Annotated in this window: 46 protein-coding genes and 1 tRNA gene (3 of these 47 only partly in view); 23 read left to right on the top strand and 24 right to left on the bottom strand. The window is 71.7% G+C overall.

What is annotated here, in order from left to right:
* Positions 1 to 3, top strand: the 3' end of a protein-coding gene (locus VLJ82_RS03090; protein WP_408661852.1) for a CDP-alcohol phosphatidyltransferase family protein. 801 nt of this gene lie to the left of the window's left edge; 3 of the gene's 804 nt are visible here — the last part of the coding sequence; its start codon lies beyond the left edge, outside the window; the stop codon is at positions 1 to 3.
* Positions 1 to 1,547 carry the 3' portion of an oligosaccharide flippase family protein gene (locus tag VLJ82_RS03085; RefSeq protein ID WP_408661851.1) on the top strand. 1 nt of this gene lie to the left of the window's left edge, so 1,547 of the gene's 1,548 nt are visible here — the last part of the coding sequence; the start codon is cut by the window's left edge — 2 of its three bases fall inside, at positions 1 to 2; the stop codon is at positions 1,545 to 1,547. Before VLJ82_RS03090 ends, VLJ82_RS03085 begins: the two co-directional genes overlap by 4 nt.
* Before the next feature lie 118 nt (positions 1,548 to 1,665).
* A complete protein-coding gene (locus VLJ82_RS03080) occupies positions 1,666 to 3,444 on the top strand; it encodes a Wzz/FepE/Etk N-terminal domain-containing protein (RefSeq protein ID WP_408661850.1) in 1,779 nt (592 codons plus the stop codon).
* A gap of 7 nt (positions 3,445 to 3,451) precedes the next feature.
* Positions 3,452 to 3,901: a PssD/Cps14F family polysaccharide biosynthesis glycosyltransferase gene (gene pssD, locus VLJ82_RS03075; protein ID WP_408661849.1), complete on the top strand. Its 450-nt coding sequence runs from the start codon at positions 3,452 to 3,454 to the stop codon at positions 3,899 to 3,901.
* A 35-nt stretch (positions 3,902 to 3,936) separates the two neighbouring features.
* Positions 3,937 to 4,494: a glycosyltransferase gene (locus VLJ82_RS03070; RefSeq protein ID WP_408661848.1), complete on the top strand. Its 558-nt coding sequence runs from the start codon at positions 3,937 to 3,939 to the stop codon at positions 4,492 to 4,494.
* Positions 4,495 to 4,536: 42 nt separating this feature from the next.
* On the opposite strand, the gene VLJ82_RS03065 is transcribed toward VLJ82_RS03070, so the two are convergent.
* From VLJ82_RS03065 to VLJ82_RS03035, 7 genes are all read right to left on the bottom strand, one after another.
* Positions 4,537 to 5,850, bottom strand: a complete 1,314-nt coding sequence (locus VLJ82_RS03065) for an O-antigen ligase family protein (RefSeq protein ID WP_408661847.1) — start codon at positions 5,848 to 5,850, stop codon at positions 4,537 to 4,539.
* Between the two features lie 46 nt (positions 5,851 to 5,896).
* The gene (locus VLJ82_RS03060; protein WP_408661846.1) at positions 5,897 to 6,850 is read right to left on the bottom strand and encodes a glycosyltransferase family 2 protein; all 954 of its coding nucleotides are present in this window, start codon (positions 6,848 to 6,850) and stop codon (positions 5,897 to 5,899) included.
* Positions 6,851 to 6,861: 11 nt separating this feature from the next.
* The gene (locus VLJ82_RS03055; RefSeq protein ID WP_408661845.1) at positions 6,862 to 7,752 is read right to left on the bottom strand and encodes a glycoside hydrolase family 16 protein; all 891 of its coding nucleotides are present in this window, start codon (positions 7,750 to 7,752) and stop codon (positions 6,862 to 6,864) included.
* 140 nt (positions 7,753 to 7,892) lie between these two features.
* Positions 7,893 to 9,383, bottom strand: a complete 1,491-nt coding sequence (locus tag VLJ82_RS03050; RefSeq protein WP_408661844.1) for a family 16 glycosylhydrolase — start codon at positions 9,381 to 9,383, stop codon at positions 7,893 to 7,895.
* Positions 9,384 to 9,824: 441 nt separating this feature from the next.
* Positions 9,825 to 13,394 carry a fibrinogen-like YCDxxxxGGGW domain-containing protein gene (locus VLJ82_RS03045; protein WP_408661843.1) on the bottom strand — a complete coding sequence of 1,190 codons (3,570 nt, stop codon included), beginning with the start codon at positions 13,392 to 13,394 and terminating at the stop codon, positions 9,825 to 9,827.
* A gap of 235 nt (positions 13,395 to 13,629) precedes the next feature.
* Positions 13,630 to 18,054: an Ig-like domain-containing protein gene (locus VLJ82_RS03040; protein WP_408661842.1), complete on the bottom strand. Its 4,425-nt coding sequence runs from the start codon at positions 18,052 to 18,054 to the stop codon at positions 13,630 to 13,632.
* Between the two features lie 201 nt (positions 18,055 to 18,255).
* Entirely contained in the window at positions 18,256 to 19,854 is a 1,599-nt protein-coding gene (locus VLJ82_RS03035; RefSeq protein WP_408661841.1) for a sugar transferase, read from the bottom strand.
* Positions 19,855 to 20,254: 400 nt separating this feature from the next.
* On the opposite strand from VLJ82_RS03035, the gene ppc reads away from it, so the two are divergent.
* The 3 genes from ppc (at position 20,255) to VLJ82_RS03020 (ending at position 25,231) form a co-directional block, all read left to right on the top strand.
* Entirely contained in the window at positions 20,255 to 23,092 is a 2,838-nt protein-coding gene (gene ppc / locus VLJ82_RS03030) for a phosphoenolpyruvate carboxylase (protein ID WP_408661840.1), read from the top strand.
* Positions 23,093 to 23,258: 166 nt separating this feature from the next.
* Positions 23,259 to 24,737 carry an AlkA N-terminal domain-containing protein gene (locus VLJ82_RS03025; RefSeq protein ID WP_408661839.1) on the top strand — a complete coding sequence of 493 codons (1,479 nt, stop codon included), beginning with the start codon at positions 23,259 to 23,261 and terminating at the stop codon, positions 24,735 to 24,737.
* Positions 24,734 to 25,231: a methylated-DNA--[protein]-cysteine S-methyltransferase gene (locus VLJ82_RS03020; protein ID WP_408661838.1), complete on the top strand. Its 498-nt coding sequence runs from the start codon at positions 24,734 to 24,736 to the stop codon at positions 25,229 to 25,231. The genes VLJ82_RS03025 and VLJ82_RS03020 overlap by 4 nt, the downstream gene beginning before the upstream one ends.
* Positions 25,232 to 25,288: 57 nt before the next feature.
* Here VLJ82_RS03020 and VLJ82_RS03015 read toward each other — a convergent pair whose 3' ends face one another.
* From VLJ82_RS03015 to VLJ82_RS03000, 4 genes are all read right to left on the bottom strand, one after another.
* Complete coding sequence (locus VLJ82_RS03015) at positions 25,289 to 25,855, bottom strand: GNAT family N-acetyltransferase (RefSeq protein WP_408661837.1); 567 nt, start codon at positions 25,853 to 25,855, stop codon at positions 25,289 to 25,291.
* 25 nt (positions 25,856 to 25,880) lie between these two features.
* Entirely contained in the window at positions 25,881 to 26,915 is a 1,035-nt protein-coding gene (locus VLJ82_RS03010; RefSeq protein ID WP_408661836.1) for a L,D-transpeptidase family protein, read from the bottom strand.
* Between the two features lie 113 nt (positions 26,916 to 27,028).
* Positions 27,029 to 27,601, bottom strand: coding sequence for an aminoacyl-tRNA hydrolase (gene pth / locus VLJ82_RS03005; protein WP_408661835.1), 573 nt, complete (start codon positions 27,599 to 27,601; stop codon positions 27,029 to 27,031).
* Between the two features lie 96 nt (positions 27,602 to 27,697).
* Positions 27,698 to 28,372, bottom strand: a complete 675-nt coding sequence (locus VLJ82_RS03000; RefSeq protein WP_408661834.1) for a 50S ribosomal protein L25/general stress protein Ctc — start codon at positions 28,370 to 28,372, stop codon at positions 27,698 to 27,700.
* A 349-nt stretch (positions 28,373 to 28,721) separates the two neighbouring features.
* Between VLJ82_RS03000 and VLJ82_RS02995 the strand changes: the two genes are divergently transcribed.
* Positions 28,722 to 29,660 carry a 4-(cytidine 5'-diphospho)-2-C-methyl-D-erythritol kinase gene (locus tag VLJ82_RS02995; protein WP_408661833.1) on the top strand — a complete coding sequence of 313 codons (939 nt, stop codon included), beginning with the start codon at positions 28,722 to 28,724 and terminating at the stop codon, positions 29,658 to 29,660.
* An 11-nt stretch (positions 29,661 to 29,671) separates the two neighbouring features.
* On the top strand, positions 29,672 to 31,468 hold the full coding sequence (locus VLJ82_RS02990; protein ID WP_408661832.1) for an ABC-F family ATP-binding cassette domain-containing protein: 1,797 nt from the start codon (positions 29,672 to 29,674) through the stop codon (positions 31,466 to 31,468).
* A 33-nt stretch (positions 31,469 to 31,501) separates the two neighbouring features.
* Here VLJ82_RS02990 and VLJ82_RS02985 read toward each other — a convergent pair whose 3' ends face one another.
* The gene (locus VLJ82_RS02985; protein WP_408661831.1) at positions 31,502 to 32,140 is read right to left on the bottom strand and encodes a TetR family transcriptional regulator; all 639 of its coding nucleotides are present in this window, start codon (positions 32,138 to 32,140) and stop codon (positions 31,502 to 31,504) included.
* Positions 32,141 to 32,211: 71 nt separating this feature from the next.
* Between VLJ82_RS02985 and kynU the strand changes: the two genes are divergently transcribed.
* Positions 32,212 to 33,507 carry a kynureninase gene (gene kynU, locus VLJ82_RS02980; RefSeq protein ID WP_408661830.1) on the top strand — a complete coding sequence of 432 codons (1,296 nt, stop codon included), beginning with the start codon at positions 32,212 to 32,214 and terminating at the stop codon, positions 33,505 to 33,507.
* Positions 33,508 to 33,563: 56 nt separating this feature from the next.
* Here the strand turns inward: kynU and VLJ82_RS02975 are convergent, their stop codons facing one another.
* Positions 33,564 to 34,553, bottom strand: coding sequence for an acyl-CoA desaturase (locus tag VLJ82_RS02975; protein WP_408661874.1), 990 nt, complete (start codon positions 34,551 to 34,553; stop codon positions 33,564 to 33,566).
* A gap of 221 nt (positions 34,554 to 34,774) precedes the next feature.
* Between VLJ82_RS02975 and VLJ82_RS02970 the strand changes: the two genes are divergently transcribed.
* The 3 genes from VLJ82_RS02970 (at position 34,775) to VLJ82_RS02960 (ending at position 37,442) form a co-directional block, all read left to right on the top strand.
* Positions 34,775 to 34,847: transfer RNA gene (locus VLJ82_RS02970), tRNA-Gln, on the top strand.
* Positions 34,848 to 34,920: 73 nt separating this feature from the next.
* Entirely contained in the window at positions 34,921 to 36,465 is a 1,545-nt protein-coding gene (gene glmU / locus VLJ82_RS02965) for a bifunctional UDP-N-acetylglucosamine diphosphorylase/glucosamine-1-phosphate N-acetyltransferase GlmU (RefSeq protein WP_408661829.1), read from the top strand.
* Positions 36,462 to 37,442: a ribose-phosphate diphosphokinase gene (locus tag VLJ82_RS02960; protein ID WP_408661828.1), complete on the top strand. Its 981-nt coding sequence runs from the start codon at positions 36,462 to 36,464 to the stop codon at positions 37,440 to 37,442. The genes glmU and VLJ82_RS02960 overlap by 4 nt, the downstream gene beginning before the upstream one ends.
* Before the next feature lie 35 nt (positions 37,443 to 37,477).
* Here the strand turns inward: VLJ82_RS02960 and rsmA are convergent, their stop codons facing one another.
* Positions 37,478 to 38,368: a 16S rRNA (adenine(1518)-N(6)/adenine(1519)-N(6))-dimethyltransferase RsmA gene (rsmA, locus tag VLJ82_RS02955; RefSeq protein WP_408661873.1), complete on the bottom strand. Its 891-nt coding sequence runs from the start codon at positions 38,366 to 38,368 to the stop codon at positions 37,478 to 37,480.
* Between the two features lie 88 nt (positions 38,369 to 38,456).
* Here rsmA and VLJ82_RS02950 point away from each other — a divergent pair, with 88 nt between their 5' ends.
* Together VLJ82_RS02950 and VLJ82_RS02945 are read left to right on the top strand one after the other, a co-directional pair.
* Positions 38,457 to 39,053, top strand: a complete 597-nt coding sequence (locus tag VLJ82_RS02950; protein ID WP_408661827.1) for an ArsR family transcriptional regulator — start codon at positions 38,457 to 38,459, stop codon at positions 39,051 to 39,053.
* A complete protein-coding gene (locus tag VLJ82_RS02945; protein WP_408661826.1) occupies positions 39,050 to 39,529 on the top strand; it encodes a hypothetical protein in 480 nt (159 codons plus the stop codon). Before VLJ82_RS02950 ends, VLJ82_RS02945 begins: the two co-directional genes overlap by 4 nt.
* 105 nt (positions 39,530 to 39,634) lie before the next feature.
* On the opposite strand, the gene VLJ82_RS02940 is transcribed toward VLJ82_RS02945, so the two are convergent.
* From VLJ82_RS02940 to rsmI, 5 genes are all read right to left on the bottom strand, one after another.
* Positions 39,635 to 40,777 (bottom strand): ubiquitin-like domain-containing protein, encoded by a 1,143-nt coding sequence (locus tag VLJ82_RS02940; RefSeq protein ID WP_408661825.1) that lies wholly within the window; start codon positions 40,775 to 40,777, stop codon positions 39,635 to 39,637.
* Between the two features lie 140 nt (positions 40,778 to 40,917).
* Positions 40,918 to 42,057: a transglycosylase family protein gene (locus tag VLJ82_RS02935; RefSeq protein ID WP_408661824.1), complete on the bottom strand. Its 1,140-nt coding sequence runs from the start codon at positions 42,055 to 42,057 to the stop codon at positions 40,918 to 40,920.
* 123 nt (positions 42,058 to 42,180) lie between these two features.
* Positions 42,181 to 43,053 carry a TatD family hydrolase gene (locus tag VLJ82_RS02930; protein WP_408661823.1) on the bottom strand — a complete coding sequence of 291 codons (873 nt, stop codon included), beginning with the start codon at positions 43,051 to 43,053 and terminating at the stop codon, positions 42,181 to 42,183.
* Positions 43,050 to 44,858 carry a methionine--tRNA ligase gene (gene metG / locus VLJ82_RS02925; RefSeq protein ID WP_408661822.1) on the bottom strand — a complete coding sequence of 603 codons (1,809 nt, stop codon included), beginning with the start codon at positions 44,856 to 44,858 and terminating at the stop codon, positions 43,050 to 43,052. The genes VLJ82_RS02930 and metG overlap by 4 nt, the downstream gene beginning before the upstream one ends.
* A 126-nt stretch (positions 44,859 to 44,984) precedes the next feature.
* Positions 44,985 to 45,863 (bottom strand): 16S rRNA (cytidine(1402)-2'-O)-methyltransferase, encoded by an 879-nt coding sequence (gene rsmI, locus VLJ82_RS02920; RefSeq protein ID WP_408661821.1) that lies wholly within the window; start codon positions 45,861 to 45,863, stop codon positions 44,985 to 44,987.
* Positions 45,864 to 45,902: 39 nt separating this feature from the next.
* Here rsmI and VLJ82_RS02915 point away from each other — a divergent pair, with 39 nt between their 5' ends.
* On the top strand, positions 45,903 to 47,528 hold the full coding sequence (locus VLJ82_RS02915) for a dolichyl-phosphate-mannose--protein mannosyltransferase (protein ID WP_408661820.1): 1,626 nt from the start codon (positions 45,903 to 45,905) through the stop codon (positions 47,526 to 47,528).
* An 8-nt stretch (positions 47,529 to 47,536) separates the two neighbouring features.
* A complete protein-coding gene (locus tag VLJ82_RS02910) occupies positions 47,537 to 48,568 on the top strand; it encodes an NAD-dependent epimerase/dehydratase family protein (protein WP_408661819.1) in 1,032 nt (343 codons plus the stop codon).
* 77 nt (positions 48,569 to 48,645) lie between these two features.
* Here the strand turns inward: VLJ82_RS02910 and VLJ82_RS02905 are convergent, their stop codons facing one another.
* Together VLJ82_RS02905 and VLJ82_RS02900 are read right to left on the bottom strand one after the other, a co-directional pair.
* Entirely contained in the window at positions 48,646 to 49,764 is a 1,119-nt protein-coding gene (locus tag VLJ82_RS02905; RefSeq protein WP_408661818.1) for a sensor histidine kinase, read from the bottom strand.
* Positions 49,761 to 50,426, bottom strand: coding sequence for a response regulator transcription factor (locus VLJ82_RS02900; RefSeq protein WP_408661872.1), 666 nt, complete (start codon positions 50,424 to 50,426; stop codon positions 49,761 to 49,763). The genes VLJ82_RS02905 and VLJ82_RS02900 overlap by 4 nt, the downstream gene beginning before the upstream one ends.
* A 98-nt stretch (positions 50,427 to 50,524) precedes the next feature.
* Here VLJ82_RS02900 and VLJ82_RS02895 point away from each other — a divergent pair, with 98 nt between their 5' ends.
* Genes VLJ82_RS02895 through VLJ82_RS02885 form a run of 3 tightly spaced genes read left to right on the top strand, consistent with a single transcriptional unit; the run spans position 50,525 to position 52,508 of the window.
* The gene (locus VLJ82_RS02895; RefSeq protein ID WP_408661817.1) at positions 50,525 to 51,193 is read left to right on the top strand and encodes a glycosyltransferase family 2 protein; all 669 of its coding nucleotides are present in this window, start codon (positions 50,525 to 50,527) and stop codon (positions 51,191 to 51,193) included.
* Positions 51,190 to 51,861 (top strand): TIGR04282 family arsenosugar biosynthesis glycosyltransferase, encoded by a 672-nt coding sequence (locus VLJ82_RS02890; RefSeq protein ID WP_408661816.1) that lies wholly within the window; start codon positions 51,190 to 51,192, stop codon positions 51,859 to 51,861. The genes VLJ82_RS02895 and VLJ82_RS02890 overlap by 4 nt, the downstream gene beginning before the upstream one ends.
* Positions 51,858 to 52,508: a class I SAM-dependent methyltransferase gene (locus VLJ82_RS02885; RefSeq protein ID WP_408661815.1), complete on the top strand. Its 651-nt coding sequence runs from the start codon at positions 51,858 to 51,860 to the stop codon at positions 52,506 to 52,508. Before VLJ82_RS02890 ends, VLJ82_RS02885 begins: the two co-directional genes overlap by 4 nt.
* On the opposite strand, the gene VLJ82_RS02880 is transcribed toward VLJ82_RS02885, so the two are convergent.
* Positions 52,433 to 52,885, bottom strand: coding sequence for a hypothetical protein (locus tag VLJ82_RS02880; protein WP_408661814.1), 453 nt, complete (start codon positions 52,883 to 52,885; stop codon positions 52,433 to 52,435). The genes VLJ82_RS02885 and VLJ82_RS02880 overlap by 76 nt on opposite strands.
* On the bottom strand, positions 52,882 to 54,099 hold the full coding sequence (locus tag VLJ82_RS02875; protein WP_408661813.1) for a molybdopterin-dependent oxidoreductase: 1,218 nt from the start codon (positions 54,097 to 54,099) through the stop codon (positions 52,882 to 52,884). The genes VLJ82_RS02880 and VLJ82_RS02875 overlap by 4 nt, the downstream gene beginning before the upstream one ends.
* A gap of 105 nt (positions 54,100 to 54,204) precedes the next feature.
* Here VLJ82_RS02875 and VLJ82_RS02870 point away from each other — a divergent pair, with 105 nt between their 5' ends.
* Together VLJ82_RS02870 and VLJ82_RS02865 are read left to right on the top strand one after the other, a co-directional pair.
* Positions 54,205 to 55,602 (top strand): glycosyltransferase 87 family protein, encoded by a 1,398-nt coding sequence (locus VLJ82_RS02870; protein ID WP_408661812.1) that lies wholly within the window; start codon positions 54,205 to 54,207, stop codon positions 55,600 to 55,602.
* A 3-nt stretch (positions 55,603 to 55,605) separates the two neighbouring features.
* Positions 55,606 to 56,106 (top strand): general stress protein, encoded by a 501-nt coding sequence (locus VLJ82_RS02865; protein WP_408661811.1) that lies wholly within the window; start codon positions 55,606 to 55,608, stop codon positions 56,104 to 56,106.
* Between the two features lie 7 nt (positions 56,107 to 56,113).
* Here the strand turns inward: VLJ82_RS02865 and VLJ82_RS02860 are convergent, their stop codons facing one another.
* Positions 56,114 to 57,147: the 3' portion of a saccharopine dehydrogenase family protein gene (locus VLJ82_RS02860; protein ID WP_408661810.1), read on the bottom strand. The gene runs 139 nt beyond the window's last position; only the last 1,034 of its 1,173 coding nucleotides appear in the window; its start codon lies beyond the right edge, outside the window; it ends in the stop codon at positions 56,114 to 56,116.

Raw genomic sequence — 57,147 nt, 5'->3', positions numbered from 1 at the left:
TGACGGTGGCCGGCACCGCCCAGCCGGCGGCCCATTCGCTGGCCGGGGTGGCTCGCGGCGGCAGCTTCGCGGTGCTCGGCACCGGTGCCGGCTCGGTGTTCGGGTTCGTGCTGACCCTGGTGCTCACCCACGGCCTGACCACCACCACCGCCGGCCAGTTCTTCAGCGCCATCGCGATCTTCATCGTGCTGCAGACCTTCCTGTCCTTCGGGGTGGGCGCCGGGCTGGTCCGGTTCGTGCCCCGGTTCCGGGCATTGGACCGGCAGGCCGACCTGCCGGCGCTGCTGGTGGTGGCCTTCGTACCGGTGCTGGTGCTGGGGGTCGTGGGCAGCGTCGCGCTGTGGCTGGCCGCACCCGTGCTGGCCACCCGGATCGGCCACGACCAGACGGACGCGGCACTGCACAGCATCCGGGTGCTGGCGCTGCTGTTCCTGCCCGGCGTGGTCGAGGTCGGCGTGGTGGAGTCCACCCGGGCGTTCGGCAGCGTCCGCAACTACGTGCTGCTGCAGCAGCTCGGGATCCCGGCGGCCCGGCCGCTGCTGGTGGGCATCGCCGTCGCCGCCGACGCGCCGCTGTGGCTGGTGGTGCTGGCCTGGCTGATCCCGCTGCTGCTGGCCCTGGTGCTGGCAGCGTGGCTGCTGGCCCGCCGGATGCGCAAGCTGTTCGGGCGCAGCCTGCCCTGGCCGCCCCGGACCGCCTCGCTGCGCAACATCGCCGCCGAGTACTGGAGCTTCACCGGCGCCCGCGGGCTGGCCGGGGTGATGGAGATCCTGCTGAACTGGCTGGACGTGCTGCTGGTGGCCGCCCTCGCCTCGCCGGCCCAGGCGGCCATCTACGCCGCCGCCAGCCGGTTCATCACCTCGGGCACCCTGGTGCTGCAGGCGCTGCGGGTGGCGATCGCCGCCGACGTCAGCGCGGCGCTGGCCCGCCGCGACACCGAGCGGGTCAGCCAGATGTACTCGGCCGCGTCGCAGTGGGTGGTGCTCTCCTCCTGGCCGCTGTACCTGGTGATGGCGGTGTTCGCCCCGACCGTGCTGCGGATCTTCGGCGCCTCCTACCCGGCCGGCGCGCACGCGATGACCGTGCTGTGCCTGGCGATGCTGGTCAACCTGGCCGCCGGCAATGTGGGCACCGTGCTGCTGATGGGTGGCCGCAGCAGCTGGGTGCTGATGGACAAGGCAGCGAGCCTGGCGCTCAACGTGGCGGCCAACCTGGTGCTGGTGCCGCGGTTCGGCATCACCGGCGCGGCAGTGGCCTGGGCGATGACCATCGTGCTCGACAGCACCCTGGCCTTCTGCCAGGTCCGCTGGGGAATGCGGATCGGTGGCAGCCTGCGCGGCCTGGCCATGGCCGGGCTGCTGGCGCTGGGCTGCTTCGCCGTGCTGCCGGTCGGCGTCCGGCTGGTGGCCGGCAGCTCGCTGGTCACGATGGCGGTGGCGGTTGCCCTATCGCTGGCGCTCTACCTACCGATGGTGTGGTTACGCCGGGACACCCTCGGCGTTCGGATCCTGCTCGATGCGCTGACCCGCCGCACCCGGGCGTCCTGATCCGGGCAGCGCGGCAACGTCTGACCTACCACCGGTGAAAGTAACCTAAAGTTGACAGCCGTCGGGTAGCACCAGCTCGTGAGGGGAACGTGAGCACCATGTCAGACCGGAACGCCGGGTGACCGGCGCGGTGCCCACTGCCGGGCCACCCCCGGGGCCGGGGCAGTCCGTGGTCACGATGGGCCAGTTCTTCGCCACCCTGCGCCGCCAGCTTGCCCTGGTGCTGGTGCTGACCCTGCTCGGGGTGGCGCTTGCCACCGCGTTGTTCTTCACGACGCCCAAGACCTACCAGGCGACCGCCGTGGTGGACGTCTCGCCGACCTCGGGTGGCAGCGCGTCCTCGGTCAGCACCATCACCGAGTCGCGGATCGTCACCTCCACCTCGGTGGTGGAGGCCGCCCAGCAGACCCTGGGCTACGCCGGCAGCCTGAGCGCCCTCGCCGACCAGGTCACCGTCACCTCGCCGCTGGACAGCCAGGTCCTCAACATCACCTTCGCCGCCGCGACCGCGCAGGGTGCCGCCGCGGGCGCGAACGCCTTCGCGCACGCCTACCTGGACTACCGGACCCAGATCGCCCAGCAGGACACCGCCCGACGGGTCGGGCGCGTCCAGTCCCAGATCGCGGACCTGCAGAAGAAGCTGGCCGCCCTCAGCCAGAACGACACCCAGCGCGGCTCGCTGCAGAACCAGATCCAGCAGCTGCAGAACCAGCTGAACGCCTACCAGACCTCGGTGGTCAACCCGGGCCAGCTGGCCGGCGAGGCGGTCCAGCCCAGCGCGCCGAGCTCGCCGAAGAAGCTGCTCTACCTGGCCGGCGGCCTGCTGATCGGCCTGCTGGCCGGCGTGATCACGGCGGTGCTGCGCGACCGCCGCTACGACCGGGTGCGCACCGCGGCCGAGCTGCAGCACAACCTGGGCGCCCCGGTGATCGTCGAGTTCGGGGTGACCGAGGGCGGTTCCCGGCCCGGGCTGTTGGCGGCCACCGCGGCCACCCGCGGCGCCGAGGCCGACGGCTACCGCACCCTCAGCACGGCGGTCACCGCGCACTCCCCCACCAGCCGGGTGGTGCTGCTGTGCGGCACCAGCAAGGACGGCGACAGCCTGGCTCCGCTGAACCTGGCGGCCACCTTCGCCCAGCAGGGCCTGCAGACGGTGCTGGTCGGTCCGGAGCAGGCGGTGCGGCCGGCCACCGAGCTGCTCGACATGCCGGCCCTGCCGGCACCTTCCGGTGCTCCGCTGGCCGACCAGCTGGTCGAGGTACGCGAGCTGCCCGCGCTGCGGGTGCTGTCCCTGGGCGACGAGGTCACGCTCGGCGCGACTCTGCGAGCGGCCGGCGACACCCTGGACGACATCCTGGGCACAGCCGACATCGTGGTGCTGGACGGGATCAACGTGGAGCTGCCGAGCAGTTCGGTCCGGCTCGGCCAGGTCGCCGACGAGGCGGTGGTGGTGGCCTACCGCAACCGCTCTACGCACGCCGCGCTGGAGCGGCTCGGCCGCCAGCTGGCCCAGGTGGGAGTACCGGTGCTGGGCGGCGCGTTGCTCACCCGCCGCAACCGGCTGCGCCGGCGCGACGGCGAGTCGGGCGGCGGCCAGCATGGCGCGGGGCGTGGCGACCAGCCGAGCGGCTCGTACTTCGAATCGCGCTCGATCCGATCCGCCGAGGCCGACCTGCCATCGGAATACGAGCCGGCCGGGCCCGACCCGGCCGAAGCCGGGCTGCCTCCCTACGACCCGGGCTACGGCCCGGTGACGGAGAACTCTCCGGGGGCCGGCTCGAGTGCGGCGCAGGGCTCGACGCCTGCCTATTCGGCCCTTCGGCCGTCCGGCTCGCTGGCACGCGGCGCCCGGTCGGGATCGTCCCGGTCCCGGTCGGCCTCGGGCAGGAGAAGGTAACCCGCCCATGCGCGTGCTGCTGGCCAGCTCCACCGGCGGACACCTCGGTCAGCTCGAAGCGTTGCGGCCGTGGTGGTCCGAGCACGAGCGGCACTGGATCACCTTCGACAAGCCGGACGCCCAGGCGATGCTGGCCGGCGAGGCGGTCACCTGGGCCTATCACCCGACCACCCGCAACATCCCCAACCTGATCCGCAACTTCGGCGTCGCCTGGAAGACGCTGCGCGCGTTCCGGCCGGAAGTGGTGGTCTCGACCGGCGCGGCGGTCGCGGTGCCGGTGTTCTACCTGGCCCGGCTGATGGGCATCCGCACCGTCTACGTCGAGGTCTACGACCGGATCGACAGCGCCACGCTCACCGGACGGCTGTGCCGCCCGGTATCGGACCTGTTCCTGGTGCAGTGGGACGAGCAGCTCCGGCTCTATCCCAAGGCCACCAACATCGGCCAGCTGCTGTGAGCGAGCATCACGACGAGCGAGGAACGGACGGCACCATGACCCCACTGGTCGGCATGGTCACCGTCGGCACCGACCACCACCGCTTCGACCGGTTGATGGACTGGATCGAGCAGTGGGACGCCGGCCACCCCGGCGCGGTCCGCTGGATCGTCCAGCACGGCTCGACCCGGCCGCTGGCCGGCGCCGACAACTTCGGCATGACGCCGCGTGCCGAGCTGCTCGACCTGCTGCGGGCCGCCGACCTGGTGGTCACCCAGGGCGGTCCCGGCGGCATCATGGACAGCCGGGCGTGCGGCATCGTCCCGATCGTGGTGCCCCGGCTGGCCCGGCTGGACGAGGTGGTCGACGACCACCAGGTGGCCTTTGCCCGCCAGCTGGCCCGGACCGGGCTGGTGCTGGCGGCCGAGACCGAGGCCGAGCTGCACGCGACGCTGGACCGCGCGGTGGCCGACCCGGCCGTCCTGGCGGTCGGCGACAGCACCAGTGACGTGAGCCGGACGGTGGCCCGCTTCGCCGACGAGGTGGACCGGTTGCTGGCCCGCAAGCCGGCCCGGACCGGCCGCTGGATCAGGCCCCGGCAGCCGGCCCGCTAGCCCCGCCGCACCGCACCTGAGGCGCCAGCCGTCCGGAGTCGCTCAGGACGTCCGGGCCGTGCCGACCGGTTGGCGGGCCGGCACCCGCTCCGGCAGCACCGCAGTGCCGGCGGGGACTGCGAAGTCGCCGCGCCGGCTGCGCAGGGCCAGCGCGGCCGCGCTCATCGCCACCGCCAGCTGGATGCCGTCGTAGCCGTAGTAGAAGAAGGTCACGAAGGCCACGAACAGCGTGGCGTGCACCCACAGGTCGGCCTGGCCGCGGGTCCGCCAGCTCTGCAGCACCACCAGGCCGAACCAGCCCAGGAAGAACGCCAGCGCGATGAAGCCGTAGCTGAACATGACGTTCCACACCTGGCCCTGGGTGCCGATCGAGACGTCCACGGTGCCGGACGGCTGCGGCGCGCCGTGCCCGAAGACCGGTGAGCTCAGCGCCCCGTCGAAGGCCTCCCGGTAGATGGTCTGGCGGCCCACATTGGTCTGGCTGTAGTGCAACCGCTCCTGCAGGCTGCCCAGCACCCCGGACGCCACCGCGACCGTCACGCCGACCGCGGCGCCAGCGAGCACCGTCACCAGCGGCACCAACCGGCCGCGGGCGGCCAGCCGGACGGCGGTGTAGCTCAGCACCAGGCCGACCGCCAGGAACATGCCGCGGTTCAGGGTGGCGAAGGCGGGCAGGCAGGCCGCGGCCAGCAGGCCGACCATGGCCAGCCGCCAGACCGGTCGCCGGAAGCTCAGCAGCGCCGCGATCACCAGCGGCACCAGTAACGCGACGTTGCACCCCCAGCTGTTGGTGTAGGGGAACGGGGCGCTCGGGCGGTAGAAGGTGCGCGGCGAGCCGTACGGGCGCTGCACCTCGGCGAAGGCCGGGTGCACCAGGGCGTGCACGTACTCGTTGTTGCGGATGTTGAGCGGCAGCAGCGCCTGCAGCGGGGTGGACAGGCTCCCCCGCGGCACCAGGATGCCCAGGTAGCCGCCAGCCACCACCACCGCGAAGAACAGCACCAGAGCACGCAGCACGACCCGGCGGTCCAGCCGGTTCCGGCCGTTGTAGAGATAGAGGAAGACGATGGTGCAGCCGACGTAGTTGGCCATCCGGACGCTGAAGCCGATCAGCTTCGAGGCGGTGGACAGTTCCAGGACCGCCGCGCCGGCCCACACCACGAAGCCGAGCCACAGGTAGAACGCCGGCGGCACCTCGATGTTGCGGCGCTGGACCAGCAGCACGAACATCGGGATCGCCATCACCGCCACCGCGAAGGCGCCCAGCCCCAGGAACCACCAGAGCGGGAAGCCGGCGAAGAGCAGGTAGACCGGCCAGGCCGGCAGCTCCCGGGCGGTGACGAGCGGCCTGCTCATCCCTCGATCATCTCACGCTGCCAGCCGCCGGCACTGCGAATCCGTCTCAGATGCCGCGGCCGAACCGGCGGGCGGTGGCCAGCACCCGGTCGGCGCTGACCAGCCCGGTGGCCACCACCAGGGCGGCATAGCCCTGCCGGGCCCGGCGCGACTTGCGCAGCGAGCGCACCGCCCAGCGCGCCGCCAAGCCGCGATTGCCCAGTGCGGCATGGGAGAACGCGATCTGCCCCTCGATCCTGGCCAGCCCCGCCGGGTCCTGCCGGAACTCCGGCACCCGCTCCAGCAGGTAGCTCAGCGCCTCGTTGATGGTCTGCCAGCGGCTGGCGAAGAAGGACGAGTCGTGCAGGTAGACCCGGGACTGCGGCTGCTGGACGCACACGATCGGTCCGCGCCGGGCAGCCCGCAGCAGCAGCTCGTAGTCCTCGGCGTAGCTGCCGGGCAGCTGCTCGTCGACCAGGCCGATGCCGTCGAGCAGTTCGGGCCGCGGGATCAGGTAGGTGGAGGCGTTGGCCTCCAGGTGCCGGTCGTGCAGCAGGTCGGCGAAGGTCAGCGCCGGTAGCTCCGCCTCCCGGGGAATGTCCTTGCCGCGGTAGGAGTAGACGAAGCCGGACGCCGCCGCGCTGGCCTCGGGATGCTTGCGCAGCAGCTCGACCTGGGCGCGCAGCTTTCCTGGCAGCCACTCGTCGTCGTCGTCGCACGAGCCCACCAGCTCGCCGGTGGCGGCGAGGTAACCGGTGTTGCGGTTGCCGGCCAGGCCCGGCGTCCGGTTGTTGACCAGCACCTGCACGGTCCGCCCGTCGCGCGGCCGGACCTCGGGCATCACCGGCTCGGTGCCGTCGTAGACCACCAGGCACTCGATCGGGCCGGGGTAGTCCTGGTCGATCACCGACTGCACCGCCCGGCGCAGCAGCTGCGGCCGGTCCTTGGTGGGGATCACCGCGGTGACCAGCGGCCAGCCGACCGGGTCGGTCCGCCAGCCGGGGGCGGGAGAGGTGCTCACGGTTTCCTCCGTCATCGCAGTTGGTAGACCCGTACCCAGTCCACCTGCATATCGGCAGGAAACGCCGTGGCCGAATCGGGACTGCCGGGAAAAGTTCCGCCGACCGCGAGATTGAGCCGGATGTAGAACTGCCCGGCGAACGCCTCGTCGATCCAGGGCGCGGAGTCCCGGTTGCGCTCGAAGGTCAGGTTGCCGTCGACGTAGAACCGGATCACGCCCGGGTCCCACTCGGCGGCGTAGGTGTGGAAGCCCTCGGAGGTGCCGCCGGCAATCGGCACCACGGTGGACTGCTTGGGATAGGTGCCCTTGCCGTCGTACCACAGCGTGTGGTGCACGGTGCCGGCCTCGGGATCGGCGGTCGAGGCGGTGCCGACCGCCTCCAGGATGTCCAGCTCGCCGTCGCCGGTGCCGTTCTCCGGCCGCATCCAGAACGCCGGCCACAGGCCCTTGGACCGGCCCGGCGCCAGCGGCAGCTTGGCCCGCATCTCGAACCGTCCCTGGTGCCAGGCCGCCTTGCCCTCGGTGCTCAGCATCGCCGAGGTGTAGTCGCGCCCGTTCGGAAAGCGGGGGTCGTTGTCGCCGCACGTCTTGGGGGTCTTCTCCCGGATTGCCCGCAGCGTGAGCAGGCCGCCACCGAGGTCGACGTTGGCCTTGCGGGCCATCAGGCAGGCCAGCTCCTTGTTGCCCTCGCCGAAGGTGGAATGGTCCTCCGGGGTCCACTTGGAGGTGTCCAGGGTGGTGCCGTTGAACTCGTCGGACCAGACGAGTCGCCAGGCCGGCTTGCTGTCGTGGCGGAGCAGCGTCACCGCGGTGACGACTCCGGCCGCCAGCACCACCACCAGGGCCAGCACCGACCAGAGGCGGCGGTGCCGGGCACGGGACGGTCGCCCGGGCGCGGGCACCTCGGGAGGGCTGTCGGGCCGCGTCGCTGTCAGATCGTCCATCCGCTGTTCGTCAAAGGAAGAAGGCCCGGCCCGTTGGTACGGGCCGGGACCTCCTCAGCTTATGTCACCGGTGGGATTGCGATGAGCTGCGGCTCGCGTCAGCCCTTCTGGTACACCCGCACGTAGTCGATCACGTAGTCGCTCTGGCCGAGCGGGGCGCCGACCACCGGCTTGCCGTAGTAAGCGGGCATGCTGCCCCCGACCTGCAGGTTCAGCCGGATGTTCATCGGCTCGCAGAACGTCGGGTCGAGCCAGCTGAGCTGGGACTGGGTCTTGGAGAACACCAGCCGGTCGTCGACGTACCAGTTCACGATGCCCGGCTGGCGCTCCACCGCGTAGGTGTGCCAGGTGGTGTTGGTGCCGCTGGGCAGGATGTCCTCGTGGCCGGCCTTGCCCATGCCGCCATCGGTGGACTGGTGGATGGTCTGCACGCTCTTGGTGGGCAGGCCGCCGACCGCCTCCATGATGTCGAGTTCGCCCTTGTTGGTGTTGTCACGCAGCCAGAAGGCCGGCCACATGCCCTGCGCCGCGGGCAGCTTGGCGCGCATCTCGATGCGCCCGTACTGCCAGGACTCCCGGCCGATGGTGTCGAGGTAGCCGGAGGTGTACTGCCGGGTGGTGCTGCCGACGGTGTAGGTCTCCTTGATCGCCCGCAGGGTCAGCGCGCCGTTGCTGACGAACACGTTGTCCGGCCGCGAGGTGACGATCGACTCCTCGTTGTTGGCCCAGGAGTTGTTGCGGACGTTCCACTTGGTGCGGTCGATGGTGTTGAACTCGTCGGAGAACACCAGCTTGTAGCCGGTCGGGGCCGGAGCCGAGCTGGTCGGCGTGGGGGCCGGGGCCGTGCTGGTCGGGGCCGAGCTGGTGGGCTTCGGCGACGAGCTGGTCGGAGCCGGTGCCGAGCTGGTCGGAGCCGAACTCGTCGGGGCCGGCGCCGAGCTGGTCGGGGCGGGCTTCGGCGGACGGCTGGACACCTTCACCGGCGCCGGCTGGCTCGGCATCGACAGCAGCACCAGGCTCGGCTCGCTGACCAGCAGGCTCTTGCCGCGCGGCAGCGCCCAGGCCAGCACGTTGAAGTCGACAGTGCTCTGGTTGGCCGCGGCGGTGTAGGTGGTGCTGACGTGCACCCAGCCGGTGGTGCGCAGCCAGGAGCTGGTGAGCTTGGAACCGCGGTAGAGCATCCGCTGGTACTCCATCATGCGCGCGGCCGAGGTGACGCCCGGCGCATCGGTGCTGATCCAGGCGCTGGCCTGGTAGGTGGCACCGGCCACGGTCGCGTGCACCGTGTTCACCTTGTCGTTGAGCGCCAGGGTCAGCGGGGCGTTGGTCAGGTTGCGCATCCGGATGGCCTTGTGACCGGCGTGACCCGCAACCACCGACAGCGCGCCGCCGGACCGGGTGAACCAGGCCGCCGTGCCCTTGCTGAAGCCCGGGTCGGCCACCAGGTTGACGGTCGAGGCAGACGCGGAAGTTGCCGAGACGTCCAGCGCAGTCACCGCGCCGGCGCCCAGCAAGGCAACCAGGGTGGCACCCACCCAGGACCTCTTGAGCAAGCTCGGGCGAACGTTGTGACGGCCATCCGTGGTCATGGTCACTCCTAGTAGTCAGGTATCGCCTCTATCGACAGCACCCCTCCGGAGCTAAGCAATCACCCGCAGTAATTTTTCGGGATCTGGTTTTGACCCTCATTCGGGCGAAGTAACGCCCGGTAATGCCCGTATTTGCTGGCCTGTAAAGGTACTGTAAGGTACAGTAGAAAGCCTGTGCCAACTGGGTTCGAGCGTGGTGGGTGCTTCCCCACGGTCGAGCGCGCCATGGTTACTTACAGTCATGTAACTCATCTGCGTTCACCCGGCTGAATCGCCCGCTACGGCCCCTGTGACTACAGCGGGTCGCAACCCTCACGCAGCCCCGGCCCGGGTGGCTCGGCCGGCAGCCCCACCAGCACATACGCCGAAGCCCCTCCTGGAGGCACCAGGAGGGGCTTCGGGGTTGTCCGGGACGCCGTCAGGCGTCCGGGCTAGTGGGCATTACTGGCCGTCGCGGACCGCCAGGTCGTCGAGGGAGACCGACTTGGCGCCGACGTTGGTGCCGCCGCGGACCACCGACAGGAACAGCTGGCCGGCCGCCGTCACGTCGGTGTCGGTGGCGGTCGCCTTCCAGGTGGTCGGCTCGGCGGTGCCGTCGGTCCAGATCTTGAACTGGATCGTCGAGCCGCTGACCCGCAGCCGCAGCCACTGCTTGGCGGTGGTCAGGGCCTGACCGCCGGCCACCGACTGCACGGTGCTGGTGACGCTGTTGACGTTCTTCTGGATCACCACGGTGCCGGTGTTGGACTGCAGCTGCAGGCCATAGCCGTTCTTCGGCCGGTAGGCGTTCTGCCAGCCGCCCGAACCGCGCAGGTAGACGTTGAAGTAGCTCAGCGCGGTGTTGGACGACCAGCTGAACGAGGTCAGCAGCTCGCTGTCACCCCGGGCCGCCAGCCCGGTCAACTGGGCCCGGCTGAACGCCCCGGAGACGTCGTCCACTGCGAGCCGGCCGGCGCCGGACTGGACGTCGGCCGCGCCGGTGGCCAGGCTGGTGGTCCAGGACGCCGACCACGGCGTCCCGTCGGCAGCGGTGAAGCTGTCACTGAACAGCGGCGGCACTTCGGTCGGGGTGGTCACCGACAGCGCGGGGCTGTCGGCACTGACGTTGCCACCGGCGTCGTAGGCCCGCACCGTGTAGCTGTAGGTGCCGCCCGGGGTGAGCCCGGTGTCGGTGTAGCTCAGCGAGGCGGTGGCGCCGACCTGCGCGCCGTCCCGCCACACCTGGTAGCCGATCACGCCGCGGTCGTCGGTGGCGGCCGGCCAGCTGATGGTGGCCGCCGTGGTGGTCACCCCGGTGCTGACCGGCTGACCGGGCGCGGACGGCGCGGTGGTGTCGGCCGGCACCGTCACGGTGATCGGCGCCGACAGGCCGGTGTTGTTGGAGGTGTCCTTGGCCCGGGCCTGCAGGGTGTGGCTGCCGACCGCGGTGGCGTTCCAGCTGAACGAGTACGGCGCGGTGCTGGCGGTGCCGACCACGGTGCCGTCCACCAGCAGATCCACCGAGGCGACCGCCTGGTCGTCGCTCGCGGTCGCGGTCACCGTGACCGGGCCGTACACCGAGCTGCCGTCGGCCGGGCTGGTGATCGCCGCGGTCGGGGCGACGGTGTCCGGGGCCAGCAGGCTGACCTTGTTCGAGGTGGCCGACCGGTTGCCGCCGTTGTCGACCGCGCGCACCCAGTAGTTGGCCGGAACCGCGCCGGTGGTGTCGATGTAGGACAGGCCGGTGGTGGAGATGATCACCCGGTCGTCGCGCATCAGCTCATAGCGCACCGAGCCGCCGGAGTTGTCGGTCGCGGCGTCCCAGCTGAGCTTGACGCCACCCACGGCGCTGCTCGAGCGCAGGTTGGCCGGCACCGTCGGGGCGACGGCGTCGCGCTGGCAGAACTTTCCGAAGCCGCCCAGCCACTGGTAGCCGGTGCCCTGGAAGGAGCCCTGGTCGAAGTCGCCGCCGAACCACAGGCAGCCGTTGGAGTCCGGGGTCAGCTCCCAGCCGCCGATGCCCGATCGGGTGTCCAGCGCGTTCGGCCAGAAGTCGGGCAGGTACGCGCCGGTCGCCTCGTCCCAGGCCCCGATGTACTTGATGTTGTTGACGTCGGAGGCGGTCGGGATCGGGTTGTTGTAGTCGTAGGTGCCGGAGTAGTTGTAGTTGCCGCAGTGGCAGCTGGCGTAGACCACGCCGTCGTAGATGCCGATGGTCTGGATGTCGCCGCCGGCCTTGGTGATGTTGGAGCTCAGCCGGGCGAAGCTGGCGCGGTCGTACTTGCTCAGGATGTGCTGCGAGCCGCCCAGCCAGACGGCGTTGCCGTCCTCCTTGACCGCCTGCTGGTAGCTGTTGGTGCCCGAGCCCAGGCTGGGCTGCCAGGACGACGGGACGGTCGCCGCACCGGAAGCGGTGCTGACCACGCCGAACATCGGCGAGGCCGCTCCGTTGAGGTTGTTGAAGTAGCCGGAGAAGTAGACCCGGTCGCCCTGGGCGCTGGCGTCCAGCTCGATGACCGAGCCGTCGAAGTTGGGCTTCCAGGCACCGTCCGGCTGGCCGTCGGAGACCCGCAGCCGGGCCGCCCGGCCGACCGTCACCGGGCCCTTGACCGGGGTGCCACCGGTGACCCGGTTGAACCGGCCGCCGATGTAGAGCCAGCCGTCCTGGTAGTCGATGGCCTTGACCTGGGCCGGGGTGTTGAGCTCGGTGGTGACGAAGTCGACCGAGGCGCTCCAGCCAGGCACCGTGGCACCGGTGATCGGGTCCAGCTCGACGATGCCGTTGTCGGCTACCCCGTTGACCATGGTGAACTCGCCGCCGACCACCAGCTTGCCGTCCGGGGTGGCCTGCAGGTCCCAGACCATCGCGTTCAGGCTCGGCCGGAAGCTGGACAGCCACTCACCGGTGTTGACGTCGAAGCCGGCCAGCCAGGACTGGGCGATCTTGTCGGCAGGTGCGGGGTTGGCGCCCTTCTGCACGTTCTGGAAGCCGCCACCGACGTACATCACGTTGCCGATCTGGGCGAAGGTCTCGACCTCCATGTTCAGCTCGCTGACCGCACCGGCGATGCCGGTGACGCCCCACGGGGTGTTCGGCGAGGTGGTGGAGGAGACCAGCGGGCGGACCGTGCTGGCCGGCAGCCCGGCCGCCGGGATCGGCGAGAAGCCGCCGGAGGTCAGCATCGGCCGCAGGAACACCTGGGTGAACGGCAGCGCCGACTTCTCGGTGGTGTACTGCCACAGGTAGCTGGTGGCGTTGTTCTGGCCGGAGATCTTGTTGCCGAACGCCCAGCCCATCTTGTAGTTGTGGTTGGCCTGCTCGTTGGTGGTCAGCCGCAGGAAGTTCTGGTCGCCGGAGCGGGACCAGGACTGGGTGTTGCCACTGCCGTAGCTGGTGCCGTCGACGCTGATGCTGGAGAACAGCACGCCGCCGCCGATCGCCCAGGTCCAGTCGGACCGGTTGGACGCCTTGATCCGCATCTCCTGGTACGTGGTGCCGTTGGTGTTGGTGGCCCGGCGCACCCGGATGCCGTCGGTGAGGGCGTCCACCCGGCCGCCGCCGAGCAGCCCGGAGATGGTGGCCGCCGGCAGGGTGGCCGGCGCGAAGGCAGCAGTCCCGGTCGGGGTGGTGCGCAGCGACGCCACGCTGCCCTGGCCGCCGTAAGCCCAGTTCCAGCCCTCCCGGCCGCGCCCGACCAGCACCCAGCCGCCGCCGTTGGTGGTCTGGTCGCAGTAGAACTGCTCCGGCGCCACCAGCTGCGCGGTCTGCAGCCAGTAGATGCCGTCCGGGCTCGCCGGGTTCTGCTGCTTGATCGCCCAGCAGGACGGCGCGGCCAGCGCCGGCTGCGAGCCGTCCAGCACCTGGCCGGGCGGGGTGGCGGCGGCGACCGCCGGGGCGGCAAAGACAGCCGGAGCGGTCAGGCCGCCGGCCAGCAGTCCACCGGCCAGCACCGCCACCGCCAGCAGGGCGCGACCGCGCCGCCACCGAGCGCCGATGGGCGTCTGGCCCTGAGCGTTGCCACTGCTGAGCATCGTTTCTTCCTCTACCTGACAAGAATGGGGACGGAGCGTCCTGGGTCCATCACGGAGCGTTAAATCGGTGCTAAAGATAGATCAAGATTAGCCCAGCTTCGTGGGCGATGTAAAGCTGGAATGAATTATTTTAACCTTATGAGATAAGGGAAAACTCTACTTACCTAGCGTGATCGAGCCGGTACGCTCCGCAACCGGTCCGGGCGGGGAGGGGTCCGCCCGGACCGGTTGGCAGTTACAGAGCCGGCCGGATCGCCAGGTCGTCGAAGGAGACCGACTTGGCGCCGACGTTGGTGCTGCTGCGTACCTCGGAGAGGAACAGCTGGCCGGCCGCCGTGATACCGGTGTCGGTGACGCTCGCCCGCCATGCCGCCGGCTCCGGCGTGCCGTCGGTCCAGATCTTGAACTGGATCGTCGAACCGCTGACCCGCAGCCGCAGCCACTGCTTGGCGGTGCTGACCGCCTGGCCGCCGGCCACCGACTGCAGCGTGCTGGTGACCCCGTTGACGTTCTTCTGGATCACCACCGTGCCCGAGTTGGACTGCAGCTGCAGGCCGTAGCCGTTACGCGGCCGGTAGGCGTTCTGCCAGCCGCCCGAACCGCGCAGGTAGACATTCAGGTAGCTCTGCGCGGTGACCGACGACCAGCTGAACGAGGTCAGCAGCTCGCTGTCGGTCCGGGCCGCCAGCCCGGTCAGCTGGGCCCGGGCGTAGGAGTTGGCCACGTCGTCGAACGCGATCCGGCCGGCGCCGGACTGGGTGTCCACCGTGCCGTTGCTGACACTGGTGGCCCAGGCCGGCGACCAGGACGCGCCGTCGGCCGCCGTCCAGTTCTCGGAGAACAGCACCGCGTCGGCCGGCTGGGTGGTCACCGAGACCGCCGGGCTGTCACCGCTGACGTTGCCGGCCGCGTCGAAGGCCCGCACCGTGTAGCTGTAGGTGGTGCCGGCCGTCAGCCCGGTGTCGGTGAAGCTCAGGCTGCTGGTCTGGGCGACCTGCCCGCCGTCGCGCAGCACCCGGTAGCCGGCCACCCCGCGGTCGTCGGTGGTCGCCGGCCAGCTGATGGTGGCCGCCGTGCTGGTCACGTCGCTGCTGGTCGGCTGGCCCGGAGCGGCCGGCGGAGTGGTGTCCGGCGGCACCGTCACGTTCACCGTGCTCGACGTGCCGGTGTTGCCGGCCGCGTCGTGCGCCCGGGCCTGCAGGGTGTGGTTGCCGACCGTGGTGGCGTTCCAGCTGAACGAGTACGGCGCGCTGCTGTCGGTGTCGACCGACGTGCCGTCCACCAGCAGGTCCACCGCGGTCACCCCGGTGTCGTCGGACGCGGTGGCCGTGACCGTCACCGGCCCGTACACCGAGGCACCGTCGGCCGGGGCGGTGATCGCCGCGGTCGGGTTGGTGGTGTCCGGCGCGACCGCGGTGACGTGCACGTCCGCCGAGGTGCCGGTGTTGCCGGCCGCGTCGTGCGCCACCGTGCGCAGCGTGTGCGGCCCGGCGGTAGCCGTCCAGCTGAAGCTGTAGGGCGCCGTGGCCGAGCTCGCCACCGTGCTGCCGTCGACCTGCAGGTCCACCGAGGTCACCCCGACGTTGTCCGAGGCGGTGGCGCTGACCGGCACCGTGCCGGTACCCACCGTCGCGCCGTCGGACGGCGAGCTGATCGAGGTGGTCGGCGGCACGACGTCCGGACCGGACCGGCCCGAGGCGGTGTAGTGCGCGTCGATCCGGGCCGCGGTCAGCGGGCCGTCATAGACCGCCACCTCGTCGATGGTGCCGGCGAAGTACCTGCTGGCGGGCTGGTTGGGCCAGGCGTTGAGGTTGTCCCCGCCGACCCGCCAGTAACCGGCGTAGGCCTGGTTGTTGGCCACCGAGTTGCTGCCGATCAGGTGGTTGTCGACGTAGAGAGCCATGCCGGACGGCCCCTGCATCGCCACCACGTAGTGCCACTGGCCGTCGTTGTAGGCGGTCGGCGTGGTGATCATGTCGAAGCTGCCGTTGTACACGCCGAAGATCAACCGGCCGTCGTTGGTCATGTAGACGTGCTTGTCGTAGTTGCCGCTCGCCCCGGTCTGGGCGTTGCCGAAGCCGATCAGCTTGCCGCCGCTGGTGGTCGTGGTGTTGAACCACAGCTCCAGGCCGTACCGGCTCGGACCGCCGATCTGGTTGGTCGAGGTGACGTTGCCGGTGCTGCCGTCGAAGCTCACCGCGTGCCCGGTGGCACCGATCGCACCCGCCACACCCTGGGTGACGCCGCCGACGTAGTTGCCGGTGGTGCTGTTGTCGGTGCTGTCGGCCGCGGTAGCGGCACCGCCGGTCTCGTCCAGCCGCCAGTAGTTGGCCGGAGCGTCGTTGTAGACCGCCTTGCCGTAGTCGTCGGTCGGCACGGTGGACGGCGGCGGGGTGCGTCCGGAGGCCGCGTAGTGGCTCTGCACGGCACCCAGGGTGAGCGGGTGGTCGTACACCGCGGTCTCGTCGATGCTGCCGTTGAAGTACCGGCCGCTCGCGTTCGGCCAGCCGCCCAGGTTGTCGCCGCCCACCCGCCAGTAGCCGTTGTAGGCCTGGTTGTTGGTCTGCCCGTCATGGGCCACCTTGGCCCCGTCGACGAACAGGTTCAGGCCGTTGCCGCCCTGGGTGGCGACCACGTGGTGCCACTGGCCGTCGTTGTAGGCGTTGGCAGAGGTGACGGTGTCGGCGAAGCCCACCCAGACACCGAACTTCAGGTGCCCGTCGGCAGTCATGTAGACCTGCTTGTCGTAGGAGCCGCTGACCGCCGGGTCGCCGTTGAAGTCGTAGCCGCCCTGCCGGTCGCCGAAGCCGATCAGCTTGCCGCCCGTGGTGCTGGTGGTCTTGAACCAGGTCTCCAGCGAGTAGCTGGTGGGCGAGGGCAGCTGCTGGGAGGTGGCGAGGAAGCCGGACGCGCCGTCGGTGGTGATGGCGGTGCTGCCGCTCACCGCGCCGGCCTGGCCGAAGCCCACCGTGCCCTGGGAGAGGCCCGCGTCGTGGCTGGCGCCGGAGTCACCCACCACCGGGCCGGCGTTCTCGCCGTACCGCCAGAAGATGCTCGGGTTGTCGTTGTCCACCGCCGCCTCGTAGGCGCCGCTCGCGGTGTTGACCACGGTCACCGACCGGCTGGCCGTCGACCGCGGGCTGACGTTGCTGCCGTTGGTCTCGATCGCGTCGGCGGTGTAGGTGTGGCTGCTGCCCAGCGGCAGCCCGGAGTCGAGGTAGCTGACCACCGGATCCCGCCAGAACAGCGCGTGCACTGCGCTGGTGAAGATCGGGGTGCTGCCGCCGTCCCGGTAGATCCGGACGGTCACGTCGGTGTCGTCGATGTCCAGCGGGGCCTGCACGTAGACGGCCACCTGGCCGCCGGGCAGCGCCACCGCGCTCGGGGTGGCCGGCCGGGCCGGCGGGGTCAGGTCACCGGTGCTGGGTGAGAACCGGGCGAAGCCCTGCTGGGCCTGGCCGTTGACGGTGGTGAACTCGCCGCCCACGAACAGCTGGTTGCCGTCGGTGGCCATCACCCGCGGGCCGAGGCCGGCGCCGTTCGGGCCGCCGTTGGTGTTGGCGTACCAGCTGGCCAGCAGGCCTCCGCTGGTGGTGCGCGACAGCAGGTGCCGCGACAGCCCGCGGCCCCAGCCGACCTCGGGGAAGGCGTCCGGGTCGAGCGCCTGGTCGCCGGTGCAGTCGTGGCTGTGCGAGCCGGTGTAGAGGATGGCCCCGATCGGCTGCACCGCCTGGGTGGCACCCAGGCAGAAGCTCTGCCAGCGCAGCGAGCCGTCCGGGGTGTTCACCGCGAAGGTGCCGTCGAAGCAGCCGCCGCCGGTGCCCTCGACGCCGATGTAGGCACCGGTCGAGTCGGTCTTGACCGACTTGGCCTCCACGATGCAGGCGTCGGTCTTGGGCGGGATGACCGAGGCGGCCGGGAACGGCAGCGCCGCGCCGCTGGCGGGGTCGATCATGGCCACCGCGTGGTAGGCGGGGTCGCCGTTGACGCTGAGGAACGCGCCGACCAGGAAGAGCCGGTCGCCCTGCGGGGTCAGCGCGATCTGGTAGACGACGTTGTCCGGCGTGGTGGTGAAGGTGGCCAGCGCCGCGCCGGTGCTGGCGTTCAGCGCCGCGACCCGCCGCTCGGTGCGGCCGCCGATGGTGGAGAAGTAGCCGCCCACGTAGACGGTGGAGCCGAACGGCGCGATGCCGGTCACCCGGCCGTTGGCGTTCGGGTTCCACGAGGTGAGGGCACCGGAGGCGGCGGTGAACGAGGCGATCCGGTTGCGGGTGGTGCCGTCGATGGTGGTGAAGTCACCGCCCACGTAGAGGGTCGAGCCGTCGGCGCTGGCCGTCAGCACCCACACCGCGCCGTTCAGGGCGTGGTTGAAGGAGGTGATCAGCGCACCGGTGCTGGCGTTGAATGCGGCCAGGTTGCTGCGGGCCACCTCGCCGGTGCCGGCCGCCGCGCCGGGCGGGCGGACCGAGGTGAACGAGCCACCCACGTAGACGATGCCGTTGGCCGCGGCGATCGCGTTGACCGTGCCGTTGGTCTGCCAGCTCGGTGCCGCGTTGCCGGGCACGGTGCCCTGCAGGGCGGTGGCCGGTGTCGCGACCGCCAGGCCGAGAACTGTCGCGATGACAGCAATGAAGGTCGCCAGCAGGCGTCGAACGCTCATGAAGTTTTCCCCCGTTGGAACACCGGGCTTGCTCTGGCTTCTCAGAGCGCACGGTGCGATCACGCTAAAAGTGCGGAAAGTGCGGTGGAACCGAGTGCGAAAGGCTGATGGTGCCGCCGGAGCGCAGCTCCGGGTGTTCCTCAGCGCCTTACTTTAACCTTGTTAACAAAGGGTAAACAATTCTTACCGTGCGTGCTTGACTCAGTACGCTCCGGAGCCGCGTGCTACCGCCCGGACGGTCTTCCATAGGATGAACAGGTCCTCGCTGAGCGACCAGTTCTCCACGTAGCGCAGGTCCAGCTGCACCGACTCGTCCCAGCTGAGGTCGCTGCGCCCGCTGATCTGCCACAGGCCGGTCAGGCCCGGCTTGACCAGCAGCCGGCGGTGCACGTGGTCCTCGTAGCGGGCCACCTCCAGCGGCAGCGGCGGGCGCGGGCCGACCAGCGACATGGTGCCGCGCACCACGTTGATCAGCTGCGGCAGCTCGTCCAGGGAGTACTTGCGCAGGAACTTCCCGACCCGGGTGACCCGCGGGTCCTCGCGCATCTTGAACAGCACGCCGTCGCCGTGGTCGCTCTGCTCGCGCAGGCTGGCCAGCCGCTCCTCGGCGTCGGCGTACATCGACCGGAACTTCAGCATCACGAAGGTGCTGCCGGCCCGGCCCACCCGGATCTGGCGGAACAGCGCCGGGCCGGAGCTGGTCAGCCGGACCGCCAGTGCCAGGACGAGGAACAGCGGCGAGAGCAGCACCAGGGCGAACGCGGCCAGGCTGCGGTCGAAGGCGCCCTTGAGCACCCGGCGGAACCCGGTGAACTTCGGCTCGTCCACGTGCAGCAGCGGCAGTCCCGCCACCGGCAGGATGTGCAGCCGGGGGCCGGCCACCTCGGTCAGTCCCGGCGAGACCACCAGCTCGGTGGAGCTGCCCTCCAGCTGCCAGGACACCCAGCGCAGCTTCTCCGGGCCCAGCGCGCCGGAGGAGACCACCGCCACCGTGTCCGCGCCGGACAGCCGCACCGCGCTCACGATCGAGTCGACGTCGCCGAGCAGCGGGACGTCGGCCTCGGCCAGGGCGTCGATGGTCTCGGAGTCGGCGACCAGTTCTGACGGCACGCAGGCACCGGCCACCCGCAGGCCCGCGTACTGGTCGCGGCGCAGCACCATGCTGAACTTGGTGATGGCCTCGGCGTCACCGACCAGCAGCACCGACTTCAGCGCCCGGCCCCGGGCCCGCTGGGCGTGCAGCCACTTGCGGGCGGCGTAGCGGGCCACCAGGTTCAGCACCAGGGCCAGCGGCAGGGCGACCAGCACGAAGCCGCGCGCCAGGTCGGCGTGGGTCACGAAGGAGGTGAAGCTGATCAGCGCGGCCAGGTGCAGGAAGGCGCGGAAGATCCGCTGGAACTCCGCGGCACCCACCCCGACCAGCCGCGGGTGGTAGCCGTGGTTGAGGCTGACCAGCGCCACCCAGGCCAGCGGCAGCGCCGCGACCACCGCCACGGTCGGCGCCGGCGAGCCGGACATCCCGAACCGCAGCAGGTAGGCGATCCCGACCGCCAGCCAGGCGGTGAGCAGGTCGGCGGCCAGCAGGCCACCTTGGTACTGGCGCAGCCAGCGCGAGCGGCGCCGGCTGGCGCGGGTGTCGTCGGGAGCCGGCTCGAGGGTGCTGGCGTCGGTCCAGTCCCCCAGGGCGGGCGAGAAGCTCTCCGGCAGGGCGGGCGTCACCTCGGCCGCACCCTGCTCGAGCACCCCGGAAACGCCGGGTCCTGAGCCACCGGCGACCGCCAGGCCCCGCGGCCCCGGCACATCACCATTGTCCCCAGTTGCGACCTCTAGCCCCGACCCGTACATCTTTCCCCCGTTGCCACAGGCGGCCTGTCACCGGCCTGTTGTCCTACTATGCGGTGCCGGAGCTGGTTGTCCGGCTTACAAACTGCAGTGCATCGGTACACACGGGGGCATTGGTTACTTGCCGTCGTCCCCCGATCGACGTCCGTAACATGGACGTTTATAGCGGGTGAAGTGCATGTTTGGGAAGCGCTAAATTCCTTTCTGTGCCTGGAAATTTTATCCCAGCGTTCATATTTACGCTCTTCGTGATCAGGTGTCTGCGGACGGTGACGGAAATCCCCTTCCCGCGTGCCCAGACACCCTAGGTGACCACTCCCGTCGGAGACCACTGCTGCGGGTGCGCCAAGATTGTGCGGTGACCTCGCACCAGCCGGCCGCCCACCCCGGCACCGGCGACGACGACACCCCGCTGCGCCGGGACGTGCGCCGGGTCGGCCAACTGCTGGGCGACTCGCTGGTGCGCCAGCACGGCGCCGGGCTGCTCGAACTGGTCGAGCAGGTCCGGGCCCTGACTAAGCAGAGCAAGGAGGCGGCCCGGATCTCGGACCGGACCACCGCCCGGGACGAGGTCCGGGCGCTGCTGGCGGGGCTGCCGGTCGATACGGCCGCGGCGCTGGTGCGTGCCTTCTCAGCGTACTTCCATTTGGCCAATGTCGCCGAACAGGTGCACCGGGTGCGCAGCCTGCGCGACCGGCCGGCCGAGCAGGGCTGGCTGGCCAGCTCGGTCGCCGCGGTCGCGGCCAAGGCCGGCCCGGACGGGCTCAGCCAGGCGGTGCACGCCCTGGCGGTGCGTCCGGTCTTCACCGCCCACCCCACCGAGGCCAGCCGCCGGTCCATCCTGAGCAAGCTGCGCCGGCTGGCCGACGTGCTGGCCGACCCGACCGAGCCCGGCAGCGCTGCCCGCGAGCGGCAGGACCGCAGCCTGGCCGAGATCATCGACCTGATCTGGCAGACCGACGAGCTGCGCCGGCACCAGCCCACCCCGGTCGACGAGGCCCGCAACGCGGTGTACTACCTGCAGGAGCTCATCGATGTCACGGTGCCCGACCTCACCACCGACCTCGCCGCCGAGCTCGCCCGGCACGGGGCGGCGCTGTCCGCCGACGCCCGGCCGCTGACCTTCGGCTCCTGGATCGGCGGCGACCGGGACGGCAACCCCTACGTCACCGCCGCGGTCACCAACGAGGTGCTGCGGCTGCAGCACCAGGTCGCCACCCGGGCGGTGCTGGCCGACATCGACGCGCTGATTGCCGAGCTGTCCTCCTCCAGCGCGATCGTCGGGGTGTCGCCGCAGCTGCTGGCCTCCATCGAGGTGGACCTGGCCAACCTGCCGGAGCTCGACCCGCGAATCCGGATAGTCAACGAGACCGAGCCGTACCGGCTGAAGCTGTCCTGCATCCGCCACAAGGTGCTCAACACCCGGCGCCGGATCGAGGCCGGCAGCCGGCACCAGCCGGGCCGGGACTACCTGGGCCGGCAGGAGCTGCTGGACGAGCTGGCGCTGATCGCGGCCTCGCTGCGCGACAACTGCGGCGGCCTGATCGCCGACGGGCTGCTGGCCCGGGTGCAGCGGACCGTCTCGATGTTCGGGCTGCACCTGGCCACCCTCGACATCCGCGAGCACGCCGACCCGCACCACCACGCCGTGGGCCAGCTGATCGACCGGCTGCAGGAGGAGCACTGGCTCTACGCCGACCTGCCGCGCGACTACCGGCGGCGGTTGCTGTCGAAGGAGCTGGCCTCGCGCCGGCCGCTGGCTCCCACACCGCCACCGCTGGATGCCGCCGGCGCGGAGACCTTCGCGGTGTTCACCGAGATCCGGCAGGCGCTGGACACCTACGGCGTGGAGGTGATCGAGAGCTACGTCGTCTCGATGACCCGGGGTGCCGACGACGTGCTGGCCGCGGTGGTGCTGGCCCGCGAGGCCGGCCTGGTGGACCTGCACGGCACCGGCCCAAGCGATCCAGGGACCAGCCGGCGGCCGGTGGCCCGGATTGGCTTCGTGCCGCTGCTGGAGACCGTCGAGGAGCTGCGCCGCAGCGGCGAGGTGCTGGACGAGCTGCTGTCGGACCCCACCTACCGGCTGATCGTGCGATTGCGCGGCGACGTGCAGGAGGTGATGCTCGGCTACTCCGACTCCAACAAGGACGCCGGCATCACCACCTCGCAGTGGGAGATCCACAAGACCCAGCGCACCCTGCGCGACATCGCGGCCCGGCACGGCGTCCGGCTGCGGCTCTTCCACGGCCGGGGCGGCACCGTCGGCCGCGGCGGCGGGCCGACCTACGACTCGATCCTGGCCCAGCCCTGGGGGGTGCTGGCCGGCGAGATCAAGTTCACCGAGCAGGGCGAGGTGATCAGCGACAAGTACTCGCTGCCCGAGCTTGCCCGGGAGAACCTGGAGCTGACGGTGGCCGCGGTGCTGCGGGCCTCCACGCTGCACCTGGCGCCCCGGCAGCGGGCCGAGCAGCTGCAGACCTGGGACCACACCATGGAGCTGGTCAGCGAGGCCGCCTTCGCCACCTACCGCCGGTTCGTCGACGACCCCGGGCTGCCCGCGTACTTCCTGGCCTCCACCCCGGTCGAGCAGCTCGGCTCGCTCAACATCGGCTCCCGGCCGTCCCGGCGTCCGGACTCGGGCAGCGGCATCACCGGCCTGCGCGCGATCCCGTGGGTGTTCGGCTGGACCCAGTCCCGCCAGATCGTGCCGGGCTGGTTCGGGGTCGGCTCGGGGCTGCGGGCCGCACGCGAGGCGGGCCTGGCGGATGCGCTGGCAGACATGCACGCCAACTGGCACTTCTTCCGGACCTTCGTCTCCAACGTCGAGATGACGCTGGCCAAGACCGACCTGGAGATCGCCTCGCACTACGTCTCCACCCTGGTGCCGGCCGAGTTGCAGCGGCTGTTCGAGGTGGTCCGGGCCGAGCACGAGCTGACCGTGGACGAGGTGCTGCGGATCACCGGCGAGCAGTTCCTGCTCGACGACCAGCCACTGCTGCAGCGGACGCTGAGCGTGCGCGACGCCTATCTCGACCCGATCTCCTACGCCCAGGTGGACCTGCTGTCCCGGGTGCGCTCCGGCGGCGCGGGTGCGGCTGGGAGCACTGGGGATCCCGGTGCCGCCGAGCAGCTGGGCCGGGCGCTGCTGCTGACCATGAACGGGGTCGCGGCGGGATTGCGCAACACCGGCTGACCGGGGCGGGGCCGCCATGGGGTCCGGCGTCCGATCCGCCAGCTGTCATGAGACTCGATCGCCTGGACGACTGGATCTCATGACGGTCGCTGTGGGTCACAGCCGCTGAAACAGCGCGTCCGAAAACCGCCAGTCCAGTGCCGGTGGACAGGGCAGACTTACAGCCATGCCGATCGACGAGGACGCCGCCTACCGGGCGGTGCGCAGCCGGGACGCCCGCTTCGACGGGATGTTCTACACCGGCGTGCGGACCACCGGCATCTACTGCCGGCCGTCCTGCTCGGCGCGTACCCCGCACCGGCGCAACGTCGGCTTTTACCCCAGTTCCGCGGCCGCCCAGCGCGCCGGCTTCCGGGCCTGCAAGATGTGCCGGCCGGACGCCACGCCGGGCTCGGCGGACTGGAACAGCCGGGCCGACCTGGTCGGCCGGGCGGTGCGGCTGATCGCCGACGGGGTGATCGACCGGGACGGCGTGGCGGGCCTGGCCCAGGCGCTGGGGTACTCCGAGCGCCAGGTCAGCCGCACCCTGGTCGCGGCCCTGGGCGCGCCGCCGCTGGCACTGGCCCGGGCGCAGCGCGCCCAGACCGCTCGGATCCTGCTGGAGAGCACCGACCTGGCCGCCTCCGACATCGCCTTCGCGGCCGGTTTCGCCAGCATCCGGCAGTTCAACGACACCATCCGCGAGGTGTTCGCCAGCACCCCCAGCCAGCTGCGGGCGGCCCGCAGCACCCCCGGCGGCGAGCCCGGCACCATCAACCTGCGGCTGGCCTACCGGTCCCCGATGGACCTGTCGGCCACCCTGCGGTTCCTGGCCGGCCGGGCGGTGACCGGGTGCGAGAGCTACGACGGCACCACGTTCAGCCGGACGCTGCCGCTGCCGCACGGGGCGGGCCTGGTGTCGCTGACTCCGGCCGCGGGCTTCGTCGCCGCCCGGCTGCGGCTGCTCGACCACCGGGACCTGGCCGCCGCGGTGGCCCGGGTCCGGCGGCTGCTCGACCTGGACGCCGACCCGGTCGCGGTGGACGACGTGCTGGCCGGCCAGCCGGCGCTGGCCGTCCTGGTGGCCCGGCGGCCGGGCCTGCGCTCGCCGGGCACCGGGGACGGCTTCGAGATGGCGGTCCGAGCGATCGTCGGGCAGCAGGTGTCGGTGGCCGGCGCCCGCACCGTGCTGGGCCGGTTGGTGGCCGAGCACGGCCGGCCGGCCTTCGACAGCACCGACTGGCGGCTGTTCCCGGAACCGGCGGTGCTCGCCGGGCTGGACCCGGCCACGCTGCCGATGCCCCGCGCCCGCGGTCGCAGCCTGGTGGCGCTGGCCATCGCGATGGCCGACGGCAGCCTGGTGCTGGACGCCGGCTCGGAGCGGGCGAGCACCCGGGCCGCCCTGCTGGCCCTGCCCGGCATCGGGCCGTGGACCGCGGACTACCTGCTGATGCGCGCGGTCGGCGACCCGGACGTCTACCTGGGCACCGACCTGGGCGTCCGGCAGGCCCTGACCCGGTTGGGTCCGGCCGCCGCCGGGCTGGACCCGGCCGCCACCGCACCCTGGCGCAGCTACCTGACCCACCACCTGTGGGCCAGCCTCGCCGACCCGGCCCCGACCGGCGTTACCGAACCGATTTCCCTACCAGACAAGGACATCCGATGATTCACAGCTATGTCGACTCGCCGCTGGGCCCGCTGCTGCTGACCGGCGACGGCGAGGCGCTCACCGGGCTCTACACCGACCAGCACGGCCGGTTGCCCACCGATCTCGGCCACCGGGCGGACGAGGAGTTCGCACAGGCCCGCACCCAGCTCCAGGAGTACTTCGCCGGTGAGCGCGACACCTTCGACCTGCCGCTGAACCCGCGCGGCACCGCCTTCCAGCAGTCGGTGTGGCAGGCGCTGCGCGAGATCCGGTACGGCACCACCATGAGCTACCGGGAGGTGGCCGAGGAGATCGGCAACCCCAAGGCGGTCCGGGCGGTCGGCTCGGCCAACAGCCGCAACCCGATCTCGATCATCGTGCCGTGCCACCGGGTGGTCGGCAGCGACGGCAAGCTGGTCGGCTACGCCGGCGGCTTCTCCGCCAAGCGCTGGCTGCTCGACCACGAGCTGGCCACGGCGGGGCGCTCGGCCCGGCTGGTGGCGACCGGCTGAGCTGTCCCCCAGCTGCGCTGTCGCCGGACAAGCCGGCGGCGGGCAGCGCCGGATGGACTACCACAGCTTGTCGATCTCGCCCGGGTAGAGCTCGATGCGGGCGTGGGTGAAGCTGACGGCATGCTCGCGGGCGTGCTCGGTGAACAGCTCCGCCAGCACCACCTTGTCGAACCGGTCGCTGGGAAACGGGTCGTGCGGGGTGCCGCCGATCAGCACCGTGCCGGGCAGCACCCGCCAGCCGGCGCGTTGGTAGAAACCGGCCAGTGCCCGGTCGCAGCTGAAGATGCCAAGGTCCGCTCCGCCGGCGGCGATCTGTTCGCGGGCCGCGCTGACCAGCCGGTGGCCGTGGCCGCGGCCGCGTTGCGAGGAGTCGGTGACCACAGCGCTGAGCCCGCTGGCGGCGAAGCGCCGACCGGCGTGGCTGATTTCCTTGGACAGGATGGCCAGCGAGCTCAGCACCACGTCACGGTCGTCGACCAGCAACATCGTCACCGGCCGCAGCGCGGGGTCGTGGCCGGTCGGCGGCTCGCCGGCGCTCCGGGGCCAGGCCTGGTCCTGCAGCGCCTCCACCTGCGCGCGCAGTGCCGACGGCACCGCGTGCTGCGGGAACGACAGGACGCGCATCAGAAGCGGGCGTCCGGCACGGACGTCAGCTGACGGTGACCGTCTTGCAGCCCAGCCGCGGATTGCCGGTGCCCAGCCGCACGTTCAGCGCGTAGACGCACACCGTGTGCCGGCCCGCCGCGACGCTGCCGACCGTGAAGGCGAAGCCGGAGTTCGGTCCGAGGTGGGTGGCCGCCGCCACGTCCGGACGGGCCACGCCGGTGCGGTACCGGCCTCGCATCCGGCCGTCGACGTAGACGTCGACGTTGAGCAGGTAGCTGGGCAGGTCCGGGTCGGCCGCCCAGCCCCGCGGGCTGACACTGCCCCGGCCGCCGGTCACCGAGTCCAGGTAGCCCTTCGGGTTGTGCAGCGCCGCCGCGGCGTTGGCCTGGTTGACGATGCTCATCGCCTGGCTGCCCACCCCGATCGAGATCACCGGGTGCGCGGTCGGGTTCAGCCACCGCATGATCGAGTCCAGCGAGGCCGACGGCACCGCCACGCAGCCCAGGGTGGGCTGGCCGTTGGCGATGTGCAGGAAGAACGCCGAGCCGGCGCCGGGCACCACCGGGAACCGGTTGTAGTCGATCACCACGGCGTGGGCGTAGACCGCGCCGATGTAGTAGAGGTTCTCGGAGTTGCCGCCGGGCGAGTTGGTCTGCACCACATGGGTGTTGTAGGCCGGCGAGGAGGACTCGCCGTTCCACCAGTCCCGCGGGCCGGCCTGGAAGTACGGCAGCCTGGTGCCGTTGTTCGCCTTGTTGCCGAAGGCCTGGGTCAGGCCGAAGACGCCCGCCGGAGTGACCGCCTTGCCCTCGCTGGCCTGCCCGACGCCGCGCGCCCCGATGTAGGCGGTCACCGGGCCGGCCGCGTGCCAGAAGCCGCCCAGGCTGGAGCGCTGCCACAGGTCCAGCTTCGCGGTGGTGGAGGTCGAGCTCGCGGCCTGCACGGTGATGACCTGGTTCGGGGCGGTGGCGGCGGCCGCCGGTGCGGCGTGCCGCGGCGCCAGCGCGCCGGTCACCGCGAGCACGGCGCCGGCCAGTCCGGTCAGCACGGCGGTCAGGACTGCGAGGCTGGCTTTCATCGTTCTCCCTGTGCGTGCCGGCTATCCCTTTACAACCAGCCGGAACCGTATCGCACCGGGCAGCGTCCGGCCGGTTGAGCGCTCCGCGTCAGCCCGAACGGACGCTGGCTGCCTCAGGAGTGGAACTCGTTCTGGGCCGCCTCCAGGCCCTTGGCCAGCACCGCCTCCACCGCGTCGGCGGCCCGGTCGAACAGCACGGCCAGCTCCTTGCGCTCGGCCGCGGCGAACTCGCGCAGCACGTAGTCGGCGGGGTCCTGGCGGCCGGGTGGCCGGCCGATGCCGAAGCGCACCCGCAGGTAGTCCTTGGAGCCCAGCGCCGCGCTGGTGGACTTCAGGCCGTTGTGGCCGCCTTCGCCGCCGCCGCGCTTGAGCCGCAGGGCCCCGAACGGCAGGTCCAGCTCGTCGTGCACCACGACGAGCCGTTCGACGCCGATCTTGTAGAACCGGCTGACCGCCACGATCGGGCCGCCGGACTCATTCATGTAGGACCGCGGCTTGGCCAGCACCACCGGCTGGCCGGCCAGCCGGCCCTCCAGCACGTCGGCACGGGCCTTGTGCGCCTTGAACGACCCGCCGATCCGGTCGGCCAGCTCGTCGGCGATCAGGAAGCCGGCGTTGTGCCGGGTGCCGGCATACCGCGGGCCCGGATTGCCGAGCCCGACGATCAGGTAACGCTCGTCGGTCATGGCAGTCCGGGCCTCGGGTGGCGGGGTGCCGAACCAGCGCCGCAACCAGTGCGGGCCGGGACGGCGGTTCGTGGGATACCTCGGGTGGGTGGAGCTTTAGGACTCGTCGGCCGGGGCGTCCTGCTCGCCGGACTCGCCGGCGTCGCTCTCGGTCTCGTCGGTGTGCGGCTCCTCGACGATCCCCAGCTCGGCGATCGAGGAGGCGGTGTCGGCCTCGATGTCCTCGGCGGTGGGTGCCGCGATCACGTTGAGCAGCAGGGTCTCGGCGTCGGTCACCAGGGTGGCGCCGGACGGCAGCGTCAGGTCGCCCGCCGTGATGTGCGACCCCACCTCCAGGCCCTCGACCGACACCTGGATGTCGCTGGGCAGGTGGGTGGCCTCGGCCTCGACCTGCACCGTGGTGTGCTCCTGGCCGAGCATGGCGCCCGGCGCGACCTCGCCGGAGACGTGCAGCGGGACGTCGATGGTGACCCGCTCGCCGCGCCGGACCGCGATCAGGTCGACGTGCTCGAAGTCGCCGCGGATCGGGTGCCGCTGGACGGACTTGGGAATGGTCAGCTCGTCCTTGCCGTCCAGGGTCAGGGTCAGCAGCACGTTGCCGCCGCCGTGCCGAATGGCCTGCGCGAACTCCCGGGCCGGCAGCGACACGTGGCGCGGGTCGGCGCCGTGGCCGTAGATGACGGCCGGGATCTTGCCCGAACGTCGGGTACGGCGGGCGCCACCCTTGCCGAACTCGGTACGGACTTCGGCGGTCAAACGGACTTCAGACACGGGGGCGCTCCTGTTGCATGAGTGTCGACGGACGGTGCTTGAGTCGGATATCGGTAACGGGCTTCTCGATCGCGGTGTTGCCCGATCGCGCGGTGAGTCCCCGGCTCGTGGACAGTTCCACGGCCGCGACAGTCAGCAACGCAGCGCCGGCAAGCACCGCGTCGATAACGGAAATCCCCTCACACCAGCCTGCCGGACGTGCTGACCGGCTGCTGCGCGGGCTCCCCTCGCCGAGGCAACCCTGCAAGCTTACAAGGGCACCGCGGCGGCGGCGAAATCGGGGACGGTGCCGGGTGCGCGGCGCTGGCTGCGCGCCGCCCGTGCGAGCGCGCGCACTAGCATCGCTGCCGTGTCCCAGACTGCCGGCCGGGTGATCGTCCGGGTCCCCGCCAAGATCAACCTCCAGCTGGCGGTGGGGCCGCTGCGTCCGGACGGCTTCCACGAGCTCGCCACGGTGTTCTGCGCCCTGGACCTGTGCGACGTCCTGACCGCCTCCCCCGCCGGTTCCCTGACCCTGGACGTCCAGGGCCCGGAGGGTGCCGGACTGGCCGCCGACCGGAACAACCTCGCCTGGCGGGCGGCCGAGCTGCTGGCCGGGCACGCCGGCGTTCCGGCCCGGGTGGGCTTGCACATCGAGAAGAACATCCCGGTCGCGGCGGGCCTGGCCGGCGGTTCGGCCGACGCCGCCGCCGCGCTGCTGGCCTGCGACCGGCTGTGGGGACTGCACCTGCCGGCTCCCGAGTTGGCGGCACTGGCGGCCCGGTTGGGCAGCGACGTGGCCTTCGCGCTGCTCGGCGGCACGGCGGTCGGCGCCGGCCGCGGCGAGCGGTTGCGCCCGATCGAGGGTGCGGCGAGCTTCTCCTGGGTGCTGGCGGCGGCCGACGGCGGCCTGGCCACGCCGGCCGTCTACGCCGAGCTGGACCGGCAGCGCGGCCTGGGGGACGACGCGCCCGCGCCGGTGGTCGCCGACCCGGCCGCCACACTGGCGGCCAGCGGGGTGGCCGAAGCGGTCACCAGCGGGGATCCGGAGCTGCTGGCCGGCCGGCTCGGCAACGACCTGCAGCCGGCCGCGCTGGCGCTCGCCCCGTACCTCGCCGACACCCTGGCGGCCGGCCAGAAGTGCGGCGCGCTGGCCGGCCTGGTCTCCGGCTCCGGGCCCACCTGCGCGTTCCTGGCCCGCGACGGCGAGCACGCCCGGACGCTGGCCCGCGCGCTGGCCGGTACCGGCAGCTGCCGGCAGGCGTTCGCGGTGACCGGCGGCACCGCCCGCCCGACGGTGCTGGGCTGACGCCGGTTCCCATGGCTATTCCGGTCAATCTCGTCAACCTGGAGAACGTCTCCAAGAGCTACGGCACCACCTCGGTGCTGGAGTCGGTGTCGCTCGGCATCGCCGCCGCCGACCGGATCGGGGTGGTCGGGCGCAACGGCGGCGGCAAGTCCACGCTGCTGCGCATGATCACCGGCGCCGAGCCGCCGGACTCCGGCCGGGCCACCGGCACCGGCGGCCTGCGGATCGCCACCGTCGACCAGTCCGACGCCGCAGCCGGCGGGCGAGCGGCCGGGGCTACCGTCCGGGACCTGGTGCTGGGCGACGTGGCCGAGCACGTCTGGGCCGGCGATGCCGCCGTCCGGGCGGTGCTGACCGGGCTGGGACTGGCGGCCCTCGGCCTGGACAGCCCGGTGGACCGGCTGTCCGGCGGCGAGCGGCGCCGGGTGTCGCTGGCCGCCGCGCTGGTCACCGACGCCGACCTGCTGGTGCTGGACGAGCCCACCAACCACCTCGACATCGAAGGGGTCAGCTGGCTCGCCGAGCACCTCAACGCCCGGCGCGGCGCGCTGCTGGCCGTCACCCACGACCGGTGGTTCCTGGACGCGGTGTGCACCCGCACCTGGGAGGTGATCGACGGGTCGGTGCGCAGCTTCGACGGCGGCTACGCCGCCTACGTGCTGGCCCGGGCCGAGCGGGCCCGGCAGGCCGGCGCCAGCGAGGCCCGCCGGCAGAACCTGCTGCGCAAGGAGCTGGCCTGGCTGCGCCGGGGCGCGCCGGCCCGCACCTCCAAGCCGAAGTTCCGGATCGAGGCCGCCGAGGCGCTGATCGCCGACGTCCCGCCGGTACGCAGCGGCGTGGAGCTGCGGGCGCTGTCGGCCCGGCGGCTGGGCCGCAGCGTCTACGACGTGGAGGACGTGACACTGTCGGTCGGCAGCGGCGAAAACGCCCGGACGCTGCTCTCCGACGCCAGCTGGCATGTCGGCCCGGGTGACCGGATCGGGGTGATCGGGGTCAACGGCTCCGGCAAGACCCACCTGCTGCGGCTGCTGGCGGGCGACCTGACCCCGGACGCCGGCACGGTGCGGATCGGCCAGACCGTCCGGGCCGGCTACCTGTCCCAGGACGTCACCGAGCTGCCGGCTGACCTGCGGGTGATCGAGGCGGTGACCGAGGTGCGCGGCACCGCGGTGCTCGACGGGGTGGAGCTGTCGGCTGGCCAGCTGGCCGAGCGGTTCGGCTTCGCCAACTCCCGCCAGTGGACGCCGGTCAGCGACCTGTCCGGCGGTGAGCGGCGCCGGCTGCAGCTGCTGCGGCTGCTGCTCGGCCAGCCGAACGTGCTGCTGCTGGACGAGCCGACCAACGACCTGGACACCGACACCCTGGCGGAGCTGGAGAACCTGCTCGACTCCTGGGCCGGCACCCTGGTGGTGGTCAGCCACGACCGGTACCTCATCGAGCGGGTCTGCGACTCCACCGTGGCGCTGCTCGGCGACGGTTCGATCGCGGCGCTGCCGGGCGGTATCGAGGAGTACCTGCGCCGGCGCGCCGACCAGCGGCAGGCCGCCGAGGCTGGCAACCCGCTAGCCGCCGGCAAGCCCGCCCGGCCCACCCGCAAGGCGGACCCGCGGGCGACCCGCAAGGAGCTGGCCCGGCTGGAGCGCGAGATCGCCAAGGCCGAACGCCGGGAGGCCGAGCTGCACCAGGCGCTGGCCGAGCACGCCACCGACTACGCCCGGATCACCGAGCTGGACGGCGAGCTGCGCGACGTGCTGGGCGCCAAGGAGGCCGCCGAGCACCGCTGGCTGGAGCTGTCGGAGGAGCTGTGAATCGTAAGGAGCCGTAAAGAGGACTGAGCCGGCTCAGGTGTCCAACGACAGCCTGGGCTTGGCCTCCAGGCCGCGCAGGCCGTTCCAGCCGAGGTTCACCAGGTGCGCGGCCACCTCCTCGCGGCGGGGCTTGCGCACCTCCAGCCACCACTGGCCGGTCAGGGCCACCATGCCGACCAGCATCTGGGCGTACATGCCGGCCAGCTTCGGATTGAGCTTCCGGGCGCTGAACTCGCGCACCAGGATGTACTCCACCTGGCTGGCGATGTCGTTGAGCAGCGAGGAGAAGGTGCCGGTGCTGGTGGCCACCGGCGAGTCCCGGACCAGGATCCGGAAACCGTCGGTCTGCTCCTCGATGTAGGTCAGCAGCGCCAGCGCCGCCTGCTCGACCAGGGCCCGCGGGTTGCTGCCGGTGAGCGCGGAGGTGATCGCGTCGGTCAGGTTGCGCATCTCGCGGTCCACCACCACCGCGTACAGCCCTTCCTTGCCGCCGAAGTGCTCGTACACCACCGGCTTGCTGACCCCGGCCCGGGTGGCGATCTCCTCGGTGGAGGTGGCCTCGAAGCCCCTCTCGGCGAACAGTGCCCGGCCGACGTCCAGCAGTTGCTCGCGCCGCTCCTTGCCGGTCATCCGAACCCGGGGCCTGCTCTGGCGGTCGGTCACCGTGCCCATTCTTCCAGTGCGGCACGCCGGCGGCGCATCAGCGGTTTCGCCGGGCGGGGAGCAGTTGGGATCATGGGCAGATGACCGACTCGCCGACCGCCACCACCCCGGACGCAGCCGAGCCGCCGGATCTGGAGGACCCGTTGCTGGCCGCGGCCCGGCAGGCCGACGCCGACGACGAGCTGGCCGGGCTGCGGGAGAGGTTCGAGCTGCCGGACGACATCGTCTACCTGGACGGCAACTCCCTCGGCCCGTTGCCGAAGGCGGTGCTGCCCGCGGTGACCGACCTGGTACGCCGGCAGTGGGGCCAGGACCTGATCACCTCCTGGAACGTCCACGACTGGTGGGGCCTGCCGCGCCGGGTCGGCGACCAGCTGGCCGGCCTGATCGGCGCGGCGCCGGGCCAGGTGGTGTGCGGCGACTCCACCTCGGTGCAGCTGTTCCAGGCGATGGTGGCGGCCTGCCGGCTGCGGCCGGGCCGGTCGATGCTGCTCACCGACGGGGCGAACTTTCCCAGCGACCAGTACCTGGCCGACTCGGTGGGCCGGCTGCTCGGGCTGCAGGTGATCCGGCTGCACCCGTCGGAGCTGGCGGCGTTCCTGGCCGAGCACGGCGCGCAGGTGGCGGCGGTCTCCTTCTCGCTGGTCGACTACCGCACCGGCGAGCTGTTCGACGCCGCGGAGCTGACCCGGACCGCGCATGCCTGCGGCGCGGTCATGGTCTGGGACCTCTGCCACGCCATCGGCGCGCTGCCGGTCGCGCTGGACGAGGTGCAGGCGGACCTGGCGGTCGGCTGCAGCTACAAGTACCTCAACGGCGGCCCGGGCTCGCCGGCGTTCATCTACATCGCGCACCGCCACCAGCGCCAGGTCGAGCTGCCGCTGACCGGCTGGAACGGCCACCGCGAGCCGTTCGGCCTGAACTCGAGCTATGTGCCGGCCGAGTCCATCGAGCAGGCCCGGATCGGCACCCCGACGCTGCTGTCGATGGTGGCGCTGCAGGCTGCCCTGAGCGCCTTCGACGGGGTGAGCATCGCCCGGCTGCGGGCCAAGTCGCTGGCCCTGACCCAGCAGGTGATCGACTTCGCCGACCAGCGGCTGGCCCGCTTCGGGGTCGAGGTGGTGACCCCGCGGCAGCCCGGACTGCGCGGCTCGCAGGTGTCGCTGCGGATGCCGGAGGCCTACTCGGTCTGCCAGGCGCTCATCGAGCGCGGCGTGATCGGCGACTTCCGGGCGCCCGACCTGCTGCGGCTGGGCTTCCCGCCGATGTACCTCAGCTTCACCGAGGTGCACCGGGGGATGCAGGTGCTGGCCGAGATCCTGGCCGACGGCAGCTACCGCGAGCCCCGGTTCGCCCGCCGGGCGGCGGTCACCTGAGCGCGGCCGCGCGCCAGGAGCCGGTGACCGTCGGGCAGGACCGGTGACGGACAACCTCAGGCCGCCGCCTGCTCGGCTGCCTTGCGGGCGGCCAGCTTGTCGAAGCGGTCCCGCTTCGGCCACCGGACGTCGGTGGCCCAGCCCAGCTTCTCCAGCAGCCAGATGACCCGGGCGGAGATGTCGACCTGGCCGCGGTCCACGCCGTGCCGGGCGCAGGTCGGATCGGCGTGGTGGCTGTTGTGCCAGGACTCGCCGAAGCTCAGGATCGCCAGCGGCCAGAAGTTGGCCGACTTGTCCCGGGAGGCGTAGGGCCGCTCGCCGATCAGGTGGCACACCGAGTTGATCGACCAGGTGATGTGGTGCAGCAGTGCGACTCGCACCAGCGAGGCCCAGAAGAACGCGGTCAGCGCACCGGTCAGCGACCAGCTGAGCAGGCCGCCCAGCACCGCCGGGGCCAGCAGGGTGAAGACCACCCAGCGCGGGAACTGCCGGTCGATCCGCACCAGGTCCTCATCGGCCAGCAGGTCCGGGGCGTACTTGTCCTGGTTGGTGTGCTCGGGGTCGAACAGCCAGCCCAGGTGGGCGTACCAGAAGCCCTTCATCAGACCTGCGAAGGAGCTGCCGAACCGCCACGGCGAGTGCGGGTCGCCCTCCCGGTCGGAGAAGGCGTGGTGGCGGCGGTGGTCGGCGACCCAGCGGATCACCGGGCCCTCGATGGCCAGCGAGCCGGCCACCGCCAGGGCGATCTTGAGGCCGCGGTTCGCCTTGAAGGCGCCGTGGGTGAAGTAGCGGTGGTAGCCCACCGTGATCCCGAGGCCGGAGACCGCGTAGAAGGCGAGCGCGATCAGGACGTCGGTCCAGCCGATCCCCCAGCCCCAGGCCAGCGGCACCGCCGCCAGCAGGGCCAGGAACGGCAGCAGCACCACCACGTACAGCGCGACCTGTTCGCCGGAGGCCTTGCGGCCGGCCAGCATCGGCTTGGCACCGGGCTGGCCGTCGGTCGGGGCGGCAACGGATCGATCGGTACCGGGCGTGTCGTCGAGCATCGTCATAAGCAGGCTCCCTGGGAGTCGCACAGATGTGCTGAGCGCCGGCGCGGCGGTTTCGACGCGGCAAACTCGTGTCTGGTCAGCAGGCCCATGGTCCGGGCCTCCTAGTTACGCAAGCGTAACCTACGCTACCGTAGGTTTGTCGACACCGACAGCCGAGATCCGTGGCGAGTAAGCTGTGGCGGTCGGATGGCCGCTCGCGGAGCGGGTGGCCACGGTGGGAGATGGGGTAATCGGCAGCCCGCCGGCCTTTGGAGCCGTGCAGTCTGGGTTCGAATCCCAGTCTCCCAGCACTGAACCAGCGTCCTGGCCGTACCGGCCGTTGCGGTCCGGGCCGGCCCCGGCGGTCGGATAGGCTCCGCTCGTGACCGCCATCGACACCGCGATCGCGCGCCCACCGCTCACCGTCGTCGTGCTGGCCGCCGGTGAGGGCACCCGGATGAAGTCGCCGGCCCTGCCCAAGGTGCTGCACTCCTTCGCCGGCCGCTCGCTGCTCGGCCACGCGCTGGCCGCGACCGCCGGGCTGGGCGCCGAGCGCACCGCCGTGGTGATCGGGCACCGCCGCGACCAGGTCGCCGCCCACCTGGCCGAGATCGCCCCGGACGCGGTGCCGGTGGTGCAGGAGCAGCAGAACGGCACCGGGCACGCGGTCCGGATCGCGCTGCGGCAGCTGGCCGCCGACCGTCCGGTCACCGGCACCGTGCTGGTGCTGCCCGGCGACGCCCCGCTGCTGTCGCCGGACACCCTGGCCGGGCTGCTGGCGGCACACACCGGCAGCGGGGCGGCCGCCACCCTGCTGACCAGCGAGCTGGCCGATCCGAGCGGCTACGGACGGGTGCTGCGGTCCGGCGACCCGCTCCGGCCGGACGCGGTGCTGCGGGTCGTCGAGCACAAAGACGCCGGCCCGGACGAGCTCGCGGTGCGGGAGGTGTCGGCCGGGGTGTACGCCTTCGACGCCGAGCCGCTGGCCGATGCCGTCGGCCGGCTCAGCACCGACAACGCCCAGGGCGAGGAGTACCTGCCCGAGGTGGTCGGCATCTTCGGCGCCGAGGGCCGCGACGTGCGGGCCCGCACCGCGCCCGGCACCGAGACCGCCGGCGTCAACGACCGGCTGCAGCTGGCCCAGGCGCACCGGGCGTACAACCAGCGGCTGCTGGAGCAGCACATGCGGGCCGGCGTCCGGGTGATCGACCCGGCGACCTGCTGGGTGGACGCCCAGGTGGTGCTGGAGGCCGACGTCACGCTGGCCCCGAACGTCCAGCTGCACGGGCGTACCGAGATCGCCGGCGGCGCCACGATCGGCCCGGACAGCACCCTGACCGACACCGTGGTGGGGCCGGGCAGCTCGCTGAACCGCACGGTGGCCAACCAGGCCCGGATCGGGGCCGGCGTCACCATCGGGCCGTTCGCCTACCTGCGGCCCGGCACCGAGCTCGCCGACCGGGTGCACATCGGCACCTACGTCGAGGTGAAGGCCTCCGACATCGGCACCGGGAGCAAGGTGCCGCACCTGAGCTATGTCGGCGACGCCAGCATCGGCGAGCACACCAACATCGGCGCCGCCACGGTGTTCGTCAACTATGACGGGGTGCACAAGCACCGATCCCGGGTGGGCGACCACGCCCGCACTGGTGCCGACAACATGTTCGTCGCCCCGGTCACGGTCGGCGACGGCGCCTACACCGCGGCGGGATCGGTGATCACCTCCGACGTGCCGCCCGGTGCCCTGGGGGTGGGTCGGACTCCGCAGCGCAACGTGGCAGGCTGGGTAGTGCGGCGCCGGGCCGGCACCAGCTCCGCGGCTGCGGCCGAGGCGGCAGTCGCGGCCGGCCCAGCCGGCGAACCGGGGGGCAGTGCGGAGCCCGGCCGGGACTCCTCGAGCAGCACGAGTGGGGGCAGCAAGGCATGAACAACCTGCAGGTGGAGAACCGCAAGAGCATGACGCTGTTCTCCGGCCGCGCCTTTCCGGAGCTCGCCGAGGAGATCGCCGGGCACATCGGCATCCGGGTCACCCCGATGACCGCCCGGGACTTCGCCAACGGTGAGATCTTCGTCCGGCCGGAGGAGTCGGTGCGCGGCTCGGACGCGTTCGTCATCCAGTCGCACACCACGCCGATCAACCACTGGGTGATGGAGACCCTGATCCTGGTCGACGCCCTCAAGCGCGCGTCGGCCAAGCGGATCACCGTGGTGGCGCCGTTCTACCCGTACTCGCGGCAGGACAAGAAGCACCGCGGCCGCGAGCCGATCTCGGCCCGGCTGATCGCCGACCTGCTCAAGACCGCGGGTGCCGACCGGATCATGTCGATCGACCTGCACACCGCGCAGATCCAGGGCTTCTTCGACGGCCCGGTGGACCACCTGTTCGCGCTGCCGCTGCTGGCCGGCTACGTGGCCGAGACCTACGCCGAGGAGCAGCTGACCGTGGTGTCCCCGGACACCGGACGGGTGCGGGCCGCCGAGCAGTGGGCCGACCGGCTCGGCGGGGTGCCGATCGCGTTCATCCACAAGACCCGGGACCCCAACGTCGCCAACGCCGTGGTGGCCAACCGGGTGGTCGGGGACGTGGTGGGCCGGCTGTGCATCCTGGCCGACGACATGATCGACACCGGCAGCAGCGTGGTGAAGGCCGCCGACCTGCTGTACGAGGCCGGCGCGGCTGACGTCATCATCGCCGCCACCCACGGCATCTTCTCCGAACCGGCCGCCGACCGGTTGAAGAACAGCAAGGTCCGCGAGGTGATCATCACCAACACGTTGCCGCTGCGTCCGGAGCAGCGTTTCGACAAGCTGACCGTCATCTCGATCGCACCGATGATCGCCCGGGCCATCAAGGAAGTCTTCTCCGACGGCTCGGTGACCAGCCTGTTCGACGGCCGCAGCTAGGAGTTTCCTCCGCCCGGGCTTGGGCTTCTCCGGCTTCAGCTTTCGGCGGCTCCGGCGTCGGCGGCCTTGGCTTCAGCTGCCTTGGCTTCGGCGATCCGGGCGAAGGCGGTCACGTCGAGGGTCTCGCCACGCGCGGTGGGATCCACGCCGGCCCGGACCAGTACTGCCTCGGCCGCCGCGCCGGAACCCGCCCAGCCGGCCAGTGCCGAGCGCAGCATCTTGCGGCGCTGGGCGAAGGCGGCGTCGATCACCGCGAACACCTGGTCCCGGCTCGCACTGCCCGGCGGCTGCTCGGCCCGGGAGAACCGGACCAGGCCGGACTCGACGTTGGGCACCGGCCAGAACACCGAGCGCGGCACCAGGCCGACCCGGACGGCCGGTCCGTACCAGGCGAGCTTGGCGCTCGGCACGCCGTACACCTTCGACCCCGGCGCGGCCACCAGCCGGTCGGCGACCTCCAGCTGGACCAGCACCAGCCCGTGCCGGATGGTCGGGAAGGCGGCCAGCAGGTGCAGCAGCACCGGCACCGCGACGTTGTAGGGCAGGTTGGCGACCAGGGCGGTGGGCTGCGGGTCGTCCAGCGCGGTGACGGTCAGCGCGTCTGCGGTCAGCACCCGCAGGTTGCCGGCCAACTCCGGGGCCAGCGCCTGCACGGTGGCCGGCAGCTCGGTGGCCAGTCGCGGGTCGATCTCCACGGCGGTCAGCTCGGCGCCGGCGGCCAGCAGTTGCAAGCTGAGCGAGCCGAGGCCGGGCCCGACCTCCAGTACCGCCTCCCCCGGCGTGACCTCGGCGGCCCGCACGATACGGCGGATGGTGTTCGGGTCGTGGACGAAGTTCTGGCCGAGCGCCTTGGTGGGACGGATCCCCAGACGCCCGGCCAGCTCCCGGATCTCCGCCGGCCCGAGCAAGCTACTCACGTCCCGCAGTATGCCCAATGCTCCAGGAGGACTGGTTCGGCGTCGTCAGCAGGCGGAGAACTAGTACTTTCATAACAGTTAATATAGATTAACAGTTATGAAAGTGGATGCGCCTCCGCTGTTACCGCTACTGCGTTCGCAGGTGCAGGGAGAGATGCTGGCCCTGCTCTACCTCCATCCGGATACCAGTTACAGCCTCACGGAGATCGCGCGCAAGTTGGGAAAGAGCGTTCCCGGCGTACGCAACGAAGTAGAGCGCCTGGTCAGGGCAGGATATTTGCGTGACAGACGCGTCGGCAATGTGCGACAGGTATCTGCTGCCACGGACACACCGGTCTACCGGCCCCTTACTGACCTGCTTCTGGTGACGTTCGGTCCCAAGCCGGTGCTTGTTGACCTGCTTGCCCCGCTTGCCGGTGTCGACGAGGCCTATATCTACGGTTCGTGGGCTGCCCGGTACACCGGGGAAAGCGGCCCCATCCCCAATGACATCGATGTATTGGTGGTCGGGGATGCCGACCGTGATGAACTCGACGACATGGCCCACCACGCGCAGCAGAATCTCGATCGGCCGGTGAACATCACACGGATACGCCGGACCGCATGGAACTCGGCCGAGCCTCAGCCGTTCGTGCAAGCCGTCCGATCGGGACCGCTCGTTTCGCTACTCGACGATCGGCGGAGTGCGGAATGACCATTTCGCGATGGGCCCAAGGCCGCGAGACCATCGACCAACTGTTGGCCCAGCGCAGGTTGCAGCGGGTGCCACCGAATCGGGACCATGCCGACTGGCTCATCAATACCGCTCGACGGCATCTGGTCTCTGCCGCGACTACTGTCGACGACGATCCCGAGGGTTGTGCCGCGCTGCTTTATGACGGTGCCCGAAAGGCACTCGCAGCCGTGCTGGCCAATCAAGGCCTTCGAGCGACGTCAGACGGTGGCCACCTGGCAGTCTATGAGTCGGTCACGGCACAGCTCGACCCTCCGCTCGGCAAGATCCTTCGCCCGTTCGACCGCCTGCGGCGACAGCGCAACCAGGTCGAGTACCCGTCGCTCGGCAAGCCGGCGCCGGAGCTCGATCCGCTCGACTTGAGCCAGGACATCGCTATAGCAAGGGAAATCGTCGACACCTGCGCTCGGGTACTCGACCAGATGCCGGTGTACTAGCCAGCACCGATCGTCTGACCTCAGGCTGCGGCACTCCGGAACCGCGATGCCCGGGTGCGGTGGGCACCCGGGCATCGGATCGAACAGGAAATGAAACGCGGCGGATCAGTACCAGTTGGTGGCCTGCGAGTGCGCCCAGGCACTGCACGGGGTGCCGTACACGCTGGCGATGTAGCCCAGCCCCCAGCTGATCTGGGTGCGCGCGCTGGTCTGCCAGTCGGCGCCGGCCGAGGCCATCTTGCTGCCCGGAAGCGCCTGCGGGATGCCGTACGCGCCGGACGGGTTGGCGGCGTTGGTGCGCCAGCCGCTCTCCTTGTTCCACAGGCTCACCAGGCAGGAGAACTGGTCGCCGCCCCAGCCGCGGGCCGCCACCATGTCGGCCGCGATCTGCTGGGCGGTGCCGGCCGGCACCGGGCCGGACTGCTGGGTGCCGACCGCGGTCCGCTGGGGAACCGGCGACTGGACCACCCGGTTGTCATAGACCACCCGGCCGGCCAGCTTGCCGTCGACGAAACGCAGCTGGTAGGTCACCTGGCGCACGCCGTCGCGTCCGGCGGAGAGCACCGCGCTGCTGCCGGCCGCGCGGTTCGGGTCGTCCTGCCGGACGACGTCGAAGGGCACGCCCTGGCGCACCACGGAGTACTTGTAGGTCACCCGCTGGATGGTGACGACCTGCCGGTCGCGGACCGCGCTGGTCAGCTTGGCCGAGACCACGTCGTGCGCGCCCAGCTTCAGGTGGGCCTGCTCCAGCGCCTCCTTGAGGGTCGGCCCGAAGGTCAGCACCCGCAGCGTCTTGCCGTCCGCCCGGAAGGTGACCTGCTTCGGCGAGGTGACCGACAGGCTCGTGACGCTGCCGTCCAGCCGCTTGGAGCGCGAGACCGACACCAGGTTCTGGGTGCCGTAGCCGAGCTGGTTGAGGGCCTCGTCGACCGAGTCGGCGTTCACCCAGACGTCGCGCGCCGCGCCGTTGACCAGCAGGTGCAGCAGGTGGCCCCGGCGCACCACCACGGAGTCGCCGTCAGCCACCGCCGCGCTCTCGTCCGGCGCGACCAGGTCGTGCTCGCCGACCGCGATGTGGGCAGCCTGCAGCACCCCGTGGACGTCCGCGGCGTCGGTGTGCACCTGGCGGACCTGACCGTCGACCCGCAGGTTGACGGTCTTGCCGGTGGCGGTCACCCAGCTGGCGGTGCCGCCGAGCAGGCCGGCCAGCACCAGGCCGTACAGGCCGAGCTTGAGATTGCGATGCAAAACAGGAACTCCTATGTGGTTTCTGCCGGCGGCGCGCAGCGCACTTTACAGCGCACCGCGGCGCTGCGCTCCCCGTTCGGGTCACACAGCCCAGCGCTCACCGGAATGGACAGCTGGTGGAAAGAACCGCCCGGCACGAGCTACAGGCGTTGCCCGCAGACCGGCCAGGGGCTGGCACCCCGGGCGTTGTACAGCCTGGTCGCGATGGCGATCTGCTGCTCCCGGGTGGCGAGGTCGGCACGCGGGGCGTAGGCACCGCCGCCGTTGGACAGCCAGGTTCCGTAGTCGAACTGCAGACCGCCGTAGAAGCCGTTGCCGGTGTTGATGTGCCAGTTGCCGCCGGACTCGCAGGCGGCGACCGCGTCCCAGTTCAGCCCGTTGCTGGACGGCACCGGCACCGGCGCCGAGCTGGGAGCCGGAGCCGTGGTGATCACCGGCTTCTGCTGGGTGCCGACCCGGGTGACCTGGTCCACCGGCGCCGACACCACGGAGCTTGCCACCAGCACCCGGCTGGCCAGCTTGCCGTCGAGGTAGGTCAGCCGGTAGCGGAGCTGCTTGACGCCCGCCCGGCCGGTGGAGACGAGGTTGCTCTCACCGACGTAGCTGCCGGCGTCCTGCTGGGTGATCCGCTTGAAGTCCACCGGCACCGACACCACCGAGGAGGCGTAGCGCACCCGCTGGATGCGGATCACCTGGTTCTCGTGCACCAGGCTGGCCCGGGGTGCGGAGAGCCGGTCCGCGGCGTTCAGCCGCACCTTGGCGTTCTCGAGGGCCTCGGCGACCGTCCGGACCGCGGTGGTCGTCACCGTCCGGCGGTCGACCTGGATCACCACCTGCTTCGGGGTGTCCAACGCCAGCGAGGCAGCCGCGCCGCGGGCCAGGGTGTCCAGCCGCATCGAGCGGGACACCGACACCACGGCGTCGGAGTTGTAGCCGAGCTGGGCCAGCGCCTCGTCGACGGAGGCGGCGTTCACCCACACGTCGGAGGCCTTGCCGTTCACCGTCAGGTGCAGCAGGTGGCCGCGCCGGACCACGATGGTGCCGCCGTTGCCGATCGAGGACTTCAGATCGGGAGCGACCAGGTCGTGACTGTCAACAGAGACACCAGCCGCGGACAGCACGCCGGAGACGTTCTTCGCGGTGGTGGAGATGTGCTGGATGTGCCCGTCGATCCTCAAGTCGACGGTCTTGCTGGCGGGCGCGATGGCCCAGGTGGCAGTGCCACCGAGAACCCCCGCCACGACCAGTCCGTACAGGCCGTACTTCACGCTGCGACGCAAGAAAACCCCTTGATCGTGTGCGGCCACTGTCGGCCTGTCGCGTTCTGCTCGGTCACAGCACCGTAACGGCCGAATCGTAGTACGGCCAAACCCTAGGTTGCTTTTCCTTCGCCAAATCGGGCGTTACCATCCGAAAAGCTGTTTGCCGCTGGCGGTTATTGTGGCGCAGATCACTGCTTCGTCTATATTTTTCAGCGCGGATAAACTGCGCACAACGTGCGGAATAAGGTATGGAGAGTTCGGCCGGCCTCGGTAGGGATGCGGGGTCAGGAACGGCGCGTCAGTCTCGACCAGCAGCTGGTCCAGCGGGGTCACCGCGGCGGCCTCGCGCAGCGCCGGCGCGTTGCCGAAGGTGACGACCCCGGAGAAGGACAGCAGGTAGCCGGCAGCCACGCACTCCCGGGCCATCCCCGCGTCGCCGGAGAAGGCGTGGAAGACCACGCCGGCCGGCGGGGCGCCCTCCTCGCGCAGGATGCGCAGCACGTCGGCGTGCGCCTCCCGGTCGTGGATCACCAGCGGCTTGCCGACCTCCTTGGCCAGCTCGATGTGCCGGCGGAAGTGCCGCTGCTGGTCGGCGGGCTCGGTGCGGTCCCAGTAGTAGTCCAGGCCGGTCTCGCCCACCGCCACCACCCGGGGATGGCGCAGCAGCTCGGCCAGCTCCCGGTAGTGCGCCTCGGTGAGCCCCGCCACCTCGGTCGGGTGCACCGCGAGGGCGGCGTAGACGTCCGGGTGCGCGGTGGACTCCAGCGCCGAGGCCCACTCGCCGACCTCGCAGCCGACGTTGACCACCCGGACCACGCCGACCGCCGCGGCGTCGGCCAGCACCGCCGCGGTGTGCTCCCGCCCGGCCGGCTCGCCGCGCCGGGAGCGGCCGGCCCGCGCCGACATGGCGTCGAGGTGGCAGTGCGAGTCGAACACCTCACCGGCCAGCGGCGCCGGCGGGGGCGGCGGCTGGTTCCGGTCCGCCCGGGTGCCGCCGGACGAGCCCGCCGTCATGACTCGGCGAGCCGGGCCAGCTCCTCGTCCACCACCGAGGGGTCGAGCTTGGTGATGATCGGGGTGGGTGCGGCCAGCGGCCGGCCGGTCTCGATGGGCTGCGAGGCCCACCGCGCCTGGGTCTGGTAGTCGCCGGTCAGCACCGAGTAGGACGGCGAGCCGGCCGCGGTCGGCTCGTCGACCTCGACCAGGTCGGGCATCGCGGCCCAGGTGCCGGTGCCGCCGAGCGCCTGGTGCACCTGCTGCGAGGTGGACGGCAGGAACGGCGTGAACAGCGTCTTGAGGTCGTCGACCACCTGCAGGGTGGTGTGCAGCACCGAGGCCATCCGGTCCGGGTCGGAGTTCTTCAGCTTCCACGGCGCGGTGTCGGACAGGTACTTGTTCGCCTCGCCGACCACCCGCATCACCTCGCCCAGCGCGGCCTTCTGCCGGTTCCTGCCGATCAGCTCCCCGACGGTGTCGAAGGCGGCCGCCGAGGCGGCCAGCAGCGTCCGGTCGACGTCGGCCGGCTGCCCCGCGGCCGGGATCGAGCCGAGGTTCTTGGCGGTCATCGAGATGGTCCGGTTGACCAGGTTGCCCCAGCCGGCGACCAGCTCGTCGTTGTTGCGCCGGACGAACTCCGCCCAGGTGAAGTCGGTGTCCTGGTTCTCCGGGCCCGCGCTGGTCAGGTAGTAGCGCAGCGCGTCGGCGGAGTAGCGGGAGAGCATGTCGCCGACGTAGATCACCACGTTGCGCGAGGAGGAGAACTTCCTGCCCTCCATGGTGAGGAACTCCGAGGACACCACGTCGAACGGCCGCTTCAGCGCCCCCAGCTCACCGGGGGTGCCGCCCTTCGCGCCGATGCCGGAGTAGCCGAACAGCATCGCCGGCCAGATCTCGGCGTGGAAGACGATGTTGTCCTTGCCCATGAAGTAGTACTGCCGGGCGTCCGCGCCGTCCTGCCACCAGGGCCGCCAGGCGTCCGGGTCGCCGGACCGCGCCGCCCACTCGATCGAGGCCGACAGGTAGCCGATCACCGCGTCGAACCAGACGTAGATCCGCTTGTCGTCGCGGTCGCGCCAGCCCTCCAGCGGCACCGGGACGCCCCAGTCCAGGTCGCGGGTGATGGCCCGCGGCTTGAGGTCGTCCAGCAGGTTCAGCGCGAACTTCTGCACGTTCGGCCGCCAGTGCGACTGCCCGCGCAGCCAGTCCGACAGGACGTCGGCGAAGGCCGGCAGGTCCAGGAAGAACTGCTCGGTGTCGACGAACTTCGGCGTCTCGCCGTTGATCTTGGACCTCGGGTCGATCAGGTCCGCCGGATCCAGCTGGTTGCCGCAGTTGTCGCACTGGTCGCCGCGCGCGTTGGGGTAGCCGCAGATCGGGCAGGTGCCCTCGATGTAGCGGTCCGGCAGCGTCCGGCCGGTGGACGGGCTGATCGCGCCCAGCTCGGTGCGCGCGAAGATGTAGCCGTTGTCGAGCAGGCCGCGGAACAGCGCCTGGGTCACCCGGTAGTGGTTGGTCGTGGTGGTGCGGGTGAACAGGTCGTAGGACAGCCCCAGCTGCTGCAGGTCCTTGGCGATCACCAGGCTGTTGCGGTCGGCCAGCTCCCGCGGCGAGACGCCCTCCCGCTCGGCCTGCACCTGGATGGGGGTGCCGTGCTCGTCGGTGCCCGAGACCATCAGCACGTTGTTGCCGGCCATCCGGTGGTAGCGGCTGAAGACGTCGGACGGGACGCCGAAGCCGGCGACGTGCCCGATGTGGCGCGGGCCGTTGGCGTACGGCCAGGCCACCGCGGTCAGGATGTTGGTCGGCGCTGCGCTCGTCATGCAGTTCTCGCTCCGCTTCTCGCTTGCGCTGCTGGCTGTTTCTCGGGGCTGTTCTCAGGGCTGTTGGGAACAAGCCTAGTGAGGCGGATCCATCCGGATTTCCGCACCGACCGGCGAGACCCCGGCTCAGCCGTCCCGCTTGGCCGAGACCACCGCGTCGAACACCACCCGCTTGCCGACCCCGGCGGACGCCGCCACCTCGGCGATCGCCTGCTTGCGGTCCTGGCCGGCCAGCTCGCGGGCCCTGACCTGGCCGGCCAGCTCCGCCGGATCCGGCTCGGCGGCCGCGGCGACCCGGCCGGCCACCACCAGGGTGAGCTCGCCGCGCACCTCGCCGGCCGCCCACCGGCAGAGCTCGGCCAGCGAGCCCCGGATCACCTCTTCATAGGTCTTGGTCAGCTCCCGGCACACCACCGCCGGACGCTCGCCGCCCAGCGCCTCGGCGAGGTCGGCCAGCGACTGCGCGATCCGGTGCGGCGACTCGAAGAACACCATGGTCCGGCGCTCGGCGGCGAGCTCGGCCAGCAACCGGCGCCGCTCGCCGCCCTTGCGGGGCAGGAAGCCCTCGAAGCAGAACCGGTCTACCGGCAGCCCGGACACCGCGATCGCGGTGGTGACCGCCGACGGCCCGGGCAGCGCGGTGACCGGCAGGCCCGCGGCGATCGCGGCCGCCACCAGCCGGTAGCCGGGATCGGACACCGACGGCATGCCGGCGTCGGTGACCACCAGGACGTCCTGGCCGGCCTGCAGCTCGGCGATCAGCTGGGGCACCCGGGCCTGCTCGTTGCCCTCGAAGAACGACAGCACCCGGCCGGAGACGGCGATTCCGAGGTCGGCGGCCAGCCGGTGCAGCCGCCGGGTGTCCTCGGCCGCGATCACCGCCGTGCCGGCCAGCGCGCTGGCGAACCCGGCGGAGGCGTCGCTGGCCCGGCCCAGCGGCGCGCCGGCCAGCACCAGCCGGCCCGGCTGCGGGGCAGCCGCGGACGGCGCCGGCGATCTGGTCATGGGCGGGGTTCCATACCCCGAGACCCTACGATCACTCAGGTGACCACCGCGACGCTGCCGACCGCGCGCACCGCTCCGGCACCGCAGCCGGCCCGGGTGGTCCCGGCGGCGCTGCGCGAGTGGCGGCCGGAGTCGGCGTTGCACAGCTGGCTGTGGACCCTGCTGGTCACCGCGGTGGCCGCCGGCACCCGGTTCTGGGCGCTGGGCTTTCCCGAGACCAAGAGCTTCGACGAGGTCTACTACGCCACCGAGGCGCAGGAGATGCTGCGGTACGGCTACGAGGACAACCGCGGCTACATGTTCATCGTGCACCCGCCGCTGGGGAAGTGGCTGATCGCGGTTCCGTCCTGGCTGTTCGGCGACGACGCGGTGGGCTGGCGGGTGGCCCCGGCGATCGCCGGCACCGTCAGCGTGCTGATCCTCGTCCGGCTGGCCCAGCGGATGTTGCGGTCCACGCTGCTCGGGGTGCTGGCCGGCGGGCTGCTGGCGCTGGACGGCATCTCGCTGGTGATGTCGCGGGCGGCGCTGCTCGACATCTTCCTGCAGACGTTCGTGCTGGCCGGCTTCGCGGCGCTGGTGATCGACCGCGACCAGGTCCGGGCCAGGCTGGGCAGGCTGTACGCGGCCGGCGTGGACCTGAGCTACCAGGTGCCCTCGCTCGGCCCGCGGCCGTGGCGGCTGGCCGGCGGAGTGCTGCTGGGCCTGGCGCTGGCGGTGAAGTGGAGCGCGCTGTCCTACTGGCTGGCCTTCGCGCTGCTGTCGGTGCTGTGGGACCGCGGCGCGCTCAAGAGCGCCGGCGCCGAGCAGCCGTGGCTGGCCACCTTCCGGCGCTCGGTACCGGCCGCGGTGGGCTCGCTGCTGGCGGCGCCGGTGGCCGCCTACCTGCTGAGCTGGACCGGCTGGTTCGTCGGTGAGAACTCCTGGAACCGGCACTGGGGCGACACCCATCCCGGCACCGGGCTGTTCAGCCTGCTGCCGTCCAGCCTGCGCAGCCTGCTGAACTACCACCACCAGGCCTACCTCTTCCACAGCCACCTCTACGACCCGCATGCCTACAAGGCCAATCCGTGGTCGTGGCTGGTGCTGGGCCGGCCCACCTCCTTCTACGCACCGTCCGGGGCGACCGGCTGCGGGGCGCCCACCTGCACCCGGGAGATCCTGCTGATCGGCACCCCGCTGATGTACTGGGCGTTCGTGCCGGCGCTGCTGTGGTGCCTGTGGCACTGGGCGACCACCCGGGACTGGCGGGCCGGCGCGGTGTGGCTGGCGTTCCTGGCCGGCTGGGGGGTCTGGCTGCAGAACACCCGGCGGACCGGCTTCCTGTTCTACATGACGCCGCTGATGCCGTTCCTGGTGCTGGGACTGACCCTGGCCGTCGGCACGATGCTGTCCCGGGCCGCCGAGGACGACTCCGCGGCCGGCTGGCTGCCAGCGCCGGCCCGGACGGGTGCCGGCGGTTCCGGCGGCGGGCCACGGACCGTGGGGCTGCGCGAGTGGATCGCGCTGCACGGCATTCCGCTCAGCCGGCTGGTGCGCACGGCCGCGGTGGCGCTGTGGCTGGGCGCGGTGGTCGCCGACTTCGTGTGGATGTGGCCGGTGTTCACCGGCGGCATGCTGACCAACCACGACTGGCAACTGCGGATGTGGCTGCCCGGCTGGATCTGAGGGGAACCGTGCGGATCCTGCTGACCGGCGGCGCCGGCTTCATCGGCCGGCACCTGCTCGCCGAGCTTCTCGCGCTCGGACACCAGGTCCGGGTGCTCGACTCGCTGCGGCCGGACGTGCACCGCGGCCGGACGCCGTCACTGCCGGCCGAGCTGGTCCGGGCCGACGTCCGCGACTCGGAGGCCGTCGACGGCGCGCTGCGCGATGTCGATGCGGTCTGCCACCTCGCGGCAAAGGTGGGGCTGGGGGTGGACGTGCAGGACCTGCCCGACTATGCCTCGTCCAACGATCTCGGCACCGCGGTGTTGCTGGCCGCCATGGCCCGGGCCGGCGTCGGCCGGCTGGTGCTGGCGAGTTCCATGGTGGTCTACGGCGAGGGGCTGGGCCGCTGCCCGGCGCACGCCGAGGTGCGACCCGGGCCCCGGATCGAAGCCAGCCTCGCGGCCGGGCAGTTCGAACCGCCCTGTCCGGTGTGCGGGCAGGCGCTGCTGCCGGCGCTGGTCGGCGAGGACGCCGCCCTCGACCCGCGCAATGCCTACGCCGCCAGCAAGTCGGCACAGGAGCAGCTGGCCGCGTCCTGGGCCCGGCTGACCGGCGGCCGGGTCGCGGCGATGCGCTACCACAACGTCTACGGTCCGGGGATGCCGCGGGACACCCCGTACGCCGGCGTCGCGGCGATCTTCCTGTCCGCCCTCCGCTTGGGCGAGGCCGCCCAGGTGTTCGAGGACGGCGGCCAGCGCCGCGATTTCGTCCACGTGCGCGACATCGCCGCGGCCACGGCGGCGGCGGTGCAGGCCCCGGTGGCAGCCGGGACGCTACGGGCCTACAACGTCGGCTCGGGCACCCCGCGCACCGTCGGCGAGATGGCCGCCGCGCTCAGCCGGGCCGTCGCCGGGCCGGCCCCGCGGATCACCGGCGCCTACCGGCTGGGCGACGTCCGGCACGTCACTGCCGATTCCACTCGGCTGCGCACCGAGCTCGGCTGGCGTCCCACGGTGGACTTCGCCGACGGCATCGACGAACTCGCCCGCGTGCTCTAGGCGTCGCTGCCGGCCGGTCGACGCGGCTGGTCTCCCGGCGGGCTGACCTCGCGGTAACTCAAGGGAGCGGCAGCCGGTCAGGCCACCACGGGCAGCTGGATCACGAAGGAGCAGCCGCCCGCCACGTTCTCCACCCGGACGGTGCCGTCATGTGCCTCGATGATGCCGCGGGTGATGGCCAGCCCCAACCCGGCGCCGGCCGGGTTGGCCAGATGCGGGGTACGGGCCGCCTCGCCGCGGAAGCCGACCTCGAAGACTCGCGGTAGCTCCGGGTGCGGGATGCCGCCGCACTCGTCGCGGACCGCCACCTCGGCCATCTCGCAGTCCGCCCGCACCCGGACGTCCACCGTGCCGTCCACCCGGGTGTGGCGAATGGCGTTGGCCACCAGGTTGGTCAGCGCCCGGTTGAGCTCGGGCCCGTTGCCGGTGACCGTGGCGATGCCCTCGGCCCGTCCCACCAGCCGGACCCGCTGGGCGGCGGCCAGCGGCTCCAGCGCGGCCACGCAGTCAGAGATCAGGTCGTCCAGGGAGATCTGCTCGACCTGCCCGGCGAGAGTCCCGGACTGGATGCGCGACAGTTCGAACAGGTCCTCGACCATCGTCGAGAGCCGGTCCACCTCGACGCGGATCTGCTTGTAGTAGGTCTCCGGAGCGGCGACCACGCCGTCCTCCAGGGCTTCGGACATGGCCCGCAACCCGGCCAGCGGGGTACGCAGATCGTGACTGACCCAGGCCACCAGGTCCCGGCGCGCGGTTTCCAGGGCACGCTCCCGATCCCGCGACTCGGCCAGCCTGGCCGCGGTCTCGGTGAGTTCGGCGCGCAACCGCTCGACCTGCGGAAAGGACAGCCGGGCCGTGCCCGGGGGCCGGCCGGCGGCCAGGTCGGCGATCGCCTGGCTGAGTGTCCGGCTGTCCTTGGTGAAGCGGCGGGTCGCGGCGGCCGCCGCCGCCGCGGCCACCAGTCCCGCGATCAACGAGGTCGAGATCGCCATCGGCGCGACGCTGCTGGACAGCAGCATCTCGTGCACGCTGCCGACCAGCGCCGCGATCGAGGCCACCGTCGCGATGATCACGATCGAGGCCATCGTCCACGACACCGAACGGCGCTGCAGCGGATAGCTGGCCAGCCAGACGAGCAGGCCGCCGGTGGCTGCCCAGCCCAGGCCGATCAGCAGGCTGGACAGGGTGGGGTTCATGCCCGCTCCAGCCGGTAGCCGATTCCCCATACCGTCTGGATGAGGGTCGGGTTCCGCGGGTCGGCCTCGACCTTCTCCCGCAGCCTGCGCACGTGCACCGTCACCGTCGACTGGTCCCCGAAGGTCCAGCCCCAGACCTGGCGCATCAGGTCTGCCCGGCTGAACGCCTGCCCGGGATGGGCCATCAGGAAGGCGAGCAGGTCGAGCTCCCGGTTGGTCAGGACGAGCTCGCGACCGTCCCTGCTGGCGCGACGGGCCAGCGGATCGAGCGTGACCAGGCCCGCCACCAGCGGCTGGCCGGAGTCGGCGGACAGGCCACCGCGCCGCAGCAGCGCATCCACTCGCAGTACCAGCTCGCGGGGTGAGAACGGCTTGGTCACGTAGTCGTCGGCCCCCACCTCGAGACCGGCTATCCGGTCCTCTGCCTCGCCCAGCGCCGTCAGCATCAGCACCCGCAGGTCGGGGTGTTCGGCCCGCACCCGGCGGCACACCTCGATGCCGTCCACGCCGGGCAGCATCAGGTCCAGCAACATCAGGTCCGGCGGCATCACCTGCACCTGGGCCAGGGCGTCCGCGCCGTTGCTGACATGCCGGATGCGGTGCCCGGCCCGTTCCAGGTAACCGATCACCACCTCGGCCAGCGTCGCGTCGTCATCGACCATCAGGACCTGCGCCACCACGTGATCCTAGAGGCGGATCGGCCCGACGGCGGCGGGAGTTCCGCGGACGGTAAGAAAGTCGCAGGTCCGTTTTGCGTAGCGTGAGTCCGGTGACCGACGCTGAGGTGGACATCGTCCTGCCGTGCCTGAACGAGGCCGCGGCGCTGCCCTGGGTGCTCGACCGGATCCCGGCCGGCATGCGAGCCATCGTGGTCGACAACGGCAGCAGCGACGGATCGGCCGAGGTCGCACGGGCCGGCGGCGCGCTGGTGGTCGAGTGCCGGCAACGCGGTTACGGCGCTGCCTGCCACGCCGGAGCACAGGCGGCGACGGCCGAGCTGGTGGCCTTCTGTGACTGCGACGCCACCATCGACCCCGGCGCGATCGCGGCGATGGCACGGATGATCCTCGACGGGCAGGCCGAGCTGGTGGTGGGCCGGCGCCGACCCGCCACGCTGCGGGCCTGGCCGGTGCATGCCCGGCTGGCCAACCGGGAACTGGCCCGCCGGGTGCGGCGGCGCACCGGTGCCCGGTTGTCGGACCTCGGACCGGTGCGGGTGGCGCGGCGGGAGCCTTACCTGGCGCTGGGCATCTCCGACCGCCGGGCCGGCTACCCGGCCGAGACGGTGGTCCGGGCCGCCGACGCCGGCTGGCGGATCGTCCAGTCCGACGTGGTCTACCTGCCGCGCGCGGGTCGTTCGAAGGTCACCGGAACGGTGCGCGGGACGGTGCGCGCGATCCGTGACATGTCGGCCGTGCTGTCGCGATGACAGCTGCGATGCCACTCGGCACGGTGATCGTGCTGGCCAAGCAACCGCTGCCCGGACGGGCCAAGACCCGCCTGACGCCGCCGCTGCGACCCGACCAGGCGGCCCGGGTGGCCGCCGGCGCGCTGACCGACACCCTGGCGGCGGCCGCCGGGGTGGCCGCCGGGCGGCACCTGCTGGCGTTCGAGGGCGACCCGGCCGAGTGGTTGCCGGCCGGCTGGCGATACACCGGCCAACCCGACGGGGCACTCGACGTCCGGCTGGTCGCCGCGTTCGCCGCGGCCGACCCGCGACGCCCGGCGGTGCTGGTCGGCATGGACACCCCGCAGTGTCGCCCCGAGCACCTCACGGCGTTCAATCCGGTGCGCTACGACGCCTGCCTCGGCCCGGCCGTCGACGGCGGCTACTGGGCCATCGGCTTTCGCGACCCCGCCGCGGCCGCTTCGACCATCCGGGGGGTGCCGATGTCGACGGGCGAGACCGGCTCCGTCCAACTGGCCCGGCTGCGCGAGGCAGGGCTGCGGGTGCAGCTGCTCGACGTGCTCAGCGACTTCGACACCTTCGACGCGGCCTGCGAGATCCTCGACCAGGCGCCGGATGGCGCGTTCGCGCGTGCCATGCGCGACGTGCGGGTCGAGCTGGCACCGGCGCGGCCGGGAAGCCGGCCGTGAACGACGGGGCACTGCGGCCCTACGAGCAGTCGCTGCGGGCCGCCGGCCGGCTGGCGCTGGTCGACGACGGCGGCCGGCAGGTCAGCCTGGACGTGGCCCGCTGGCTGGACTCTGCCGACCCGGCCGACGACACCGTGCTGGCGCGCTGCGCCGGCCCGGTGCTGGATGTCGGCTGCGGCCCGGGCCGGCTGGTTCGCGCGCTGTCCGAGCGCGGCATCGCCTGCCTGGGCCTCGATATCGCCGAGACCGCGGTCTGGATCACCCGCGGCCGGGGCGCGCCCGCACTGCTGCGCAACGTGTTCGCGCCGGTTCCCGGCGAGGGCCGCTGGCCGACCGTGCTGCTGATGGACGGCAACGTGGGAATCGGCGGAAACCCGCGCCGGCTGCTGGCCCGGATCGCCCGGTTGCTCGCCGCGGACGGCCGGTTGATCGTCGAGGCCGACCCGGACCCGGCGCTGGACCTGACGTCCACGGTGCGCTTCCTGATCGAGGGCACCCCGGTCGGGCCGTCCTTCGAATGGGCCGAGGTCGGCCTGGCTGCGCTGTACCGGCACGCCGAACAGGCCGGCCTCTACCCGGTCGACGTCTGGTCGGCCGGCGGGCGGGCCTTCACCACCCTGGTCTCGCGCCTGACCCTGACCAGGTAGGCGGTCGCCGTGACCGCGGCGATGCAGGCTGCGATGATCAGGAGATTGACGAGGTAATCCCGCTCCAACAGAGCCTGGCCGGGCTGCGACCTCCCCCGTCGGTAGATCAGCGGTGCGGCGACCAGCGACACCAGGCCGGCGGTGATCAGGCCGCCCTGCAGGTAACCCCGTGCCCGGCCGGGCACGAACCTGGCCAGCAGCCAGCCGATCCCGACGACCAGCCAGGACAGGATCCCGTCGTGCAGGACCAGCGCCGCGGCGAGCCAGATGCCCAGCTGCTCGGGCTGGGTGGCGGCCGAGAACTCGAAGATCCGCCAACTCCCGTACCCCAGCAGGGCGATCCCGAGCCCACCGAGCAGCCAGCGAGCGGTTGTCACCGCCCCACCGCGATCCCGCTGAGCCATTTGGTGTTGAACACCCCGGCCCGGTTGGGTGCGATCAGCCGCAGCGGGTAGCCGTGATCGAGCGTCAGCCGCTGGCCGTTGAGGTGCGTCGCGAGCAGGGCGGCCCGCAGCTGCGGACCGGAGATGGCCGAACGCCGGAAGGGTCCATCGGCCTCCAGCGAGGTCAGCACCACCCGGGAGTCGGCGGTGCCGCCGGCCCTCGTCACCAGTTCCATCAGCTCGATGCCGATCCACCGGGCACCGGCGCTCCAGCCCTCGACGCAGGCGATCGGCAGGGACCGGTGCACGCCGGACATTGCCTCCAGCTCGGCCAGCGTCAGGTCGAACGGCGTGCGCCCGCTGATCTGCAGCCGGTAGGTCGCAGCGGTCGCGAGCTGTCGCACGTCGGCCTGGGCCGCGGTGCGATTGATCGGCACGCCGAGCGGTCCGCGCTGCGGTTCCCGCACCCCGAGCAGGGCCACCGACCGCAGCGGGGTCAGGCTCTGCCCGGCCGTCGTCAGGGCGACGATGCCGGCACCCGCCCCGCTGGCGATCAGGACGCCCCGCCTGCTGATCCCACCGGCCGGCTGGGCATCCGGTGCAGTCGGTGTGTCGGATGCGGTGTCGGACGCCGGCGGCTGATCGAGGGCGGTATCGGCCAGGCCGCGCCGGATGACCGGCAGCTTGACCGCGATGTGCAGCAGCAGCGAGCCGAGCACCACCCAGGCCAGCCAGTGGTGCACGTCGATGAAGGAGAACCGCCACGGATACCAGGTCAGGATGTTCAGCAGGCCGATGCCGACCTCGACCAGCGACGCGCTGACCAGGACGGCGACGCTCAGCCGCTCCAGCGCGTGCACCACCGAACGCGCCGGTGGCCATTGAAACAGCTTGGGAAACACCGACCACAGCTTGGTGATCAGCAGCGGAATGGACACCAGGCCGGTGATGACGTGGATGCCCTGGCTGAGCCGGTATCCCCACACCGGCGCGGCCGGGATCGGGAGCCAGGCCCACGGGGCGTACTGGTAATGGCTGAGCAGGCCGGTTGCGAAGCACAGGCCGAAGGCGACGCCGAGCACCGAGCCGACCCGGGCGGTGACCGCCTCGGACCGCAGGCGTGCGGAGAAGGCCGGCCAGAACGGCGGCTTGCGCGCCAGCAGCATCCCCAGCCGGGGCGCTGTCTTTGCCTTCGCCGACCTGCCCATGGCTGCCAGTCTGGGGCACGGACACCGGTTCGGTGCCTTACGAGATGAGGAACGCCGGTACCCGTTCCCGGCACCCTGCAACACCCGGCTGGCAGGCTGGGCCAGGTGACAGCGGCACCGACCACCAGACCGCGCAGGCGGCTGCTCGGTGCCGGGCTGCTGACCGCGCTCGGCCTGCTGGTCGGCCTGTACGGCTACCTCGCGTTCGACTCCGGGTTGGCACACCGGGTGCTGTGGCAACAGGCGGTCACTCTCGGGCCGTACCTGCTCGCGGTGGCGCTGCTGTTCCGGCTTCGGCTGGCCGCTCGGCCGGCGCTGTGGTTGATCCTCGGGGTGGCATCCGTTCTGCAGGTCCTCGCGCTGTGCACGCCGCCCGGTTCCTCCGATGACGACTACCGCTACCTCTGGGACGCCAAGGTGCAGTCGGCCGGCATCGATCCCTATCGCTACCCGGCCGCGGCACCGGAGCTGGAACACCTGCGTACCCCGTTCTTCTTTCCCGACAAGGCGCACTGCGCCTGGCCGGTCGACGGCGGCACCGGCTGCAGCGCGATCAACCGGCCCGAGGTGCGCACGGTGTACCCGCCGGTCGCCGAGGCCGCCTTCGTCCTGGTCCGGCTGGTCTCGCTGGGCGGCCACGGCGGACACCTGCCGATCCAACTGGCGGGCGGCCTCGGTGCCGTCGCGGTGGCGTGGCTGCTGGCCCGGCGGGTGCTGGCCCGCAACCGGCCGCTCTGGCCGGTCGCGCTCTGGGCCTGGTGCCCGCTGGTGGCCACCGAGTTCGGCAACAACGCCCACATCGACTGGCTGGCGGTGCTGTGCTGCGTGCTGGCCCTCAGCTGTGAAGCGGCGCGCCGGTCGGCAATCGCCGGGCTGCTGATCGGCGCCGCCATCGCCACCAAGATCTATCCGGGCCTGGTGATCGTGTCGTTGCTGCGGCGCCGTCCGGTCCTGGTGGCCGGCTGCGCCGCCGGGCTGGTGGCGCTGTGCTACCTGCCGCACGTGCTGGCGATAGGCCCGGACGTGCTCGGCTACCTGCCCGGGTACCTGAAGGAGGAGCGCTACACCAGCGGCGGCCGGTTCCTGCTGCTCGAACCGTGGCTGCCCGACCCGCTGACCCCGTTCGTCGCGGTGCTGCTGCTCGCCGGCGCCGCGCGGTGGGTCCACCGGCACACCGACCCGGACGCACCGGAGGACTCCGCGGTGACGATGGCGGGCGTGGTGATCCTGATCAGCACGCCGTCCTACGGCTGGTACGCGCTGTTGCTGTTGGCTCTGATCGTGCTGTCGGGGGCGCTGGAATGGCTTCCGGTGGCGATCCTGCCGAGCTTCTTCTACCTGATCGACAGCGACTTCCACCTTGGAGCGAACTTCGGCTCGGCCCTCTACGGTGGCGCGCTGCTGGCCAGCCTGGGCTGGTTCGCGCTGCGCCGGTGCACCGGCGGGCTGCCAGCCGGCCGGCGGGGAGTGTCGGCATCCGGGCCGGATCGATGGCACAGTTGAGGCATGGCAATGTCACCGAATGTCTCTGCCAACATCCCGCGTCCCGGGCTCGACCTGGAGTACCCGATGTCGCTGGGGGTGTACGACAGCTACGAGCAGGCCCAGAAGGTCGTGGACTTCCTGTCCGACAACGAGTTCGAGGTCCAGAACATGGCGATCGTGGGCACCGAGCTCAAGACCGTCGAGCGGGTCACCGGACGGATCACCCGGGCCAAGGTGGCAGCCGCCGGCGCCATCTCGGGCCTATGGATGGGGCTGTTCGTCGGGCTGGCGTTCTCCATCTTCGGCGACGGCAACCAGCTGGGCTTCCTGATCAGCACGCCGATCTTCGGGGCGATCTTCGGGCTGATCTGGAGCCAGATCGGCTTCACCGCGGTGACCCGGGGCGGCACCCGGGACTTCTCCTCGGTCAGCCAGGTGGTGGCCACCAAGTACGAGGTGCTGGTCGAGCACCGCTTCGCCGAGCGGGCCCGGGAGCTGCTGGCCACCATGCAGGTGCGCTGAGCCGGCGCTAGCCGGACTGCTCCAGCACCCGGAACGCTATCCCGGCCCGCACCAGCCGGTCGATCAGCGGCTGGCCCGTCGCCACCGCCGGGGTCAGCTGGCCGGCGGCTGGCGGCAGGTCGTCGAAGGCCACGCACAGCGCCGCCTCGGCGAGCATCTTGGCGGTCTCGTCGTATCCCGGCTCGCCGCCGGCCACCTCGGTGACCACCCGGCGGGCACCGGCGGTGGCGGTGAACCGCACCCGGAACCAGCCGGCGGCCCGCTGCTCGGCCGTCGGCCCGGTGCCGGGCCGGAAGCGGCTCAGCAGCAACCGGCGGGTCGGCGGCAGCTGTGCCATGCCGGCCAGCGCGGCGACGCCGAGCACGCCGCCCACCGCGACCGGCAGGCGGCGCACGCCGGCGTAGTGCGAGTAGCGGAAGTCAGGCCCGTAGCGCGGCAGCGCCCGGCCCGAGCGGGCCACCACCTGGGCGTCGATGGTGGGCAACGGCAGCAGCCACAGCCCGTTCTCCCGGCGAGGCGGGGTGCGGACCGCCCGCGAACGCCGGTCGGCCGGCCGCGGCTCCAGTTCCCGGCGGGCCCGGGCGGCCGCGGCCGAGTTCTGCAGCCGGGACAGCGCGGTGACAGCTGAGTGGACGGTGCCGGCCGACGGCCGCCCGCCGGCCCGCAGCACGCCCTCGACGGTGATCGGCACGTCGTCGGGCAGCAGGCCGACGGTGAAGAAGACGCCCAGGTCGTGCGGGATCGAGTCGAAGCCGCAGCAGTGGATCAACCGGGCACCCGAATCCAGCGCCCGCCGGTGGTGGGCGGCATACATCCGGTCGACGAACTCCGGCTCGCCGGTCAGGTCGAGGTAGTCGGTGCCGGCCGCCGCGCAGGCCGCCACCAGCGGCTCGCCGTATCGGAGGTAGGGGCCGACGGTGCTGATCACCACCCTGCTGTCGGCGGCCACCGCGGCCAGCGTCGCCGGGTCCCCGGCGTCCGCGGCCAGCAGCGGCAGCTCCGCCAGTGCCGGATCGACGCCGGCCAGCTCGTCGCGGACCG

The sequence above is a fragment of the Jatrophihabitans sp. genome, assembly GCF_035474675.1.
Classification (GTDB): domain Bacteria; phylum Actinomycetota; class Actinomycetes; order Mycobacteriales; family Jatrophihabitantaceae; genus Jatrophihabitans_A.
This window is presented reverse-complemented; position numbering and strand designations above follow the sequence as displayed.

Excerpts from the sequence above, each read along its gene's own strand:
- pssD (WP_408661849.1), top strand. The coding sequence starts at position 3,452 with ATGCGCGTGCTGCTGGCCAGCTCCACCGGCGGACACCTCGGTCAGCTC.
- VLJ82_RS03070 (WP_408661848.1), top strand. The coding sequence starts at position 3,937 with ATGACCCCACTGGTCGGCATGGTCACCGTCGGCACCGACCACCACCGC.
- VLJ82_RS03065 (WP_408661847.1), bottom strand. The coding sequence starts at position 5,850 with ATGAGCAGGCCGCTCGTCACCGCCCGGGAGCTGCCGGCCTGGCCGGTC.
- VLJ82_RS03050 (WP_408661844.1), bottom strand. The coding sequence starts at position 9,383 with ATGACCACGGATGGCCGTCACAACGTTCGCCCGAGCTTGCTCAAGAGG.
- VLJ82_RS03045 (WP_408661843.1), bottom strand. The coding sequence starts at position 13,394 with ATGCTCAGCAGTGGCAACGCTCAGGGCCAGACGCCCATCGGCGCTCGG.
- VLJ82_RS03040 (WP_408661842.1), bottom strand. The coding sequence starts at position 18,054 with ATGAGCGTTCGACGCCTGCTGGCGACCTTCATTGCTGTCATCGCGACA.
- VLJ82_RS03025 (WP_408661839.1), top strand. The coding sequence starts at position 23,259 with ATGCCGATCGACGAGGACGCCGCCTACCGGGCGGTGCGCAGCCGGGAC.
- VLJ82_RS03020 (WP_408661838.1), top strand. The coding sequence starts at position 24,734 with ATGATTCACAGCTATGTCGACTCGCCGCTGGGCCCGCTGCTGCTGACC.
- VLJ82_RS03015 (WP_408661837.1), bottom strand. The coding sequence starts at position 25,855 with ATGCGCGTCCTGTCGTTCCCGCAGCACGCGGTGCCGTCGGCACTGCGC.
- VLJ82_RS03010 (WP_408661836.1), bottom strand. The coding sequence starts at position 26,915 with ATGAAAGCCAGCCTCGCAGTCCTGACCGCCGTGCTGACCGGACTGGCC.
- pth (WP_408661835.1), bottom strand. The coding sequence starts at position 27,601 with ATGACCGACGAGCGTTACCTGATCGTCGGGCTCGGCAATCCGGGCCCG.
- VLJ82_RS02990 (WP_408661832.1), top strand. The coding sequence starts at position 29,672 with ATGGCTATTCCGGTCAATCTCGTCAACCTGGAGAACGTCTCCAAGAGC.
- VLJ82_RS02985 (WP_408661831.1), bottom strand. The coding sequence starts at position 32,140 with ATGGGCACGGTGACCGACCGCCAGAGCAGGCCCCGGGTTCGGATGACC.
- kynU (WP_408661830.1), top strand. The coding sequence starts at position 32,212 with ATGACCGACTCGCCGACCGCCACCACCCCGGACGCAGCCGAGCCGCCG.
- VLJ82_RS02975 (WP_408661874.1), bottom strand. The coding sequence starts at position 34,553 with ATGCTCGACGACACGCCCGGTACCGATCGATCCGTTGCCGCCCCGACC.
- VLJ82_RS02960 (WP_408661828.1), top strand. The coding sequence starts at position 36,462 with ATGAACAACCTGCAGGTGGAGAACCGCAAGAGCATGACGCTGTTCTCC.
- VLJ82_RS02950 (WP_408661827.1), top strand. The coding sequence starts at position 38,457 with ATGAAAGTGGATGCGCCTCCGCTGTTACCGCTACTGCGTTCGCAGGTG.
- VLJ82_RS02945 (WP_408661826.1), top strand. The coding sequence starts at position 39,050 with ATGACCATTTCGCGATGGGCCCAAGGCCGCGAGACCATCGACCAACTG.
- VLJ82_RS02930 (WP_408661823.1), bottom strand. The coding sequence starts at position 43,053 with ATGACGGCGGGCTCGTCCGGCGGCACCCGGGCGGACCGGAACCAGCCG.
- metG (WP_408661822.1), bottom strand. The coding sequence starts at position 44,858 with ATGACGAGCGCAGCGCCGACCAACATCCTGACCGCGGTGGCCTGGCCG.
- rsmI (WP_408661821.1), bottom strand. The coding sequence starts at position 45,863 with ATGACCAGATCGCCGGCGCCGTCCGCGGCTGCCCCGCAGCCGGGCCGG.
- VLJ82_RS02905 (WP_408661818.1), bottom strand. The coding sequence starts at position 49,764 with ATGAACCCCACCCTGTCCAGCCTGCTGATCGGCCTGGGCTGGGCAGCC.
- VLJ82_RS02900 (WP_408661872.1), bottom strand. The coding sequence starts at position 50,426 with ATGGTCGATGACGACGCGACGCTGGCCGAGGTGGTGATCGGTTACCTG.
- VLJ82_RS02890 (WP_408661816.1), top strand. The coding sequence starts at position 51,190 with ATGACAGCTGCGATGCCACTCGGCACGGTGATCGTGCTGGCCAAGCAA.
- VLJ82_RS02875 (WP_408661813.1), bottom strand. The coding sequence starts at position 54,099 with ATGGGCAGGTCGGCGAAGGCAAAGACAGCGCCCCGGCTGGGGATGCTG.
- VLJ82_RS02865 (WP_408661811.1), top strand. The coding sequence starts at position 55,606 with ATGGCAATGTCACCGAATGTCTCTGCCAACATCCCGCGTCCCGGGCTC.